This is a genomic window from Staphylococcus simulans, assembly GCF_047037175.1.
GTDB classification, from domain to species: domain Bacteria; phylum Bacillota; class Bacilli; order Staphylococcales; family Staphylococcaceae; genus Staphylococcus; species Staphylococcus simulans_C.
This window is the reverse complement of record NZ_CP178241.1, coordinates 230,686-288,356: the sequence shown is the minus strand read 5'-3', so window position 1 is coordinate 288,356 and position 57,671 is coordinate 230,686. Positions and strand designations below refer to the sequence as shown.

The window sequence follows — 57,671 nt, the reverse complement described above, 5'->3', positions numbered from 1 at the left end:
CTTCGCCTGGTGCACTCATGCTGATAACACAAACGAATTCAGCCGTACGATGGCGGCTGTTGTCTTTTAACTTTTCTAATAATTTTTCAATATTCGCATCATCATCTTTGTCTTCACCTGCGTAACGTGCAGAATAAATGCCTGGTTCTCCATTTAACGCATCTACCGTTAAGCCACTATCATCTGCGATGACACGTTTGCCTAATGCTTTCGCAGCTGCCTCAGATTTTAATTTCGCATTTTCTTCAAATGTTGTCCCTGTTTCTTCGACATCAAAGCCAGAAATCAATTCACTGATACCTATCACATTGTATTCAGGGAATATCACTTTAAAGTCGTTGATTTTACCTTTGTTGTTTGTCGCAATGACTAAATCTTCCATGTCCTTCACCTCAATATTAATCCACTTTCACTTGTGTTACTTCTACATTATCTATTTTCAACCATTGTCCAATAATATATTGGATATGTTTGGTATCTCCAGTCGCAAAGAAACGATGTTGCGGGTGCGGCGTATAATGTGCATGTTCATGACTGAACGTTAATAAAGCACTCACCTCACGTGCGGTTTCCAAGCCAGATGATATCACAGTTTTATTACCGCCGAAATAATCATAAATCGGTTGGAATAACAACGGATAATGCGTACAACCTAAAATAACAGTATCCGCTTCACTATTTCTATAATGTTTCAACGTCTGATGAATCACAATATTTGTCGCTACAGGATCATGATAACGCATTTGTTCCACTAACGGTACAAAATCAGGACAAGCAACACCCGTCACATCTACACGCGGGTTAATCGCTTGGATATGTTTGGTATAAGCTTCTGATTTAATCGTTCCTTCTGTCCCGAGGACCATAACTTTATTATTTTTCGTTGTCATAATCGCCGTACGTGAACCAGGTTCTATAACGCCGATAACTGGAATCGGCAACAAGGCTTTCAACGTATCTAATGCTACAGCTGTCGCAGTATTACATGCGATGACTAACATCTTCATATCATATTCCATCAATTTATTCGCAAGTTGTACCGTAAAATCACGCACTTCTGCGCCATCTCTTGGTCCATACGGACATCTTGCACTATCACCAAGATAATAGATCGTTTCATTTGGCAGCTGACGTATTATTTCTTTGGCTACAGTGAGGCCGCCGACTCCTGAGTCAATTACTCCGATGGGTTTATTCATGTCTTTTTCATCCTCACACTAAAGCATTCTTAGACTATATTTTATCATAACCTAGAATTAGAATACATGAATGGATATTTGATGACATCGCACAAAATATTGTCGAAAACGTTTTTATAAGCCAAATGCTTTTGAATAATGTACCATGCCGCGCGTTTCATCAAGTATAGTCGCTTTCAAAGGCTTAATCATCAAGTATGGCTCCATCTCTTGCATTGGGCCATAGATGTGATAGTCAGAAGCTAACAGGAACCCAAATCTTTGGTAATACGCTGGATCACCTAATACTACGACAGAATGATACCCCTGTTCTTGTGCCGCTTCTAAAGCTGCTTCCACTAACTCTGTTCCTATCCCTTTCCCCTGCGCTTCTGGTGCCACACTTAACGGCGCTAAGGCAAGTGAAGGTGTATGTGATCCTATCGTTATCTTAGACAACAGTACATGGCCGATGATTTCCCCTTTATTGATCTGTGCCACAAGCGACAGCTCAGGAATATAAGCATCACTTTGTCTAATACGTTGAACTAAATGATGTTCTGTTTGATCACTCATCTCAACATTTTCAAATGCAGCTTTCACTAGTTGCTCAACTGCTATATAATTGTTTGGTTGTTCAGGTCTGATATTCATATAGATTTCCTCTCCAATAAAAAAGAGGCAAGGAGCGATAAACTCCTGCCTCTTGATATAATGTCAAATTAGTTTACTTGGTGGTCAGAACCAAAGAATGATTTGAACATGTAGAATGATGTTTCTCTGTTCAATGCTGCGATTGAAGTTGTTAAAGGAATACCTTTTGGACAAGCATTCACACAGTTTTGTGAGTTACCGCATGCTTGTAATCCGCCGCCGCCCATTAAAGCGTCTAAGCGTTCATCTTTAGTCATTGAACCTGTTGGATGCAAGTTGAATAAACGTACTTGTGAAATAGCTTGTGCCCCTACGAAATCATTTTTGCTTGTAACGTTAGGACAAACTTCTAAACATACACCACATGTCATACATTTAGATAATTCATAAGCTGTTTGACGTTTTTTCTCAGGCATACGTGGTCCAGGACCTAAGTCATACGTACCATCAATCGGTACCCAAGCTTTCATACGTTTTAAGTTATCGAACATACGAGAACGATCAACTTGTAAGTCACGCACGATTGGGAATGTGCTCATTGGCTCTAAACGGATAGGTTGTTCTAATTGGTCTACAATCGCTGAACATGCTTGACGTGCATGGCCATTGATTACCATTGAACAAGCACCGCAGACTTCCTCTAAACAGTTCATGTCCCATGTTACTGGCGCTACTTTTTCCCCTTTTGTATTATACGGATTACGTCTGATTTCCATCAAACATGCAATCACGTTTAAATTCTCACGATAAGGAATTTCAAATTTTTCTTCATAAGGCTGTGAGTCCGCAGTATCTTGTCGTTTAATGATCAAAGTTACAGTTTTAGAACTATTTTGAGCTGGTTGTTGAACCGCTTCATCTTTAACTTCTTCTGCCATTATGATTTGCTCCCTTCTTCCTTACTAGAATCTTCTTTACTTGCTTTTGATTTACTTGAGTAGTCACGTTTACGAGGTGGGATTAAGCTGATATCCACATCTTCGTATTCGAATCTCGGTGGATTATCGATACCGTCATAATACGCTTTTGTAGTTTTTAACCACTCATCGTCATTACGGTCAGGGAATTCTGGTTTGTAGTGCGCACCACGTGATTCGTTACGGTTATAAGCACCGATTGTGATAACACGTGCAAGCACTAACATATTCCATAATTGGCGTGTGAAGAATACTGCTTGGTTACTCCAAGTTTGTGTATCTTCCATGTCAATATCTTTATAACGTTCCATCAATTCAAGAATTTTCTTGTCTGTTTCAAGTAAGCTTTTATTTTCACGAACAACCGTTACGTTTTTCGTCATGATTTCACCAAGTTCACGGTGAAGTTTGAAGGCATTTTCTGTACCTCTCATGTTTAATAAATCATCAAAACGTTTTTGTTCTTTATCGATTAAGTCTTGGTATAGACTATCGTCTAATTCAGTATATGAATGTTCAACTGTATCAATATATTTCACAGCGTTCGGTCCTGCTACTGTACCGCCATAAATCGCTGATAATAAAGAGTTCGCACCTAAACGGTTACCGCCGTGTTGTGAGAAGTCACATTCACCTGCTGCGAATAATCCTTTAATTGTTGTCATTTGGTCATAGTCCACATAAATACCGCCCATTGAGTAGTGTACTGCTGGGAAGATTTTCATTGGTACTTTACGTGGATCATCACCTGTGAATTTTTCGTAAATTTCGATGATACCGCCTAATTTAACATCTAATTCGTGCGGATCTTTATGTGATAAGTCTAGGTAAACCATGTTTTCACCGTTGATACCTAATTTTTGGTTCACACATACATCGAAGATTTCACGTGTTGCGATATCACGTGGTACTAAGTTACCATAATCCGGATATTTCTCTTCTAAGAAATACCAAGGTTTACCGTCTTTATATGTCCAAATACGGCCACCTTCACCACGCGCTGATTCACTCATTAAACGTAACTTGTCGTCACCAGGAATCGCTGTTGGGTGGATTTGGATGAATTCACCGTTCGCATAAACTGCACCTTGTTGGTAAACGATAGATGCTGCTGAACCAGTGTTAATCATTGAGTTTGTTGTTTTACCGAAGATAATACCAGGACCGCCTGTTGCCATAACAACTGCATCAGAACGGAAAGCATCGATTTTCGCATCTGTTAAGTTTTGTGCAACGATACCACGTGCTGCGTTTTCTTCGTCTTTAACAACGCCTAAGAATTCCCAACCTTCATATTTCGTCACAAGACCATCAACTTCGAACTTACGCACTTGTTCATCTAATGCATATAATAATTGTTGTCCAGTTGTTGCACCCGCAAATGCTGTTCTATGGTAAAGTGTTCCACCGAAACGACGGAAGTCTAATAAACCTTCTGGCGTTCTGTTGAACATAACACCCATACGGTCAAGTAAGTGAATAATTTTTGGTGCTGCTTCTGCCATTGCTTTAACTGGTGGTTGGTTCGCTAAGAAGTCACCGCCATATACTGTATCGTCAAAGTGAATCCAAGTAGAGTCACCTTCACCTTTTGTATTAACCGCTCCGTTAATACCCCCTTGCGCACACACAGAGTGCGAACGTTTTACGGGTACTACTGAGAATAAATCAACATGTACACCTTGTTCTGCTATTTTAATTGTTGACATCAGACCGGCAAGTCCTCCACCGACAACAATAACTTTTTTCTCTGCCATATAAATGTCACTCCCTGAAAATATAACCTTTATTTACGCTTATGCTATTGCTCTTATACGAATGCTAAGATTGCACTTACACCGATGTAAGCAACAACAACGAATACTACTAATGATACCCATGTGAATATACGTTGTGATTTAGCTGATTGTAAGGCACCCCATGTTACTAGGAATGACCATAATCCGTTAGAAAAGTGGAAAATTACCGCTACTGTTAAGATAAGGTAGAAAATTAACCAGAATGGATTGCTTAAATATTCGTGCATCATATCAAAACCTAGCTCTTTATGCCCTAACCACATTTCCACTTTTGTTTGATAGAAGTGGATTGCGATAAAGATAAACGCTAAAACACCTGTGACACGTTGTAAAAAGAACATCCAGTTTCTAAACCATGAATAATGGCCAATGTTCTCTTTAGCCGTGAATGCAATATGGATACCGTATAACGCATGATACAGAATTGGTAAGTAGATCAAGAGAATTTCAAGTGCTAACAAGAATGGTAATGATTCCATGAATCCTGCTGCTTGGTTGAATGCTCCTGCTCCCTTAGTCGCTTGGTGGTTAACTGTCAAATGCACAAGTAAGAATGCACCGATCGGAATAACCCCTAGTAACGAGTGAATACGTCTTAAATAAAATTGATTCTTAGTATAACCCAAAAGGAAGTCCCCCCTGTGAAACATATGATATTAATTGATTTCATTTTTCAGGTTTGTCGAAAAGCTCTAAATGCTCACAAAATTAAAACAACACAACGTACCAAAACCACCAACGAACAGCCCTGCTGGGAGTTGTAAAACACTACAATCAGCACGGCAGCTCAGCGCCATTTTCTCTATGTATGGACCCCTATCTTAGCTGTACATGCTGAACCGATGACTGATGTAATCCTTTACTAACGAGGCAATTGTATTTAATTACTTGTTAAGTGAGAATCATTTTCATTTAGAAAGCGTTTACAAACACACCTAAAAAAATAAAATCTCGTTAACGATATTGTAACATTTTTTGACAGCCTTTTGGGCATGAGAATTATTATCAATGGATTTTTTTCATTTTTAGTTTAAATTCAACGCCGAATTGTCTAAAAAATAAGCTAAAAGCGGCATCCTTTCAGCTTTATTTCAGGTCTTTGCCGCTTCTAACTTTTTTGTTCTTCTTTATTTAATTCTTCTAATAAATGCTCAGCAATCTTTTTAGGGAAACCAATCTCTTGAAGTTCCGCAACAGTTGCCGCTTTCATTTTCTTCACAGAACCAAACGTTCTAAGCAACTTCGTTTTACGTTTTGGTCCGATACCGTCAATGTTATCCAACACCGATGTCAAACCATGTTTTTGTCTCGTTTGTCTGTGGAATGTAATCGCAAAACGATGGACTTCATCTTGAATACGCTGCAATAAATAGAACGCTTGACTGTTCTTTTTCAACGGTACGACTTCTGCTTGTGGTCCATAAATCAATTCCGATGTTCTGTGCTTATCATTCTTACGTAAACCAGCCACAGGAATATCTAAGCCAAGTTCATTTTCCAGCACATCGATCGCGACAGACATCTGACCTTTACCACCATCTACAATAATCAAATCTGGCAAAGGCAGCCCATCATTTAAGACACGCGTATAGCGTCTGCGAATGACTTCTTGCATTGATTTATAGTCATCTGGTCCATCAACCGTTTTAATTTTATATTTACGATACCCTTTTTTATCCGGTTTACCATCTACAAAGGTCACCATGGCAGACACTGCATCGACACCTTGAATGTTAGAGTTGTCAAACGCCTCGATACGAATCGGTGTTTGAATGCCCATGCGTTCGCCTAACTCTTCTATCGCTTTAATCGTTCTCGATTCATCTCTCGCAATTAATTCAAATTTATTTTCTAACGAGATTTCAGCGTTGTGATTAGCCATTTCAACTAAATCTTTCTTTTGACCTCTGACCGGTTGTACAATCTTTGTATCTACAACAGATTGAATCATGTTAACGTCCAAGTTTTTCGGTACATGGACTTCTTTAGGCAACAGATGCTGATTTAATTGATAGAACTGACCGATAAATGTATAGAATTCCTCTTCTTCAGTTTGTTGGAGCGGAATCATAGTCGTATCACGTTGAATCATATTCCCATTTCTGACGAAGAACACTTGGACACACATCCAACCTTTAGACACACTGTAACCAAACACATCACGTGCTTTATTATCTGTCGACATGATATTTTGTTTCTTCGTCAAGTTATGAATATGTTGAATCAAGTCTCGGTATTCTTTCGCTTGTTCAAAGTCTAATTTTTCACTCGCCGCAAGCATACGATCTTCTAGATTCTTAAGTATTGTTTTATCTTCGCCATTTAAAAACTCTGTAACTTCTTGAATCATTTGCGCATATTGTTGTTCATCTACGTCATAAACACAAGGACCTAAACATTGTCCGATATGATAATACAAACATAATTTATCCGGCATTTTATCACACTTGCGGAATGGATAGATACGGTCTAACAACTTCTTCGTTTCTACCGCAGAATACGCATTTGGATAGGGACCAAAATATTTACCGGTTCCTTTTTTCACCGTTCTTGTGACCAACAAACGCGGATATTTCTCTTTCGTAATCTTAATAAATGGATAACTCTTATCATCTTTCAATAAGATATTATAGCGCGGTTGATATTGTTTAATTAGATTCAATTCTAACAATAGCGATTCTGTTTCACTATCTGTAACAATGAACTCAAAATTACGAATTTCTCCAACTAAACGCGTGGTCTTCGCATCGTGTGCGCCTGTGAAATAAGAACGCAACCGATTCCGCAAACGTTTGGCCTTTCCCACATAAATCACTTGGTTATTGCGGTCTTTCATCAAATAACAACCTGGTTCAAAAGGAACCACTGATAACTTTTGTTTAATTTTTTGTTGATAATCTTCCAACGGTTAACCTCCCTTCTCTTAATTTTTAAATCATAACGTATGAAATGCAATAACATATTATAACAATTTCAGCTGGAATCGACGACTCGCATGCTTATGCATACATTTAAATTTCCATATAAAAAAGACCAGAACACGATATTCTGGTCTTGCATGACTGTAATGATTGATTCGATATTTAACGTGAAGTTTCAACCATAATCGCCGAAACTCGGCATTATTTAAAATTATAGGTGTTTGTTTAATACTTCAGCTAAGTTTTCTTTAGGTTGGAAACCTACTACTTTATCAACAGGTTCGCCGTCTTTGAAAACGATTAGCGTTGGAATACTCATTACTTCGAATTTAGCTGCAGTGTTTGGGTTTTCGTCAACATCTAATTTTAAGATGTCTGCTTTACCATCGAAATCTTGAGCTAATTCTTCTAATACTGGCGCGATCATTTTACAAGGTCCACACCAAGTTGCCCAGAAATCTACTAATTTAACACCGCTTTGAACTTGTTCGTTAAAGTCTGAATCAGTAACTTTAATTAATGCCATAAATATCGTTCCTCCTTAGGAATTTTAATGATGAACAAAGTATATCAGATACCATTTATAATTGCATCGGCTTTGCTCATAACACAATTCATTTTTTATTACTTCATTATCATTTCTTATTTTGATTATTTCAATGTCGCAACTGTTACACCAAAACCGCCTTCGCTTGGCGTACCCGTACGATATGAGGCCACATTTTTATGTCGTTTCAAATGTTGCTGTACTGCCTTCTGCAATGCTCCTGTTCCCTTTCCGTGAATGATATAAACATTCTCATAGTTGCTGAGCATCGCTTGATCCAAGTACTGGTCTAAAGCTGTAACAGCTTCATCATAACGATAGCCTCTTAAGTCTAATTCCATTTTCACTGGAGAACGATTGGAACGTGACACCATTTTCGTTTGCGGTTCTTGTGTTTTTTGTTTCTTCTCTAAATCTGCTATCGGCAATTTCATTTTAATAATACCCATTTGAACGACCGCTTCTTCATCATCCAAGATTTCCAGTACTTCACCTTTTTGACCATACGTTAACACTTTAACTTCATCGCCAGCTTTAATCTCATCCCATTTTTTCTTTTTCACATTCTGTTTGATATCAGTTGCTTCATACTGCTCATCTAAATGTTTACGTTTTTCAATCAATTCATGCTCTTTGACATCCGCATTTTTCTCATCTCTTAAGTGACGTAAATCTTTAATAATGTCTTCTGCTTCTTTAGTCGCAGCTTTCACACGTTGATTGGCTTTTGTTTTCGCTTCATCCATCAATTGTTTCTCATAATTTTGATATTGCTCATATTTTTGACTCAATTGACGATGTAAATCTTGGGCTTCTCGTAATAACTGCTCTAATTCAATACGTTGATTATCGACACGCTTCGTATTCTTCTCTAATGACGCAATCATATTATTGATTTCTTGTTCGTCTTGACCAATCATAGCTTTCGCATCGCGAATGATTTTGCCATTTAAACCTAATTTGCTTGAGATTTCAAAGGCATTAGAACGGCCAGGCACACCCATCAACAATTTATAAGTCGGGCTCAATGTGTCAACATCAAATTCAACACTGGCATTCATAACACCCTCACGGTTATAGCTATAAGCTTTCAATTCTGGATAGTGTGTTGTAGCCATAACTAAGGATCCGCGTTTTTGTACATTATCTAATATACTCATCGCAAGTGCTGCCCCTTCACTTGGGTCCGTACCTGCACCTAATTCGTCAAAGAGAATGACACTATTATGATCTGCATGTTTTAAAATCTCTACAATATTCTTCATATGAGAAGAGAACGTTGATAATGATTGTTCAATTGATTGTTCATCACCGATATCACAATACACATTATCAAATACACCAAGCTTGCTGCCGTCTAATGTCGGAATCAACAAACCTGATTGTGCCATCACTATAATCAAACCTAATGTTTTCAGCGTTACTGTTTTACCCCCGGTATTCGGTCCGGTAATAATAACGGTTTGAATACCTTCCACAAATTCAATCGTATTGGCAACGACTGTTTTCGCATCAAGCAATGGATGAAATGCTTTTGGTAAATAGACGTGGCGCTGTTCTGTAAATTCAGGTTTCGTTCCTTTAATTGAACTGCCATAACGTGCTTTCGCAGTTAAGAAGTCAATTTGTCCCATGACAGATTCTGCGATTAAACAAGCTTCCGCTTCAGCCGCCACTTCTAACGTCAACTCAGTCAAAATTCGTTCAACTTCTGCTTTCTCATCATGGCGCAGACGACTGATTTTATTATTCATTTCTACGACTGCTGAAGGTTCAATATAGAGTGTTTGACCTGAAGACGATTGGTCATGCACAATCCCATTGAAATCTTGGCGGTATTCTGCCTTAACTGGAATAACATGACGATCATTTCTGACCGTAATAATTGAATCAGATAATTTCTTTTGGTTGGATTGACTTTTAACCACGCGGTCTAAGTTTTGTTTGATACGTTGTGATGTACTATGAATACGACTTCTGATACTTTGAAGTTCATAACTCGCATCATCAAATAAATCATATGCATCACATTTTTGTTTGATTTCTTGATACAAATCAGAAAGAATCGGCAATTGTGTCATGCGCTCATCCAATATCGGATAATTGATTGCTTCCTCTTCTTCTAATAGTTGGCTGTAAAATGTTTTATATTGATTTTGAACTTGAATCAGACGTTTGATTTGATTCAATTCACGTACATTCAACATACTGCCGATTTTCGCACGGTGAATGAGCGGTGCGACTTTAGATAAACCACTCAAGCTCGGCAAACGGTGTTTATTATAAATTTGAGATATTTCGTCGGTTTCATCCATTTGATGAACAACGGTTTGATAATCAGAAGCTGGTGCCATCGCCGCAGCTTTTTCTCGGCCCAAATCACTGACAGCTTCCTTTTCTACAAGCGCTTTGATTTTATCGAAATCAAGCACATCTAATGTCTTCTGTCTCACTGACATCCCTCTATTTCTTTAACTTTTTATTGTTTTCTATAAATGATTTGAAATCTTCTCTGCTCATTGTATTGAGAACGCGTGATTTATCTATAAATGCTTTTTGCGCTGTCGCAATCCCATATTTCATCAATTCTAGGTTATCAATATGATGTGCATCTGTATTAATCGTTACTATAATATCTTGATGATGACGTAATACTTCTGCACTTAAATCCAAACGTAACGGATTCGCATTAATTTCTAAAATTGTATCTGTGGCTTTCGCCAATTCAAATAGGCGGTCCATATTTACTTTATATCCATCACGACGGCCAATAATACGTCCTGTTGGATGTGCAATGTGACGAACATAAGGATTGCGGCAAGCTTGTTCTAAGCGATGCATAATTTGTTCTTCTGTTTGGTTAAAGCTTTGATGAATCGAAGCAATAACGTAATCTAATTGTGCTAACACATCATCTGGATAATCTAAAGTACCGTCCGCTAAAATATCCATCTCAGTTCCTGAATAGATATCAATTTCATCATATTCTTGGTTCATTGCTTTAACTTCTTCATTTTGGCGTAATAAACGGTCAATTTCTAAACCATGCGCGACACGTAAACTACGTGAATGGTCTGTAATCACCATATATTCATATCCTTTTTGGATATTTGCTTCAATCATTTCACGTAGACTGAAAGCACCGTCACTCATTGTCGTATGCATATGCACATCGCCTTTAATGTCATCTATTGTAACAATATTGGATAAATCACGGTCAAACTCAGTACCGTCTACACGCATTGGCGGCGCAATCCATGCATGTCCAAAATGTTCATAGATTGCTGCTTCACTGTCTAATTGTAATAATGAACCATCAGGTTGTTCAATTCCATATTCACTGACTTTTTCACCACGTGCTTTCGCAAGTTGACGAATACGGATATTATGATCTTTTGAACCTGTGAAATGTTGTAAGGTATGGTAATAAGCGCTTGGCTCTACGATTCTAAAGTCGATTTCAATCGTTTCATCTTCAAATTCAACTTCAACCGATACTTTCGTTAAACCTACTGCCACATCTTTTACTTTATGCGGAACGTTTAATAACGCTTGTTGTACAGTCTCTGGATCAGTCGTACTCATGATATAATCTAAGTCTTTACTCATTTCATTGACACGGCGGAAACTGCCTGCCACATGATATTGTTCTAAAGCATCAATCGTCTCTAAATACGCTTCAATTTCTTGATTCAATTTAATTAATAAGTTGATAGGATAACGTTCTTTACGTGCACTTAAGGCATTGACACCCGCAAGAATATTCTCTTCAGTCTTTTTGCCGAAGCCGCTTAAAGCACTGACTTCTTTATTTTCACATGCACGCGCAAGTTCTTCTTTATTCGTAATACCTAGTTCTTTATACAGTTTATGAATCTTCTTACTGCCAAGTCCTTGAATCTTTAATAATGGCACTAAACCTTCAGGTACTTCTGCTTCTAAAGTGGTTAAGGTTTCAGATTCACCATTCGTTAAATATTCATTGATGACTTCACCGACACCTTTACCGATGTTTTTCAGCTTTGTGACATCTTCAATTTCATCTATTGTACGTTCATCGGTTTCTAAACTTTGTGCTGCTTTACGATAAGCAGACACTTTAAACGTGTTTTCACCTTTTAACTCCATGTAAGTGGCAATCTTCTCTAATAAACGCACGACATCTTTTTTAGTAATATGTTGACTCACTTAATTCACTCCAATTAAAAAGAGGAACTTGATGGCATTCGTATCTCTGGTACAGATTAGCGAATGTTTCAGCCTCCTCTTTGTTTAGTCTTTGTATTCATTGAATTATAATGCCATCACAAACGATGACAGATATGGGGTATGAAAGAGTATCAAATTTGCGATTACGGATTGTGCAAATTGTTGTTGAATCGCAAAGCTCGGGTACAAGCTGCATAAATATAATACGAGCAAGACAATCACCACAGCGCTCACCATACTTAAGAGTACACCAAAGCATCGATTCAAGATTGATATGTGTTGTGTTACCATTATTTTATCAAACGCAGATAAAATTAGGTATAAAATAAACTTGCTGATTAAAAATATCATGATAAATGCGACAATACTTTCAAATCGCAGATGAATCTCATCATATTGAATGAAATAATGTGTTTGTGCTGCCTTTGTTTTAGGAAACGGAACATATAACTCTAACTGTTTCGCAAACGGTGCATACCATAATGCCGCAAAGACAAATGCGGCGACCGTACATATAAAGTGAAACAGACTCCACCAAAATCCTCTGCGAAACCCCATGGCGGCAATCATGATAAAGACAAAAAAGATAAAGATATTCAGCAGCATAGGCAGCCCCTAATGTTCGTCATGCTTCAAACGATTCAACTCTTGTTTCAAACGACGGTTTTCCTCTTCTAACAACACCTTTTCATGCATAATATTCACAGCAGTCAAAACCGCTTTACGTGTTGTATCCAATCCCGCACTCTTGCGGCCTAATTCTTGAATTTTCTCATCCACGAGATGTGCAACATAACGTATATGCTCAGGATTATCTTCGCCGACTATTGTATAATTTTTATTATTAATCGTAACATTGATTCTATTTTTAAATTCGCCCAATTTGATAACTCCAATCTTGCTTATTTTCACTCATTCACCACGATCACTCATGAGTGTTGCGTTTATATTAATCGTAACTGATTTTCACCTAGTTTTGTTGAAAACCACTCTAATTATTCATCACGAACCATTATACACGAGTGCCATTTATAATGTAAGTAGTGTTCGCTTTTTGCCAACGTTATTTAAAACACCTGTAACATATAACCTTTTGTTGTACGACCAACCTATAGTAAAATAAAAATACTACAACAAGTAAGGAGCATCCCTATGGCGAATGTCGTATTAAAATTAACAGATGAACAAATCCAACAATTACTAAGCAAAATCAACGCAGATACAACAAACCTCCCACAAGGCTCTCGTGCACGCGCAAAAGTTCAAGGCACAACGATTCATATATATAATTCTAACAAAGTGATGTTTCAAGGTGCTCAAGCCGAATCTGTGGCGCAACAATTACTAGGTAACGATGCACAAACATCTAAAGCACCATCAAAGAAAAAGAAAACAACGACGATCCATTCAACTGATTATCCATTTAACACTGCTAACTGTATCGGCAGCGATGAAGCAGGCAGTGGTGATTATTTCGGACCCCTTACTGTATGTGCCGCTTATGTGTCAAAAGAACATGCGGAGGTGTTGAAAACATTAGGCGTCGACGATTCTAAAAAATTAAGCGATAAAAAAATTGTCGAATTAGCTGAACAATTAGTGACATTTCTCCCCCACTCACTACAAGTATTAGACAACAAAAGATATAACGAACGAAAACAATTAGGCTGGTCACAAGTTAAAATGAAAGCCGTTTTGCATAACCAAGCCATTGAAAACGTGGTAAATCGTATCGAAGCACAAAATCAGCCCTTAGACTATATTGTAATCGACCAATTTGCGGTTCGCGGTGTCTATCAAAACTACGCCTTGTCACCGATGCCACATCCAGATAAAACATGTTTCGAAACAAAAGGTGAATCTAAATCTTTAGCCATCGCAGCCGCGAGTATTCTTTCTCGTTATGCGTTTGTGAAACATATGGATCACATGAGCAAAAAAATCGGCAAAAATATTCCAAAAGGCGCCAGTAAAGCAGTAGATTTATTCGCAGCACGATTAATTGATAAATTCGGTACGGATACATTAGATAACTTGTCAAAAGCTGACTTTAAAAATAGAGAAAAAGCCTTAGACCTCTATCGTAAAAAACAATTTAACGACTAAGCAATTTAACACGTTGCTTACACAGTTTTATAAAGAAAATGAAACAAGCTCCTTCCACACATTATCTGTGTAGAAAGAGCTTGTTTTTTTAATTTATTTCCATGAAGCTAATCAGCTTAACGAATGACTGCGCCTTCTGCAGTTAAAGCGTTAACGATTTCATCATGAACCGCTGTAACTTGTTCATCTGTTAACGTATTTTCAGTATCTAAGTAAGCAATACGGATAGCGACAGATTTTTTGCCTGCTTCCATATGTTCACCTTCATAGACATCAAAGACTTGCGCATCTTGTAAGATTTTACCACCATGTGCTTTGATAGTTTGAATTAATGCTGCAGCTGAAACAGTGGTATCCACTTCTAATGCGATGTCTCTTGTCACACCAGGATATTTAGGGATTTGTTTATAGTTGATGTAACCCACCGCAACGTTCATCAATTTATCATAGTTTAATTCAAAGACATACGTACGTTGTTTCAAATCATTTTCCTCTGCTAATTGTGGGTGTAGTTCACCGATAAAGCCGATGACATCTCCATTTAAAATGACGTTCGCAGTACGCCCTGGATGTAAACCGTCCATTTGTGTTGCTTCATAATCAAATGTGATATCTAATTTTTCCGCAATTGCATCTAAAATACCTTTCGCAAGATAGAAGTCTGTTAACTCTTTCTTGCCTTGCCATTGGTTGCCGCTGTATTCACCTGTTAAAATACCGCTTAAGTATTCAACTTCATCCGGTAGTTCACCTTTACCATTCGCAAAGAAGACACGTCCGATTTCATATAAGAAGACATCCGTATTTTTACGCGCCACATTATAAGCGACCGCATCAATTAAATGTGGTAATAAACTTTGACGTAAGACCGCATGCGCTTCACTCATCGGCATCAACAATTCAATATTGGGTTTGTCGCTGACAGAGAATGCTTTACCACGTGCACGGTCTACTAATGAATACGTAATAGCTTCACTTAAACCTGCACCTTCTAATGTGCGTTTTAATATACGTGTTTTTGCTTGGCGGTCTGTTAATTGACCACTTGTAACTTGTTCGAAGACTGGTAATGTTGATGGAATTTCATCATAACCATAAATACGTGCGACTTCTTCGATTAAGTCTTCTTTAATTTTGACATCTCTACGACGTGAAGGCACATATACAGTTAAGTTGCCTTCGTTATTTTCAGTTTTGAAGCCAAGTTGGCTTAATGATTTCACAATCGCTTCAACTGTCATGTCTGAACCGATTGTATTGTTAATTTTATCAACTGTAATTTCAATCGGTGTAATAAATTCACCTAAGTCACCTGACGCAACTCTATCTGATAAGACTTCACCTTGTGCATAATGTTCTAATAAGTAACATGCACGGTCTACCGCTTGATCTACAAACTCAGTCGCGATTCCTTTTTCGAAACGACTTGATGATTCACTGCGTAAGTTCAAACGACGTGATGTATGACGAATGCTGACAGGATCAAAGATCGCTCCTTCAACCACAACATTTTGTGTTTGTTCTGTCACTTCAGAGAAGTCTCCGCCCATTACACCACCAAGTGCGATAGGTTCTTTACCGTTTGTGATAACGATATCAGACGCTAATAATTCACGTTCTGCGTCATCTAAAGTCGTCATTTTTTCGCCTGCTTGCGCTTGACGTACCACAATGTGGTCTGAACCAATATGGTCTTGGTCAAACATGTGCAATGGTTGACCGTATTCTAATAGCACATAGTTTGAAATATCTACGACGTTATTAATTGGACGAATGCCTGCTTTCATTAAGCGTGCTTGCATCCAAATTGGAGATGGTCCGATTTTCACATTTTTAACAACACGCGCACTGTAATATGGTGTTTTATCTGGATTTTCAACTGACACGGAAATTTCTTGTGCTGCTGAAGTTTCAGTTGTATCGGGTTGTATTTCTGGCAATGTTAATGCCGCACCGTAAAGTGCTGATGTTTCATACGCAGCACCGACCATACTTAATGCATCGGCACGGTTTGGTGTTAAGTCGAATTCCATCACTTGGTCATTTAAATATAATGCTTCTAACGCATCTGTACCTGGTTTCACTTCACTTGGGAAGTTATAAATGCCGTCTTCAAATGCTTTTGGTACAACATTGCTTTGAACACCAATTTCTTGTAATGAACAAATCATGCCTTCAGATACTTCACCACGTAATTTCGCACGTTTGATTTTAATACCGCCTGGTAAACGTCCGCCCACTGTAGCGACAATCACATATTGGCCTGCATCTACATTCGGTGCACCACAAACGATTTGTACGGGTTCAGTTTCACCGATATCTACTTTACAAATATTTAATTTATCTGCGTTAGGATGTTGTGTTTTACTTTCCACATAACCTACGACTAATTTTTTAATTTCAGCTGTGTAATCAATAATGTCATCAACTTCAATCCCTGTACGTGTAATACGTTCAGCTAATGATTGGATTGGTTCATTGACTTCCACTAAAGATTCTAACCATTCTTTTGATACAAACATTATGCTTCACCTCTATCTTCAACAGCTTTGAATTGATCTAAGAAACGAACATCATTTGTGTAGAAATAACGGATATCTTCAATACCATATTTCAACATAGCGATACGGTCTGGACCCATACCAAATGCGAAACCAGTATATTTAGAAGAATCGAATCCTGCCATTTCTAAGACGTTAGGATGCACCATACCTGCACCTAAGATTTCAATCCAGCCTGTACCCTTACATACGTTACAGCCTTTACCGCCGCATTTGAAACAAGATACATCTACTTCCACTGAAGGTTCAGTGAATGGGAAGTAACTTGGACGTAAGCGGATTTCACGTTCTTCACCAAATAATTTCTTCGCAACAAGTTCAAGCGTTCCTTTTAAGTCACTCATTTTAATGTTTTCTGCCACAACTAAGCCTTCAATTTGAGTAAATTGGTGACTGTGTGTCGCATCATCTGAGTCACGACGATACACTTTACCAGGACAAATAATTTTAACTGGTCCTTGTCCTTTGCGTTTTTCAAGTGTACGTGCTTGTACAGGAGATGTATGCGTACGCATTAACGTTTCTTCTGTGATATAGAATGTATCTTGCATATCACGTGCTGGGTGAGATTTTGGTAAATTCAATGCTTCAAAGTTGTAGTAATCTTGTTCAACTTCATAACCATTTACAATTTCATATCCTAAACCTAAGAATAAATCTTCGATTTCTTGGATTGTACGTGTTAATGGATGTGCTGCACCTTGTTTGACTTGGCGACTTGGCAACGTCACATCAATTGTTTCTTCTTCTAATTGTTTGTTTAAACGTTCTTGTTCAAGCACTTTTTTACGATCTGCGATCGCTTGTTCAATCGCTTGTCGCACTTCATTCACTGCTTGGCCAAATTTTGGTTTTTCTTCATTTGATAAATCTTTCATTTGTTTCATTAAACCTGAAACAGAACCTTTTTTACCTAAGTATTTTACTTTAACATCTTGCAAAGCTTTCTCATCTGACGCTTGCGACACATCGGCCAACGCCTCTGATTTCAGCTGATTCATTTCTTCAGTTTGAATCATATCTGCCCCTCCTAAATTAAATTGCCAATAAAAAAAGACTTCTATCCCTGAGAAATGGGACGAAGTCTTCCGTGGTACCACCCAAATTTATGCATACGCATACACTTGATTTATCATAGATAACGGTGATGAACCGACTTAAATTTCTTTAAGTTGCCAAAAAGATGAAAAAAATTATCGCATTCTGGAATAACTTTCAGTCGCGGTTATTCTCCCTAAACAGTCTGCATTGATAATTTACGTCTTTTTATAGGCAAAGTATTTATTTTTCTGTTTGAATCTGACGCCCAAACACTAAATCACATTTTATTATAAGTAATCCCTTCCGACCGGTCAACCTTTTAATTTATAGATTAAAATACTGCCTGCTATAGCAACATTTAAACTTTCTGCAGCGCCATACATCGGAATTGTTAATCGTTTAGTCGTATGACTTAATAATTCAGGATCCACGCCTTGCCCTTCATTACCAAGTAATAACGCAAACGATGATTGTGCAGCTTCTTCATTAAAGTTCACCGCATCTTCTAAGGCCGTACCGTAAACAGGGCCATCAAATTGTTCAATAAATGTATCTAAGGGTTGTGTCACAATCGGCAAATGGAAAACACTCCCTTGACTAGAACGCAATACTTTATCTTGATATGCATCAGCAGTACCTGGTGCTAAGACAATCAAGTCTAATGCAGCAGCATCTGCTGTACGAATTAACGTACCGAGATTTCCAGGGTCTTGGATACGATCTAATAATAATACTTGTTTCGCATCGGCAATACGAGAAGCAACCTCTGGTTTTTCTATGACCGCAAAAATACCTTGAGGTGTCACAGTACCAGATAAACTTTCTGCAACTTTGAAATTAATATGGAACGCTTCTTCAGCTGCTTCAATCAACTTAGCATCAAAACGTTCTGGTTCAACCACAAAAAGTTGTTTCACCGTTAATTGGCTTTGAACCGCTTCTTCAATCAAATGTGTCCCTTCGACCAATAACAATCCTGTTTTATCTCGTTCTTTTTTCTTCTTTAATTTGTTTGCTTGTTTCACCTTTGTATTTTGCGGTGACGTAATTTGTTCCATAATGGGTTACCTCATTTACGCTTTTTCCTTATTCTATCATGTTGCTTTTAATAAACAAAAATGAGACCTACCGTTTTAGACGATGGGTCTCATGATTCATCAATTATTTTGAAACGACTTCTTCACCGTTGTAAGAACCACAGTTTTTACAAACGCGGTGAGATAATTTGTATTCACCACAGTTAGGGCATTCAGTCATACCTGGTACTGATAATTTAAAGTGAGTACGACGTTTATTTTTTCTAGTTTTAGATGTTCTTCTTTTTGGTACTGCCATGATTTAATCCTCCTTAAATTTCAAACACAAAATCTTTGTTACTGTGCGATTAAGATGTTAATAACAATACTATCTATTGTACATCAACTTCTATTGCTTTTCATCATAAAATTGTTGCAATTTTTGAAGCCTTGGATCGACTTTCTTAGAAGAGATTTCTTCTGCTTGTTCACTTTCTTCTAATTCGTCTTCGTCAATAACTTCCCAACCTTGACCGCTCTGCAGCATGTCTTCTAAACTGCTGTCTTCAGCCACTGCTCGGATAGGCTTTTCTATGATGACAAGCTCTTCTGCGATATCACGTAAATCAATCATTCCGCTTGTAGCAAGATGATAATGTTCATCGTCATCTTCGCTTTCACTAAACTCATGACCTTCTAAATCAAATATTTCTGTAGTCTCGACATCAATCGGCACTTCCACCGGCTCTAATGTACGCGCATCTTCCATCGTGTACGTACCAGTTAAGTGGATATCAGCGACAACTTCATTTGATTTGACATCAAGTTTGCCTCTCACTCGGATATCAGATAAATCTATAAGTCCTAATTTATCAATTAAATGATTATAATTTACTGTTTGATCAAATTCAAAAGGCTGACCTTGATATTTTCTTAATTGCGTTATTGACCATTTCATATGGCTTCACCTCTAACAAGCACAAAATTTATTTTAACTTTCTAGCGTTAAGTTGTCAAGATTTTTTCTTAACATCTTGACTTTTTGATACAATAATCATAATGAATTCTGAAAGGACGGATTGCAAATGAAATGCGCTGCACTGATTACAGAGTATAACCCCTTCCATAACGGGCATGTTTACCATGCAGAACAAGCACGTAAAATCGCCGATGCAGATGTTACAGTTGCGATTATGAGCGGTCAATTTGTGATGCGCGGTGAACCTGCCATCTACAACAAATTTCTACGGACACAACTTGCGCTCTCTGCTTGCGACCTTGTAGTCGAACTGCCTGCTTATGCCGCATTATCTGCTGGAGAATACTTCGCAGAAATGGGTGTCAAAGTTGCGGACTATCTGAATTGTGATGCACTCGTATTTGGGAGTGAATCCGGCAGCATCAAAGATTTCGAACATGTTGCCATGCAAGTCAACCATATCGAAGAACACCCAGAATTTCAAACAAAGCTGCACGAAGGGAAAAGTTACCCTAGAATCATCAATGAATTATTAGATGCTCCCGCCTTACTGCAGACACCTAATAATATCTTAGGTCTTTCTTATGTACAAGCGATACAACACTATGCAGCACACATCACACCGATGACACTCATGCGTCATCAAACCAAGCATCATAACCAAACGATAGATAACCAAACCTTCGCAAGCGGCAGTGCGATTAGAACAGCACTTAAAAACAATGACACGCGCTTTGAATCCGTCGTGCCTGCGTCCGTTAAACACTTGTATACGCAGCCGCACTTAACTTTAGATGACGTATTTCCTTATTTGAAATTCACCATACTACGCGCAACTCTTGAAGAATTGCGTGAAGTACATACAGTCAGCGAAGGATTTGAGTACCGTTTAAAAGAAAAAATCCAAGCTGCACACAATTTTGAACAATTGATGCATCTGCTTAAAACTAAGCGCTATACGTATACCCGTATTCAACGTATGTTAATGAACTGTTTGTTAAACTTTAAACAAGCAGATAAGCAAAATAATATTGAAGCTGTACGTATCTTAGGTATGAACGAAAAAGGACAAACTTATTTAAAACAGTTAAAGAAAGAATTTCCAAATCGTCAATTTATCACTAACGTCAATAAAACAACTGCCCATTACTTTGAACCAGAAATCAAAGCAACACAAATCTATAATACCTTATCTGGTCAAACCGCTGACGATTTCAATACACCCGTTATTAGGGTACAGTCATATTAAGGGGGTTATTCAACATGCAAGTATATTCAGAAGCAGAAGTCAAAGCACAATACCATATGAAAGATGCGATTACAGCGATTGAACACAGTTTCAACAATTTGGATCAAATCAAAACGGCACCGCGTACTGTCATTCCTACAGGTGAAGGTGCAAAATCCATGTTATATATGCCTTGTGTTGATTTAGCAAAACAACTCGGAACCATCAAAATTACATCTATTACACCAGAGAACCCTAAACAACATCTGCCGACAACACAAGCACAAATTGTAATTACCAACCTTGAAAACGGAGAAACGAATGCGATTTTGGATGGCAGTTATCTTACGCGTTTAAGAACAGGCGCACTCAGCGGCATTGCGACAAAATACATGAGCCGTGAAGATGCGACAACGCTAGGTATGATTGGAACAGGCGGTATGGCTTATGAACAATTCTTAGGCAATATCGAAGTGCGCGATATCGATACCGTTTTACTTTATAACCGCACAACGAAAAAAGCACAAGACTTTAAGACGCGTATCTTAAAAGATTATCCAAACTTACATGTAGAAGTCTTAGAAGATGTATCAACACTCGTTAAACAAGCAGATATTCTTAACTGCCAAACACCTTCTACCACGCCGGTCTTTCAAGCTGAAGATGTCCATCCGGGAACACATATCAATGGCATTGGCTCCTATCAACCCGATATGAAAGAACTAGACCCACACATTTTCACTCAAGCAGAAAGTGTTGTCGTCGATGATCTTGAAGGTGTGAAAGAAGAATCCGGGGAATTAATAGAAGCGAATCAAAACCAAACCTTTACCTTTGATGACATCAGTGCCGAACTCAAAACACTTTCTAAACAAGGCACTTTGTATCGAAAAAACAATGATGCCATTACTGTTTTTAAATGTGTCGGTGCAGCTTACTTTGATTTAGCAGTTGCGATCGGTGCATATGAAAAACTAAACCAATAACACAAAATTAGGGTTGTATTCACATTGCTTAACTGCACAATAAGAATACAACCCTTTCTTTTATAGTCAATACATGTTTCCAAGTCTTTAAATTCTTGGTTTCTATTATTTAAATCAAAACACGTTTCAACACCTCTTGTATGATACAAATAGACGTTGAAACGTGTTTTATTAATGTCCGAATTTTTCTTTTAATGCTTTTTCTACAGGTGGCGGTACAAACTCAGAAATATCTGCTTTATATTGCGCAACTTCTTTCACTACGCTAGAACTGATGAATGAATAGTTCGTGCTTGTCATCATATATAATGTTTCGACATCACTATTCAATTTCTTGTTCATAGATGTTAGACGCAATTCATATTCAAAGTCACTGACTGCACGTAATCCTCGAACAATTGTTTTTGCGCCGATTTTATCACAAAAATCCACAAGCAATCCATTGAATTGGTGCACTTGTACATTTGGAATATTTGCGACAGATGCTTCAATTAAAGCGATGCGTTCTTCCACAGTAAAAGTCCCTGACTTATTACGGTTTTTCAATACACAGATATGGATTTCATCAAAACGGTGTGCGACACGTTCAATAATATCCAAATGTCCATATGTAATTGGATCGAAACTACCTGGTATTACTGCTTTTGTTTCAGCCATCATGTTCTCCTTTTTCTAATAACATAGTATCCGTTAAGCCATAATGATAACGTTTAATCACTTCAAACGATTGTGTATCAATGTTTTCTTTATGGTTAAACTCACAAACGATGATACCACTTTTCTTCAATAAGTTAAACTCTTCGATTTGTGCTAATGCTTTATCAATCAGACCTTTATTATAAGGCGGGTCTAAGAAGATTAAATCAAACTGAATGTCTCGTTTTGATAAAGCTTTTAATGCGCGGTCTGCATTATTTTTATAAACCTCTGACTGTTTCATCATATCTAAGCTATTTAAATTCGCTTTTATCACTTTAACAGCTTTAAAGTTTTGGTCCACAAAAATCATTTCATCCATACCGCGAGACAATGCCTCTATACCTAGTGCACCGCTTCCCGCAAACAAATCTAACCCGATACCAGATACTTCATGCAGCGTATTAAAAATACTTTCTTTAACTTTATCTGTTGTTGGTCGTGTATTGCGCCCTTCTAAACTTTCTAACGGTTTACTTTTATGTTGACCGGATATCACTCTCATCTTATACTTCACTTCCCCTCTCGTTCTATAATATAATTTGGGTAATAAGGAGGCTATTCCCAAAATGAAACAATCTTTTATTGTACTCGGTGAAGGACTCACCGATTTATTTGAGTTCAAAACACTTATTCAATATAATCATGAACGCATTAACCGTATTGTGTTCTTTAACAGTCCAGACTCATCTAAAGGTTTAAGTTCCGCAGCAATTATTATGAACCCGACTGAAGGCAATTATTTCCAAGCCATGTATATCATGTTAAATGCCTTCTCGTACCCTCATCCAGAGGATAATAAAAAGTCAGAAATGATTCGCGGCTTCGCAGAAGACTACCAATTGCCTTTAAATGAATTAGATGTCAAATCTACAGACGACTTTCATGATTTAGAGCTTTATTTTAATTATTTAATCGGTGTATTACGCTTATATCATTGGATACCACCCTTACAATAACGTTTAACACTTTGTTATTAAGGTTATATTTGTTGATACAGTTGTGTAACGATTAATTGATTTCGTACTTTTCTTTTTCATACGTTTTCTTTAAATATTTATAAGGAGAACCTTCAATGTGACGCACATACTTTAATTTCATAAGTCGATTGACAATATGATCGGCATCATTTTCATTGATATACATGACGACATATTTGCGATTGCGATTACTATTAATAATATGACCGTATTTTCGGATATGACGTTCATGTTTCATGTGTTTAAGGTATATAATTAAACTGGTTCTAGGTATGATTTCTGTCATTTTGATCACTCCATTACTTTAATCTATAGTATCACGACTGAACTAAATTTGAAATAACCAAAGCCCTGTATGACAAAGCATTCACGCTTTATTCATACCACTTTAGGTTAACTTCATATGCATACGAGGAGGAAATTCCATGGTAAAAATAAGTAGACTTATCAGAAACAGTGTAGCAGGTGCTGCCGGTATATTCAGCGGACTTATCTTTTTGTCAAAATTCAAAGGTCAACCAGAACCTCAACCTATCCCAGCATTCTTTACACGTAAACCTCATTATATCTTCGCACATCGCGGTGGTATGGCTTTACGTCCTGAACAAACTAAACTCGCATTTGATGCGGCAGCATCATACGAAGTTGATGGTTTTGAAACGGATGTCCGTGTAACAAGCGATGAACAATTGATTGTCTTTCATGACGCAACAGTAGACCGTACCACAAACGGTTCAGGCAAAGTACGCGAGCACCGCTTAGAAGAACTACAAAAACTAGATGCAGGTTATCATTTTAAAGACATTAACAACGATACACCTTATCGCAATCATCCAGATGCGAAAATTCTAACATTCGATGAATTATTAGAGTTATATCCAGACATGTTAATCAATGTAGATTTAAAAGATAGTCAGGATTCTTATGAAGGGACCATTGCGCCTGAGTTATTATACAAATCAATCGTACAACATAATGCACAAGACCGTGTGTTAGTCACAAGCTTCTATCAAGACCAAATCGCAAGATTTTCTGAATTGGCTTTAGGAACCGTTGCGGTTGGTGCGAGTCAAGAAGAAGTAACTGTGGGTGTGGTTAAGTTCTTCAGCGGATTAGGAAATATGTTTGAGGCACAAGCCAACACGTTCCAAATGCCGACTACTTATAACGGTATACCACTCACTTCAAAACGATTAATCAATTGGTTAAATTCACGCAACATCGTACCAGGCTATTACGGTGTGAATAGTATTGATTTAATGAGTGATTTATTTAATAAAGGCGTGCATACTATCGTCACTGACCGTCCTGACCTTGCGTTCCAATATCGTCAAAATCAATCACAACATTAATCCGACTTATCCTTTTAATCATATTGATGTCTAAATCAACAAAACAAACACCCATTACACATCGACAATATGTCGTTGGTAATGGGTGGTCGTTTTATATTATTTCGAATGATTTTAAGCGTGTATTTGACATTGGCATGTTCCGCCAGTACTACATCCATGCATATCTGTTCTAAAGAATGGATTTCCTACTTCGATTTTAACGTTATCCGAAATAGAAGTTGCGATAATGGTGATGACTTCATCCACTAAATTTTGAAGTTCAGTTTCTTGTTGTTTATAAGCCATCACAGATGGCACCATGTCATACGCACGTTTACTTTGACGTGTGGCACGTGTCACCTTCTGATAATCCGGATGATATTTCCCAAAACGCATTACTTCATCATAGTCTTCTTTATACTTCATAAATGTTTGATAATGTGCTTGTGCTGTTTCATCTTCATTCATGATTTGACGCGCTTCTACATATGCTTGATAAATCTCTGAGTTTAAAATCATTTCACTGACTTCATCTACACCATCTAATACTTCAATGACTTCAGAATTAATCATATTGTCACCTTCCATCATTTTCCGATAAATATTAATGTATAGTAGCCATCCATGACATCTCCGCCCATTTCAGTATATTGTGTATTCAATATACGTGAACGGTGAATATCTGAATTCAACCAACTATGCAAGAGTGTTGGTACATCGTTAAAGTCATAACCAACGTTTTGACCGACCACTTCAAAGTCTATATTACGATCATCTAATTGTTGTTTCAAAGCACCCTCAGTAAACTCAACGTTTTTATTATTGGTACTTTCATATAAGTTAACTGAAGCGATGTGGCTTAAATCATTATTTACTTTGAAAGGTTTAAGTCCTTTTAAACTTCTGATTTGATTAGTGACTTCATATAGCGTCATCAACTGGTTAACATTTTGTTCATATGGTATATCTTTATGTTGGTTTTCAACTGTTTTCTCATTAGATGTTTGTGTCATTTGGTATGGATTAAACATAACTAGTGCATCTGCATCTAAGAATCTGACACCGACCACTTTATTCGTTTGTTGATCGATATACACTTGCGCATAGATATCGCCATATTTAATCAACATTTGTGTTTTCATATCTTCATCAGAAAGTTCTATATCATAAGATTTTCCATTTGCTTTAATACGAGGTTCTGGATTAATACTGGTGTTCTCGAAAATACTAGAAGCATCTTCAGAGATATTGATAGGTTCAATATCCGCCTTCGTTCCTGTCGCATAGACTGATTTAACGATATTATTTTTAGCTGTCACAATATAATATTGACTTTGTGCTCTAAAGACATAATTTTTATAGTCATTTGCGTATTCATAGACACGATCAGCTTGACCGAATTTCTTCGTCAAACTGCTAATGTCGTTATTGACCCACGTTCCAATCCCTGACTTAGGTTTTGGATTTTCAGTCTCCGGCCCTTTTTTCTGTGTTTGTTCTGTTTTCGTCGATGATTTCTTGTTTGGATTTTCTAACACATCAAATTTCAGCCGTGGCGAATAAAATAAATAGATAAGAAAAGTTATGAGTAGCAAAACGCCTATAACTTTAATAATTAAATTCCTCATTCTCCGCCCACCTTAATGTTAAGTAATTATCATTGTACACGTTTCACACGCACACTCGCAAGGATTGTCTTATTTAAAAACATCGACTGACAACTTATCACGTCATCAGTCGATGTTTTACATTTTAAAAGCCGAAAGTAGCTTTGAATAATGAAGTTGTTTCTCCACCTGAGTACATTACATATAACAAGATGTATACGATAATACCTGTGAAAGCTGTAAAAATCCAAATAATCGCTGCCCAAGGACCGACCTTGCGGTGAAGATTAAATTTGTCTTTAAACGCTGTGATGATTTGGAATAATCCCATTAATCCACCCACTGTTGATAACGCAATGTGGAAAATTAAGAAGAAATGGTAATATCCTTTTAACCATGCAGGTCCACCGAAAGCGGTATTCCCGATAAAGAATGTTCTGCTCGCATAAATAATAAAGAATGTTAATGCGAAGAATGCTGCAGTCAACATTACTTTCTTATGCGCTTCAATTTTACGTTTTTTAATCAAGTACCATCCAACAATAACTAAGGCTGCACAAATTTGAATACAGCTCGTACTTATCGTTGGCAATATAGGTAGACTCATAAATCTCATCCTATCTTCAATTTATTTAAATCATATTGATTAAAGAAATTATAACTGCTAATGCAAAGAATAGCACTAAATAGTTCAGTGAGTAAACAAACATTAACGTAGCCCATTTCTTTTGATTGAAGTTCTTCTTGAAGCTTGTTAAGCCAAGATACATCCAACCCAAGTTTAGAAGTGTTGCTAATACAACGAATACCGTACCTAGATTTGTAAATAATAATGGTAAAGGTAATAATGCAACTAACCATAAAAGCATACCTACACGTGTACGGTTAAAACCTCTTACAGATGGTAACATTGGAACTTTAGCTAAAGCATATTCATCCTGACGTTTAATCGCTAAGGCATAGAAATGAATCGGTTGCCAACAAAATACCACTAAGAATAACGCAATTGCTGTTAAGCTAAGTTGTCCTTCAATGGCTGTCCAACCGATTAATGGCGGTACTGCACCTGGGAAACTCCCGATAACAGTATTCCAAGTTGTGTGGCGTTTAGACCAAATTGAATAAAATGATACGTAGCCGATGATGCCCATTAAACCGATAACACCTGATGGAATGTTCAGCATAAATAAGAGGATTTCGCCTAAAACCATCATTCCGAAACTTAAAATCAATAAATTTTTATTTGAAATTCTGTTATTGACTGTCGGTCTTGATTGTTTGCTTGGCATGATGCTGTCAATATCTTGGTCATAATAGTTATTGAGTGCACATGCGCCCCCCATGATGAGCGTTGAACCGATCATCATCAACAGAATTTGCGGTATAGATGATAGGAAGGAGTGATTCGCTAATACAATCGCCAGCCATGCTCCTGTGAAAGCCGGAATTAAGTTCCCTTGAACGAGCCCCATTTTAATAATTGCTTTCAGTTCTTTAAGGGTTACACGACCAGAAGCTTGTGACAAAGTATGTCCTTTATCCATAATGCCCCTCCTTAAAATATTCATATAATACAATGATATAGCAAAATGTAATCGTTGACTAGGTTAAATAAGACAAATTTGTGACACTTTAGCGACAACGCGCATTTTCAAAAAATCGTCATTTTTGTGACACATTTTCATTCCACTTGCTATTAAAATTTATAGTCTTTATTGATATAATGTTTATAAATATTTACAATTTATCAAATGACAACTAGGCTTGAGGCATGGAAATCGGATTGGTCAGACATACTTGTTCATACTAATCCCTCCTTTCCTCTGCCTTTATCTATGTCAATTAATCAGTGGGGTGTTTTAAATTGTTTAAGAAACGTAACCTTAGATGGTTAGCTGTTCTCGCAACAGTTATTATGGCATGGGTTCAATTAGGCGGCGCACTTGTAACCAAAACAGGTTCAGCCGATGGTTGCGGATCATCATGGCCGTTATGTCATGGCGCATTATTACCGCAAAACCTGCCTATTAGTACTATTATCGAGCTCAGTCACAGAGCAACATCTGCATTATCATTAATCGTGGTATTATGGTTGGTTATCACGGCTTGGAAAAATATCGGGTATATTAAAGAAGTGAAACCACTCGCAATTATCAGTGTCGGTTTCTTACTTATCCAAGCATTAGTCGGAGCTGCCGCAGTACTTTGGCAACAAAATGATTACGTACTTGCCTTACACTTTGGTATTTCATTAATCAGCTTCTCATCCGTATTCGTATTAACATTAATTATCTTCGATGTTGATCAAAAATACGAAGCCAACAAAGTACACATCGACCGCAAATTAAGATTCTACACTTGGACAATGGCGATTTGTTTATATGTCGGCATTTACACAGGTGCATTAGTAAGACATACAAAATCATCACTGGCTTATGGTTCATGGCCATTACCTTTCGCAGACTTGATTCCGCATACAGAACAAGACTGGGTACAATTCATGCATAGATTATTAGCACTTATCGCGACAATCAGCGTCTTCCTTGCGTTTAATTACGCAATCAGACACTATCATGATAACCGTACTATTCGTTACGGTTACACAGCCGCATTACTTTTAATCGTGTTGCAAATTATTACAGGTGCGTTATCTATCTTCACAAGCGTGAACTTGTTCATCGCTTTATTACACGCATTAATCATCACATTTGAATTCGGTTTAATCGCCTACTTCATCTTATTAATGCTTCGTACTAAACGTGTTGAAAAAGTTAAAAACAACGCATATTAAGACAAATAACCGCTGAACAAAATAATGTTCAGCGGTTATTTTTTTGCCTCTTTCAGCTCAGGTCATTCTCTTATAAATGATAGGATCAACATAAGATAAAAAACACCAGAAATAACCATCATTTCTGGTGTTTCAATTTAATTATTCATCTTTTTCTAATTCTACTAATAAGTCACCTGTTTGAATGCCTTCACCATTTGTCACAGTTACTTGTTTCACTGTTCCGCTGAATGGTGCTTGAACTGTTGTTTCCATTTTCATTGCTTCTGTAATCAATAACGCTTGTCCGCTTTCTACATGATCACCTACCGCAACTTTAACTTCTGAAACCGTACCTGGCATTTGTGCACCGATATGGTTTGGATTTGATTTATCTGCTTTAGGTTTCACTGTCGCATTTGTTTTCACATTTTCATCTTGAATTTTAATTTGACGCGTTTGACCGTTCATGATGAAGAAGATAGTTCTGACACCTTTATCGTCTGGTTCCGTAATCGCTTCTAATGTGATAATCAAAGTTTTACCTTTATCGATTTCAACTTCTACAGTTTCGCCTGGACGCATACCGAAGAAGAATGTTGGTGTATCTAATAATGACACATCACCGAATTGTTCTTTCGTTGCGATGTATTGTTCATACACTTTTGGATAAATCGCATAACTGATTAAATCTTGTTCAGTGACAGGTGCTTCTTGTTTCGCTTGAAGCTCTTCACGCAATGCTTCAAAATCGATATCTTCAAGATATTCACCTGGACGTTCTGTTAAAGGTTTTTGACCTTTCAACACTACTTTTTGAAGCTCTTTATTGAAACCATCTGTAGGTTGTCCGATTTCACCTTTAAAGAATGATACCACTGATTCAGGGAAGTCGAGTTTATAACCGTCTTTTAAGACATCTTCTTCTGTTAAATCATTTTGTACCATGTATAACGCCATATCACCGACTACTTTTGAAGATGGTGTTACTTTAACGATATCTCCAAATAGGAAGTTCACACGACGATACATATCTTTGACTTCATGGAATCTATTGCCGAGACCTAAACTTTTCGCTTGTTGGTTCAAGTTAGAATATTGGCCGCCAGGCATTTCATATTGATAAATTTCTGTATTTGGTGATTTGAAATCACTTTCGAAATCACTGTAGTAATGACGTACTGTATCCCAATATTGACCTAAACGTTCTAAACCGTTGATATCTGTACGTGCATCACGCCCGAAACCATTTAAGGCATAGTACAATGAGTTGGCACTTGGCTGACTTGTTAAACCACTCATAGAAGATACCGCTGTATCAATAACGTCAACACCTGCATCTGCCGCTTGTTTATACGTTAAGATACCGTTACCGCTTGTATCATGCGTATGCAAGTGGATTGGTAAATCAACTGCCGCTTTTAATTCTCCAACTAATTCAAAGGCCGCTTTAGGTTTTAATAAACCAGCCATGTCTTTAATCGCAAGAATATGGAAGCCTTCTTTTTCTAATTCTTTCGCAAGGTTCACATAGTATTCTAATGTATAAATATTTGAACGTTGCGGATCTAAAATATCACCTGTATAACAAATTGTACCTTCAGAGATTTTACCTGCTTCTTGAACCGCTTCATTCGCCACTTTCATTTGGTCTAACCAGTTTAATGAGTCAAAGATACGGAAGACATCGACACCCGCTTCAGCACTTTCTTTAACGAATTTCTTAATCACATTATCTGGATAGTTTTTATATCCTACTGCGTTAGACGCACGTAATAACATTTGGAATAAAACGTTAGGGATTGCTTTACGCATTTGCTCTAAACGTTCCCATGGGTTTTCTTTCAAGAAGTTATAGGCAACGTCAAATGTTGCACCGCCCCACATTTCAAGTGAGAAGGCATCTTGTAAGATTTCAGCTGTTTGAGATGCAATCGCTAACATATCTTTCGTACGGACACGTGTGGCAAGTAAAGATTGGTGTGCATCACGGAATGTTGTATCTGTAATTAATACATCTTCTTGTTTCAATAACCAATCTGCTACTGCTTTAGGGCCTTGTTCATCTAAGAGTTGTTTCGTTCCTCTTAATTGTTTGATTTCAGATTTTGGTACACGTTCTACATATGGACGTTCAAATTCTGGCTTTTGACGTTTCTCTACGTTAGGGAAACCATTAATTGTCACATTACCAATGTATTCTAATGTTTTTGTACCACGGTCTTGTGTTGGTTTAATTTCGAATAACTCTGGAGTTTCTTCGATAAATTTAGTTGTATAGTCGCCTTCTTGGAAGTGTTGATTACGGATTACATTAATCAAGAAAGGAATATTTGTTTTTACACCACGGATACGCATTTCACGTAATGAGCGATCCATTTTTTCAATTGTTTGTTTAAACGTTAACGCATGTGTTGATAATTTCACTAACAGTGAATCGTAATAAGGTGAAATTTCTGCACCTTGGAAGCCATCACCAGCATCTAAACGTACACCGAAGCCACCACTTGAACGATATGCAATAATATGACCTGTATCTGGCATAAAGTCATTTGTCGGATCTTCTGTTGTGATACGACATTGAATCGCATAACCTAATGTATGGATATCATCTTGATGCGGAATACCGATTTCATCACCAAATAATGACTCACCATCCGCCACAAGGATTTGTGTTTTCACAATATCAATACCTGTGATCATTTCAGTGATGGTATGTTCTACTTGAACACGCGGGTTAACTTCAATAAAGAAGAATTCATCGCCAGACACTAAGAACTCAACTGTCCCTGCGTTGACATAGCCGACATTGTTCATTAATTGTAAGGCTGCATCACAAATACGTTGACGTAACCCTTCATCCATACCAACGGATGGCGCAACTTCAACCACTTTTTGGTGACGACGTTGTACCGAACAATCTCTTTCATAAAGGTGAACAATATTTCCATGTTCATCCCCCATAATTTGTACTTCAATATGTTTTGGTTCATTAATATATTTTTCAATATAAACTTCACTGTTACCGAAAGATTTTTGTGCTTCAGATTTCGCACGCGTAAAGGCTTCTTCAAGCTCAGATTCTTCATTTACAATACGCATACCTTTACCGCCGCCACCGCTAGTGGCTTTAATCATTAACGGATAACCTGCTTCTTTCGCAAAATCTGCCGCTTTATGATAATCCTCAATCGGTCCATCTGTACCTGGAATAACTGGTAAACCAGCTTCAATTGCTGTGGCGCGGGCTTTCACTTTATCCCCGAACATATCTAAATGTTTCAATTTCGGGCCGATAAAGATAATACCTTCTTCTTCACAGCGTTTTGCGAAGGTTTCATTTTCACTTAAGAATCCGTAACCAGGATGAATCGCATCAACATCAGCATTCTTCGCAACTTCAATAATGCGTTCGATGTTTAAATAACTGTCCGCAGGACCTAAGTCCTCACCGACTAAATAAGATTCATCTGCTTTGTTTCTATGTAATGAACCTTTGTCTTCATTTGAATAAATTGCGACTGTTGTAATATCTAATTCAGTGGCTGCACGGAAAATACGAATTGCGATTTCACCACGGTTTGCTACCATTAATTTATTAATCTTCTTCAAGCGATCAACCCCCAAAAATCAATTATTAGAATTTTCTAAACCTTTGTTGTAAATTGTATTATACCAAAACACGAACATTAATGTTAGTAGAATTATCTGTTCTGATATAAAAAATTTATGCCGAACTATACATAATAAACAACTTATAAACACATCTCTAAAGCATATTTGATGTTGTGAGTATAGCTAGGACTTACCTAAGCATATCCGTATTATATCACATTTTCTTATAACACATCATAAACTTTAGTTATACCTATTTCTGAAAACAATCATTTTCACTTAACCTTTATTCTTAACATTATTGACGCCTCACTATAAAAACGTTTGTATTTTTACATATTGGACCAATAAAAAAAGACTGAGTGTATGACCACTCAGCCCAATCCTTTAATATCTTCTAGGAATATCAATATGTGTTTGTTTTGCTTTTTGTTTATCCAATTTAATTTGTTTTGCGGTAATTAAGAGTAACCCTAAGGCAATACTTAAACTGATCATAGAAGAACCACCGAAACTAATAAACGGTAATGGTAACCCTGTTAAAGGAATCAACGCTGAAATACCGCCTAAGTTTACGAAAGTTTGACTGCCAATATAACTTGCGATACCCACACAAACCAGTTTGTAGAAATAAGAACTTGTTTGGGAGGCTAATTGGAAAGCTCTATATACAATAAAGAACAGTAAACCAATCACAAAAAGACCGCCGATTAATCCTAATTCTTCACAAATGACCGCAAAAATAAAGTCCGTATGCGGTTCTGGCAAATACCCGAGTTTCAATACACTGTTGCCGATACCTTTACCAAATAATCCGCCATTCCCAATCGCCATAAGCGAGTTGGAAATATGATAACCCGTACCTGATTCATAATGGAATGGATCCGTCATAATTCTAAAACGGGCAACTAAGTAAGCGGGTAACCAACCTGCAAGCGCAAATAATATGAAGGCAATACCGCCGCCTACAAAGATGATTCCGCCCCACTTTACCAGTGGTTTAACCCAAATACCTGCATAAAGCATGATAGACATAAATATAATGATAATCAACAATGTCTGTCCTACATCACGTTGGAATAGAACCATGATAATACATAATATAATGAATAATATTGGACCGCGAATTAGTTTAGGATTCGCAAGTACGCGTTCACGCTTCTTATTAATCATAAATGGTAAATACAATATAATAGCAATCTTCAATAACTCAGAAGCCTGTAAGTTCATAAACCCTAAGTTAATCCAACTTTTTGAACCGTTAATATTCTTACCGATTAATAAAGTAAAGAAGAGTAATAGGAAAATACCGACCATCATAATTTGCTGTACACGCGTCTGTTGTAAAAATTTAACGTTCATAAAGAACGCCATAAAGAATACAATAACAAAACTCATCACAACATACATGAGTTGTCTCGAATAGAAATATGTACCAGAAACAGGTGTACCACCTGTGAGTGTCCCTTTAGTTGCTGGAACCATGCTGGCACTATAAACCATGATTAAACCGATAAAACACAGCATTATATATGTAATGACTAGCGGATAATCGATATATTTTGCATACTTTCCTACATATCGAAAGAAAGATTTTATGTTATTCATTTAAAAATCATCCAATTCTCATATTTGAAATCACTTCAAATATATTTAGAGTTTGTGAAAGACATGAATGTCTTAATTCTGTTTTTACTTTGACGATATCTTTATAAAACCACATTTTAAAGTCGTGTTGCAAGCATTTCTGTATGCTTGAAAGAAATAAAAAAAGTGACTGACATTCTATCAACTTCTGACAGAACTGCAGCCACTTCGTGCGGTTTAATCTGATGCTGTGAAATTAAACGTTTGTGAATGCCTCATGAAGTTTAGACAATTCTTTTTCAAGACGCAACATGATTTCTTTGCCTTGTTCAATATCGATCAAGCCTAAGTTTGCTGCAAAGTCTACTTCTTTTTGTAAGCCAAACATTTGTGTATCTAATACTTCTTCATACAAAGGACATTGCGGCAATGTTAAATTGTCCATTTGCACTTTGATTAATTGCAGAATGCGATCTGCATCTTTATTTAATTGGTCATATGCCGCGTTATTGATTGTGTTCGATTTCGTCATGACATACTCCCCCTATCATTTGTTTGTCATACTAAAAATTTTAGCCTACTCAAAACTAAATTGCAAGTAAATTTCGATTCAGTAAGTCTATTCTATGTTATCATAGACTCAGATAATATAAAGGGGAGCGCATAACATGATACAAATTAAGGGTAACGTTAAATTTCCAATCACACTAGATAGTACGACTTGGATTTTTGACGATCGCAAAGTAAAAATCGAAGATTTAGAAGCAGGTGTCTTTGAAGGTACTAAACCTGTCGAATTCCAAAATAACCGTGAATGGAATCGCGCCATTTTGGAAGGACAAACAAATCCTCCAACCCTGAATTCTGAAATCAAATATAAAAAACGTGCCATGATTGAAGACACATTTGTGATTAACATGACACCTTTCTTCAAGAATGCTGAACCAAATGAGAATGCTTCAGCTATTCGTCTTTCTAATGACGAAGATTCAATCGAGGTGCCGTTAAGCTTATTACCTTATCTATTCTTCAAATTCGCAGATAAAGGTAAACGCTTATATGATGACAATGGTGTAGACAGCTTCGTGTACATACCTGAAGAAGGGTATTCACATGAATTCAAACATGTGACGGCTATCGAGGTGGTATAATTTGATCAAAGTACAGTGTATCATTTGTGATACGGAAGTACTCATAGATGAAAATACATTGGAAGCCAAACAACTACGCAATCACCCAATGCGCACATTTATGTGTGAAGATTGCAGAAGTCGTTTAGATGTTCCTAAACAACGTAATAATTTTTATAAATCACAAGAAAAATTCAATATATTAACAGAAGACCATGACCATTAAAGCATGGTCTTCTTTCTTTTCGCATAAAAAAAGAAGCCTGAACCATTTGATTCAGGCTTCTTCAATATTTAAGGTTGTTAACGCTTATTCGTCTTCAGCCATTAATTGTTTGATTCGTTTTGCTTCTTTTTCACGTTGAGATTTATTCAAGATTTTCTTTCTCATACGGATACTTTCTGGTGTAACTTCTAACAATTCATCGTCATCAATAAATTCTAACGCTTCTTCAAGTGTTAAGATACGTGGACGTTTCATTGTTTCAGTTTGGTCTTTTGTCGCTGAACGTACGTTGGTTTGGTTTTTAGTTTTCGTGATGTTTACTGTTAAGTCGTTATCACGGTTGTTTTCACCAACAATCATACCTTCGTATACTTCAGTACCTGGTTCCATGAAGTTTGTACCACGGTCTTCTAAACCAATAATTGCGTATTGGCTCGCTTTACCTTGGTCCATAGAAACTAATACACCATTACGACGTCCGCCAATACGTCCTTTGATACGTGGACGGAATTCTTCGAATGTGTGGTTAATGATACCGTAACCGCTTGTCATAGACATGAATTCAGTTGTGTAACCAATCATACCACGTGCCGGAACCATGAATACAAGACGTGTTAAACCGTTGTCAGTTGTAACCATGTCTAACATTTCACCTTTACGTTGTCCAAGTGATTCAATTACTGAACCTGCATTTTCTTGAGGCACTTCACATTGAACACGTTCGAATGGTTCACATAATTGACCATCAATTTCTTTAAGAATTACTTGAGGTTTAGATACTTGTAATTCGAAACCTTCACGACGCATATTTTCAATTAAGATTGATAAGTGTAATTCACCACGACCTGCGACTGTCCATGCATCTGGTTGATCAGTCGGTGTAACTTTTAATGAAACATCTGTTTCAAGTTGTTGGTCTAAACGGTCTTGAATTTGACGTGCTGTTACATACGTACCTTCACGACCTGCGAATGGTGAGTTATTAACACGGAATGTCATTTCAAGTGTTGGTTCATCAATACGTAAAACAGGTAATGCTTCTTGATGATCGTGCGGTGTTACTGTTTCACCAACGTTGATATCTTCCATACCTGAAACCGCAATTAAGTCCCCAGCATGTGCTTCTTCAATTTCTTCACGTTTTAATCCGAAGAAACCAAAGATTTTGCTGACACGGAAGTTTTTAACACTGCCGTCTAGTTTTAATAATGAAACTTGGTCGCCGACTTTGATTGTTCCGCGGAATACACGGCCAATACCGATACGACCTACATAATCATTGTAATCAAGCAACGCAATTTGGAATTGTAATGGCTCATCACGGTTATCAACTGGTGCAGGTACATAATCTAAGATTGTTTCATACAATGACTGCATGTTTTCATCTTGTTTTTCTGAATCTAAGCTTGCTGTACCATTGACCGCTGAAGCATATACAACTGGGAATTCTAATTGGTCATCATTTGCGTCTAATTCGATAAATAAGTCTAAGACTTCATCTACAACTGCTTCAGGACGTGCTGCTGGTTTATCAATTTTATTTACAACTACTACAGGTTTTAAATTTTGTTCTAATGCTTTTTTCAACACGAAACGTGTTTGAGGCATTGTACCTTCATAGGCATCAACAACTAATACAACACCGTCTACCATTTTCATGATACGTTCCACTTCACCGCCGAAGTCAGCGTGTCCTGGTGTGTCTAAAATATTAATTCTAGTGCCTTTATAGTTAACTGCAGTATTTTTCGCTAGGATTGTAATACCACGTTCTCTTTCGATGTCATTAGAATCCATTGCACGTTCATCAACATGCTCATTCTCACGGAAAATACCAGATTGTTTTAATAATTCGTCAACTAAAGTTGTTTTACCATGGTCAACGTGAGCAATAATAGCAATGTTACGTACGTCTTCTCTTAAATTTGTCATACTAAATTTCCTTTCTTGAGTAAATTCCCACTTCAATTTGCAACTTTTTTATTATATCATATTATTGAGCAAAGAATAGTAAGGTGGGGTTTGAATGCAGAAAAAAAAATCAAAAGCGATATTTTGGCTTTATTCTGTTCTTGCAGTTATTTTCTTAGTACTGTTCAGTTTTAGCCTAGGTGCTCAAAATTATTGGTTTATGGCTATTACAGCCATTATCCTTATCGCAATTTTTGGTGCCGGCTTTGCAACTAAGAAAAAATATCGTGAAAACGATTGGTTCTGACCATTTATAACATGAATTTTTAACACAAAGGGTTCCACTCCATGCAGTACCCTGCAGGAGAAAGAATACACATATATTTCAGTCAAAAGAAAAAGGTTGGGTTCCAAGATGCTTTTTGAACAATCTCTGTTTAAAAGCTTCGATGGTCCCGACCTTTTATTTTTTATTGATATCTTTTGTGTAAAGCTTCAAAAGTTTCTTTTTCTGGCAACATGTATTGGGTTAAAATTTGTTCATGTACTGTTGGATTACCGACTAATACAGAATGCGGTTGATTAAGTGTTAACGGATTGCCTAATAAATCCGTACCTTTTCCGCCCACTTCATCTAAGATAATTAAAGCACCGGCATAATCCCAAGGTTGCAGTCTTGGTGTGAAATACGCACCTAATTTCCCTTGAGCCACATGAATCATTTCTAAGGCCGCAGAACCATATGCGCGACAACTTCTCGCTTCATCTACTACCTTTCTGAATATAACACCTATTACTGGCTTTGTTAACCAATTTGGATTAATTCCAATCAGACTTTTATTCAAATCTGAATGCTCTAATGGTTTCATTGGATGTTCATTTACAAATGCACCCTCTCCTGCTTTTGCATGATAGAGTAAATCATTCATGACATCATATACAAATCCTGCATAAGGCTCACCATCATTATAAATACCGATGGAAATCGCAAAATTTTCTTTTTGGTGCACAAAGTTTAATGTGCCGTCGATTGGATCAATCACCCATACAATCCCTTTTTGTTCCACTTCAGACATCGGTCTGCCATGCCCTTCTTCACCAATAAACTGGTGGTCTGGATAATTCTCCATAATGTTGTTATAAATAAAATCTTCCGTCGCTTTATCGACATTCGTAACCAAATCATTCGGATTTGATTTTGTTTCAATATCGATATCTTGCTGCATCATTTTACGAATATTATTACCCGCTTCAATTACAAGTCCTTTTGCAAAATCATATACTGCCATTTACGAACACCCCTTTAATCATATTATAACTAAATCATTTCAGAATTTCATTTACTCTAAATCACGTCAAAATTATGCTACAATAGCTTCATTCATAACCAACAGGAGGCTTTTGTCATGTCTAACTATACTTTTTCTTCTAACGACTTTAAAGTCTTTGAAGTGCCTGGATTAGAAGCACGTATGTCTGAAATCGAAACGCATATCAGACCTAAGTTACATCAACTCGGCGAGCACTTTGCTGACTTCTTGTCTACGCATACAGCTGATGCATTCTTCATGCATATCGCAAAACATGCACGTCGTACAGTGAATCCCCCAAAAGATACTTGGGTTGCATTCTCTACAAATAAACGTGGTTATAAAATGCTGCCGCATTTCCAAATCGGTTTGTATGAATCACAAGTCTTCGTAATGTTCGGTGTGATGCATGAAGCCAAAAACAAAGCACATTACATCGACGTCTTTGAAAATCATTTCAACGCTATTGAAAACTTGCCGGCAGACTACCGTATTTGTGTAGACCATGTCAAAATGGATAAACCCTTGATTCAAGATTTGTCTACAGAAGATTTAGAACAAGCATTATCACGTGCGAAACAACTCAAAAAAGGCGAGTTCTTTATTGCCCGTACACTTGCGCCTGATGCACCTGAACTACAATCTGATCAAGCATTCCTCAACTATCTAGAAGATACATTTGAGCAACTGTTAAAGTTTTATCCATAATAACATAATGCCGAGTATTTAACTATCTATTCAGAATTATCGTACTGAATTAGACAAAGTTCGTCTTATCCTACTTTGTCTAATTCAGTTTTTCTTTTCCGCTCATTTCTCATTGCTCACAATTTTTATCTCCAAAAACTGTTTTATTAGGTTGACCTAATTTTATTTTTACTTTATTATTAAACCATTGTTAGAACATATAGAAGTGGGGGTGGCCTTCTTGACTAAAAGACAGGTCAATTATAATAACGACAGCTTAGATGAAATCAACAATACTGTCAGTTTCAATTCAAACAGCAGTATCAAGCAGAAATTTTTATCTTTCTTAGGGCCAGGCTTACTGGTTGCGGTAGGTTATATGGACCCAGGTAACTGGATAACCTCCATGCAAGGCGGAGCCAAATATGGTTATATTCTGCTCTTTATTATTTTAGTTTCAAGTTTATCTGCAATGCTTCTTCAAAGCATGACAGTTAGGCTGGGTATCGCATCAGGACATGACTTAGCACAAGTCACTAAACGTTTCTTAAACAAACCGCTCGCATTTATATTCTGGATCATAGCTGAACTTGCAATTATTGCCACAGATATCGCAGAAGTTATCGGTAGTGCCATTGCACTTGATCTATTATTCGGAATTCCATTGCTTGTCGGTGCCATTATTACAGTGCTTGATGTTTTTATTTTATTATTTATTATGAAATTCGGCTTCAGAAAAATCGAAGCGATTGTCGGTACATTAATCTTTACCGTACTCGCAATCTTTATCTTTGAAGTTTATATTGCTTCACCAGATGTTGTCAGTGTATTAAACGGCTTTGTACCTAGCAGTAAAATCATTACACAACAAGGTGCTTTATATATCGCATTAGGTATTGTCGGTGCGACGATTATGCCGCACAACCTATATTTACATTCATCTATCGTTCAATCTAGAACATACAATCGAAAAGATGAAGCATCTAAAGCACAAGCGATTAAATATGCGACGATTGATTCAAACATTCAATTGTCTATCGCATTTGTGATTAACTGTTTATTACTTGTATTAGGTGCCGGATTATTCTTCGGTTCTGGTAATGCAGATAATCTTGGCGGTTTCTATGACTTATACCAAGCTTTAGAACAACAACCGCTTCTTGGCGCATCGCTTGGCGGACTCATGAGTACTTTATTCGCAGTCGCTTTACTTGCGTCCGGTCAAAACTCAACCATTACAGGTACATTAGCTGGTCAAATCGTTATGGAAGGGTTTATCAACTTGAAATTGCCAAACTGGGTAACACGTTTAATTACACGCTCAATCGCAATTATTCCAGTCATCATTTGTTTAATCATCTTCCACGGCAATGAAAGTATGATGGAACAACTCTTAGTCTTTTCACAAGTATTCTTAAGTATTGCGTTGCCGTTTACATTAATTCCGCTTCAACTTGCAACCAACAACAAAGATTTAATGGGACGCTTTAAAAACAAACTATGGATTAACATTGTTTCATGGTCATTGATCGTTATATTAAGCGGATTAAATATCCATTTAATCATTCAAACATTCCAAGAACTTTAAACAAATCAATACAAAATTAAAGCAGCCGCAATCTTGAAATTATCTCCTTACAAGATTGCGGCTGCATTTTTAATATTATAATTTGTCATCATCTAAATCATGTCTGCTCGGACGTTCAGACTCGTCTCTTCTACGTTGTTTTGCTAATTCACTTTCATTCGCATTTTCTTCATAATGCGCTTCATGATTTTGTTCATGTGTATCAAACTTTTCATGTTCTTCATGACTAATCACTTGTTGTTTCACATCAGGGTTTACTGATGCGTGCTTATTTGGATTATCGTGATCACGTGTATAACCTTCAAAATAACCATGTTGTTGGTCATAGGCTTGATTGGCTTCACGTTTTGCTTTACTTCTTCTGACAAATAACATTATCGCAACGATAAAGAATAAAATAGAAGCGATAAAGTTTGAGAAGTATAAGCCTACGACTGCCGCTACAATTAAAATAATTCCCGCAGCAATGCGATTTTTCTTACTTAAGACTAAACCAACTACTGCGATAATTGCGACAACAATCAAACCAATTGTGGTGAAGACCATTGTTTGATGCAAGTATTGCGGCGACATACTCGTATCCCCTTGTTTTAATAGAATGTCTGCCAACATACCATCTTTCATGAATGTACCGATTAAGAACAGCAACATGTAAAGCACTGTCAGACCTACACCGATCCATCCAATGATTCTTTCTGCTTTTCTGTTCATTTTGAATACCCTCCTAATTAAGCCGAAGTGAAGCGTCGCATTCTGTTCTTCGCTGACTTCCTCCGCTTTTTTAAGGCCGTTTAACGGGTCTTATAAACGTAACTACCCTTTAGGTTGGTGTTTTATGCACAAAACAACTTATTTTGAAATTATTTTTGGTTTCTGGTTAAAATAATTTTATTTTTTACAAAATTAAAAACCGAAAGCAATCATCAACATTGCTTTCGGTTTATTAAGCTTAAGATTCTTTATCTTGGTCGTTTGGTTTTGTGTCTTCTACATCATTTTCATTTGTTTCTTTGGTATCCATTGGTGTTTTGCCTTGATTGAATGAACGACGTTCTTCAAAGTTCATACGTCGTTGATTGACCGCACTTGGGCGATTCTTGCGTGCTTCTTTTGCACGACGTTTTCTTTCTTTTTTCTCACGCTTACGTGCTGCTTTCTCTTCGGCCGTTTCACCTTTACGCGGTTCCACATCACGATACTTCACTTCTTCAGGCTCATCAGAAGGTTCTTGCCACATAGCTTGTTCACGTTCATAAGCCTCTTGTTCTTGTTGCTCTTTAACTTCCTCTTCTGATTTTTGTTTATATTTAGCCTGACGTGATAAGAATTCAGGTTCACTTTCATCTTCACGTCTTGTGATAGGTTCTTCAGATTCTGGTGTCTCTTGTGACTCTGTAGTTTGATGTGTATCCTGTACTCTGTCTTTTTTCGGTACATATGCTTTCACATCATCTTCATCATCGTACGCATCACGTTTTTCATATGAAGGTTCATAACGTGGTGTTCTTTCGTCTTCTGGATAGCCATATGGACGTCTTACTTGTTCACGGTCATATCTATCATAATCATCATAACCGCCCTCATATGGTACATATCCGCCGCCATAACGCGGTACTGTTTCAATTCTATCTTTACGCACAAACATCATAATTGCGACGATAAAGAAGAGTACCGGTATCACGATTGTTGCGAGCAATAACACTAAAGGCAATGTTATGATAGATGCCACTAAGAAGAGAATTCCAGATAACACTCGGATATTCATGGAAATGAGTGCTAAGAATGAAATTAATAAACAGACAATTAAATAAACAATGACTGCCCAAATACCATTTTGAAGCCAAATCACAAATTGTGTGGTATTTAAACTGTTATTCGCAAGCACTTGTTGTGCGAGCTCATTGTTATTTATGGACTGTTCAAGATTTTGAATTGATGTATTGTTGCTGAATGACACAAGCGCAATAAACATTGTAATTACTGTTAATAACAATAATCCAATCCAATTCAGCCAACCTAAGACTTTTTCTGCTACTCTGCTGACTGGGCGTTTTATTTGTGTATACTGTGGTTCTTCAGACATCATTAACACTCCCTACTCTACTTACTAATCAAAATATTATTGTAATGACATTTTGAAATTCAAAAAATGCTCATTATAATCATTTAAAACTTCTTTACCCAAATCTTTATAAACTTCAAGCCTACTTTGTGTTTCTTTTGTAGGATAAAACCTTTGATCATTTCTAATTTCTTTCGGCAAACGCTTTTTAGCCGCTTCATTCGGCGTCGCATAACCGACCCATTCTGTATTTTGTTTACTATTTTTCGGGTCTAATAAGAAATTAATGAATTGATATGCACCTGCTTTATTTTGTGCTGTTTTCGGAATTACCATTGTATCGAACCACAAATTAGAGCCCTCTTTTGGAATGACATAGTCAAATTCAGGATTCTCTTGTACAATCGGTGCTGCTGTACCGCTCCACACGACTGCGATATTCGCTTCATGCTGTTCTAACATCATAGTTACTTCATCGCCGACAATCCCTTTGACTTGAGGGGCTAAATGCGCCAAATCCGCTTCTGCTTTATCTAAGTGCTTTGGATTTGTATCATTTAAACTATAGCCGAGCTTATTTAAACTTAAGCCCATCACTTCCCTCGCACCATCCACTAATATGATATCATTTTTAAACTTCGGATTATATAAACTTCTCCAACTTGAAAAATCATCATGTGGGTAAGTGTCTTTATTATAGACTATACCCACTGTACCGAAGAAGTAAGGTATAGAATAACGATTATGTTTATCATAATCCATATTCATGTAATTTTTATCCAAATATTTCATATTCGGCAGCTTACTATGATCTAACGGGATTAATAAATCGTCCTTTTTCATCTTTTGAACAGTATATTCACTCGGGAATGCGACATCATAATGCGTACCCCCATTACGAATTTTTGCTTCCATTGCTTCATTTGAATCAAACGTTTCATAAATGACTTGAATCCCAGTTTCTTTCTCAAACTTATCAATTAAATCCGGGTCAATATATTCACCCCAGTTATACACATAAATTTTCTTACCAGAAGCTTTATGTGCTTCACTGCCATACCATTTACTGATACCTAAACAAATCATGCCTATAATCAGTGCGCCAACAATCAGTTGTAAAAATTGTTTCATCGTAACACACCTCGTTTCAATGACAGACGGCGCTTCGTAAAACGCTGAATGAGGTAGTATCCGACAATACCAACAATAATCACCAAGAAAATTAATGTTGAAATCGCATTGATTTCCATACTGATACCTTTACGTGCCATCGCATAGATTTCTACAGATAAGACACTAAAGCCGTTACCCGTCACAAAGAAACTCACTGTAAAGTCATCTAATGAATAAGTTAATGCCATAAAGAATCCAGCCAAAATCGCAGGCATCAAGTTTGGAATCATGACACGGTTTAAAATTTGCCACTCCGTCGCACCTAAATCACGTGCTGCCACAAACATATTCTGATTCATATCATACAGCTGAGGCAAGACAATAATGACCACAATCGGTATACAAAACGCAATATGTGAAATTAAGACTGTCCAAAAACCAAGCCCCATGCCTGTAAAATGACCAATCGCCGTAAACATAATTAAGAATGATGCCCCGATCACTACATCAGACGAAACTAAGAGCACATTATTCAATGTCATAAATGTCACTTTCAAACGCTTCTGACGTAAATGATAGAGCGCAATCGCGCCGAGTGTTCCAATCACCGTAGACACTGCCGCAGCTAATAACGCTACCGCAATGGTATTGAATAAAATCGCCATTAAACGATGATCTTGGAATAAACTTTGGTAATGCTCTAATGTGAAACCTTCGAAATGAATCATATTACCGCCTGAATTAAATGAATAAATCATTAAAAAGACAATCGGTACATATAAACCAATCACTAATAACCAAAGATATACTTTGCCATACCATGTCATGATCTGCGTCCTCCTTCGTTGCCGGATTTCGTGATGACTAACACGAACGCCATAAATAAGATTAAAACAATCGCAATGGTTGAACCCATGCCATAGTTCTGAATCACTAAGAATTGTTCTTCAATAGACGTACCGATGTTAATCACTTTGTTGCCCGCAATTAAGCGTGTAATCATGAATAATGACAAAGCTGGTATAAAGGTTACTTGAATACCAGAAAGTACGCCTTCTTTAGTCAATGGTAAAATTACTTTTAAGAATGTTGTCCATCGGTTCGCACCAAGGTCTGTAGACGCTTGAATTAAATTCTCAGGAATCGTCTTCATACTATTAAATATCGGCAAAATCATAAATGGAATGTAAATATAACTTGCGACAATGATAAATGCTGAAGCCGTAAATAATAATGTCATATTAGGAAGATGCATCACATTTAATATTTGATTGATAATACCATCATGACTTAAAATCCCGATAAATGCATACGTCTTGAGCAGTAAATTAATCCAAGTCGGAATAATTAAAATCAAAATCCACAAATTTTGATGTACAGATTGACGAATAAAATAAGCAGCAGGATAACTGATAATCAATGTGACCAAAGTAATAATCGCCGCATATAAAATAGAAATCCCCATCATTTTGACATAACGCATACTTAAAATTTGTTGATAGTTCGCAAAACTGAAATGACCTTGGTTATCTAGAAATGAGAAATAGACTAATAAGATGACAGGAATGATAATAAAACCAATCATCCAAATCATATAAGGAACCATTAAGTATTTATTTAATTTTGTCATCGCTTAGTCCTCATAACTTTCAATACGTTTATCAAATTCTTCCTCTGTTTCACCCGGTACCATGATATGAATCGCATCAGGTTCAAAATATAAACCGACTGTCTCTCCGACTGTCGCTTTCTTAGTTGTTTGAATCATCCATTCATACCCTTCTTGGTCCTGACACGTGACTTCATAATGAACGCCTCTAAATAACGTAGACTTCACTACCGCTTTAAATAAGCCCTTTGTTTGATCTGTAATGATAATATCTTCTGGACGAATCACCACTTCAATCCGCGTTCCTTCAGGAATTCCCATATCTACACATTCGATTTCTTTATCATAGATATTGACCAGACGATCTCGTACCATCGTTCCTTCAATGATATTAGATTCGCCAATGAAATCAGCCACAAAGCGATTGACGGGTTCATCATAAATATTGATAGGTGTATCAAATTGTTGAATTTTACCCGCTTTAATCACTGCGATATAGTCACTTAATGCGAGTGCTTCTTCTTGGTCATGTGTGACGAAGATAAACGTAATACCTAAACGTTTTTGAAGTGCGCGCAATTCATACTGCATTTCTGTACGCAACTTCAAATCCAAAGCGGATAATGATTCATCTAATAATAGAATTTTAGGTTCGTTCACAATCGCACGCGCAATCGCGACACGCTGCTTTTGTCCACCACTCATTTCATTAATCGTTCGTTGTTCATAGCCTTCTAATTTCACTAACTTCAGTGCTTCCGCAACTTTAGCTTTGATGGCTTTGTTTGAGAATTTCTTTAACTTCAAGCCAAACGCAATATTTTCATAGACATTTAAATGCGGAAATAACGCATAATCTTGAAAGACGGTATTCACTTGGCGCTTATTGGCTGGAATACCATTCACATTGTGATTGTCATATAAAACATCACCTGAATCTGCTTGTTCAAAGCCTGCGATAATTTTTAAAATGGTTGTTTTACCACACCCTGAAGGACCAAGTAATGTATAAAATTTTCCTTCTTCAAAATCAATAGAGATATCGTCTAAGATGGTTTTGCCATCGTATTGTTTACGCACTCCTAATAATGATAATAGTGTCATAGTTTATTTCCTCCTATAAATACGATGCAGTAACTACCATCATGGCTTTCGTTTCTGTATCAGTTTGGTTAGATAACTGGTGCTTATCATGAGCTTTAAAGTAAAGCGCATCACCTTGTTTGGCATGATAAACACGGTCTCCGAGTGTTAACGTGACCTCCCCTTCTAAACAATAGATAAAAGTATCCGAATCAGAAGGTTTGAAGGTTTTATAAGCAGTATGCGGATGTAATTGGATTAATAAGGGCTCCATCTCAAATTCATTTGAACGCGCAATCGGCCAAGTCAGAATATAACCTTCATCATATTCGTCATACACTGTATGTTCGTCCTTGGGATACAACACCTTTTCTGCTTCTTTTTCTTTAAAGAACGATTCTGGAGACGTACCAAGCACTTCTAATAATTGTAAGAAGGTCTCCATACTCGGTGAAGATTGTCCGCTTTCTATTTGAGAAATATACCCTTTCGATAAATCTGTCCGCTCTGCCAGTTCTTCTTGCGTCAGCTGTTTAATTTTGCGTAAATTACGTAGTTTCAGTCCGATGTTCATAGGTAGCCTCGCTCTCTTGCGTGAAAATGACATAAAAAAAGTACAGTTCTGTTTAGTATTAGTAAACTTTTAGTTTAACGCTTACTAAAAATAACAGAACTGTACATGATTTACAATATAATTTTAATGATTTGCACTAAATTTTTTAGTTTCCGTATCGTTTTTGATGCGTTTGATCGTACGATAGCTGTTATAACCGCTGCCTTTCTCAAAATCATCTAAAATATTCTTCTCATCCGCTTTACCTGGAACAACTTTCTTAAAATCACGGTAAGCATTCATAAAGGCTTCTCTATCGACTTCACGCTCATAGTAATCTTCAACACGGTTAAAGAAATGGATCACAGCAATCATTTCTTCTTGTGACCAATCGACATCAATAGGATATTGGTATTCCATTCATTTGTGCCTCCAATCTATTTTATTTCAGCATCATTATAACACGACAAGTGGCAATACATTAAAAAACCGCCGAGCTCAAAAGCCCAGCGGTCTCAATTTATATGCTTATTCTAATGTTGGGTAATCTTACATAGTGTGGATTGGTAATCCAAGTGCTTTTTCAGCTGCTTCCATGCTCATTTCACCTAAAGTTGGGTGTGCATGAATTGTTAATGCGATATCTTCAGCATTCATACCAGCTTCAATAGCTAGACCTAATTCAGAGATGATGTCAGAAGCACCTGCACCAACAATTTGTGCACCTACTAATGTGTCATCTTCTTTAAGTGTAATCAATTTAACGAAACCATTTGTATCGTTTAATGATAACGCACGGCCATTTGCTGCATAAGGGAATTTAGAAGCTTTATATTCTAAACCTTCTTCTTTCGCTTGTGCTTCAGAAAGACCTACTGTCGCGATTTCTGGTTCAGTGAAGCATACTGCAGGCATACCGATGTAATCAACTGCTGATTTTTCACCAGAGATTGCTTCAGCTGCTACTTTACCTTCATAGCTTGCTTTGTGTGCAAGTGGTAAACCAGGAACGATATCACCGATAGCATAGATGTTATCAAGTGAAGTACGGCTTTGTTCGTCAACTTCTAATAAACCGCGGTCTGCGAATTTAAGACCTAATTCTTCAAGACCCATTTCATCAGTGTTTGGACGACGACCTACTGTAACTAATACGTAGTCAGCTTCGATTGTTTTTTCTTCGCCTTTAGCTTCGTAAGTTACTTTTACGCCGTTTTCTGTTTCTTCAGCAGATTTAGCCATTGCTTCAGTAACAATTTCCATACCTTTAGCTTTCATTTTTTTCTTAACAGGTTGTGTTAATTGTTTTTCGAAACCGCCTAAGATATCTTTAGCGCCTTCTAAAATTGTAACTTCTGTACCGAAGTTCGCAAATGCTGTACCTAATTCAGAACCGATGTAACCGCCACCTACAACAACTAATTTCTTAGGTGCTTCTTGTAAGTTTAACGCACCAGTTGAATCGATTACGCGTTCGCCGAATTTGAAATTAGGAATTTCAATCGGTCTAGAACCTGTTGCGATAATCGCATGTTTGAAGTTGTAAGTTTGAGCGCTTTTTTCGTCCATTACACGTAAGCTGTTTTTGTCGTGGAAGTAAGCTTCACCTTTGACAATTTCAACTTTGTTTCCTTTTAATAGACCTTCAACGCCGCCTGTTAATTTGTTAACTACAGATTTTTTGAACTCTTGAACTTTTTCGAATTTAAGTTCAACGTCTTTAGCGATGATACCTAGATCTTCTGAGTTTTTAGACTCTTGGAATACATGTGATACGTGTAATAACGCTTTAGATGGGATACATCCTACGTTAAGACATACACCGCCTAATTCACCTTTTTCGACGATTGTCACTTTTTGACCTAATTGTGCTGCGCGAATTGCGGCAACATAACCGCCAGGACCTGCTCCGATTACAATAGTATCTGTTTCAATTGGAAAATCACCAACTACCATGTTTTACCCCTCCATTAATAATAATTCTGGATTATTTAATAAACGTTTGATGTGGTTCATTGCGTTTTGACCAGTAGCACCGTCAATTTGTCTATGGTCAAAGCTTAATGATAATGCTAATACAGGTGCTGCAACAATTTCCCCATCCTTAACAATAGGTTTTTGTGCAATACGACCGATACCCAAGATAGCAACTTCTGGGTGGTTGATTACTGGTGTGAACCATTGGCCGCCTGCTGAACCGATGTTACTGATTGTGCATGATGCACCTTTCATTTCGTCAGAAGTCAATTTACCGTCACGTGCTTTAACAGCAAGTTCGTTGATTTCATCAGAGATTTCGAACATTGATTTGCGATCAGCATGTTTAACAACTGGTACTAATAAACCGCGGTCTGTATCTGCAGCGATACCGATGTTCCAGTAGTGTTTGTGTACTACTTCACCGTTTGCATCATCAAATTCAGTATTTAATGCTGGGTATTTCTTAAGTGCTGATACTAATGCTTTAACAACGTATGGTAAGAATGTTAATTTAGTACCTTGTTCCGCAGCAACTTCTTTGAATTTTTTACGGTGATCCCATAATGCTTGAACTTCCACTTCGTCCATTAATGTTACGTGAGGCGCAGTGTGTTTAGAGTTAACCATTGCTTTCGCAATTGCTTTACGCATTGCAGGGATTTTTTCACGAGTTTCTGGGTATTCGCCTTCAGCTGATACTGGTGCTGCAGCTGTTTCTTGTGAAGCTGCTGCTTCTTCAGTAGCTGGAGCTTCGCTAGCTTCTGCACTTGGTGCATCTCCGCTTAAGTAAGCTTCAACGTCAGCTTTAGTGATACGGCCGTTTTTACCAGAACCTTGAACTGCTTTGATATTTACATCATTTTCACGCGCGAATTTACGTACAGAAGGCATTGCTTTAACTCTTCTGTTTTCGTCAACTTCTTCGTCAGCAGCTGGTGCTACGTTTGAAGCGTCTTGTTCTGAAACTGATTGTGCTTGATCTTTAGTTTCTTCTTGGCCTGCATTGTCTTCTTCTTTAGCAGAATCATCACTGTGTCCGCCTTTGAATGACATTTCTTCAGCGTCTGGAGAATCAATTTTGATAATTGTGTCGCCAACAACTGCTACAGTTCCTTCTTCTACTACAACTTCTTCAATTGTACCGTTAACTGGAGAAGGGATTTCTACAACAGATTTGTCGTTTTGTACTTCACATAAAATATCGTCTTCTTGAATTTCGTCTCCAGCTTTTACAAACCACTTAACAATTTCACCTTCGTGGATACCTTCACCAATATCGGGTAATTTAAATTCAAATGCCACGTTCTTGTCCTCCTAAAAGTCAATTTAAGTCACATAAACCAGCACAAAACAATTGATTAAAACAAAAGTGTCTTCAGTTAACTCTGTACATAAGTGTTGACTAAACGACTGAAATCTAATCAAATTGATGTTCTAGTTTATAGTTTGACATAAAACTTGATTTCGTTTCAACGAAATCTATCTTCAATTTATTTTTTATTACTTCATAACAAACCATTTGCTCTTGCAAAATACATCAGATCGCAAGAGCAAATTTGGTTGTCTGACTTACGGAAAATTGAAGTGTTGCTTCAACTTTACCCATAAGTTCAATTAAATATGCCGACTCACGCTCTATTAAACAATTAGAAGTTTAAAGTAGCTTTTGCAGATTCGACGATATCGTTTTTGTTTGGTAACCAAACATTTTCCGCTTCAGTAAACGGATAAACAGTATCTGCTGCTGCAACACGTGCAATCGGAGCTTCTAATGAAAGGATTGTACGCTCAGATAGTTCAGCTACAACTTGTGCACCTACGCCAGCTTGACGTTGTGCTTCTTGAACTACTACTGCACGGCCAGTTTTCTCAACTGAAGCTACTAATGTATCGAAATCAATCGGTTGTACTGTACGTAAGTCGATAACTTCCGCTGATACACCGTCTTTTTCAAGTTCTTCTGCTGCTTTCAATGATTCTTGAACCATTGCACCGTAAGCGATAATTGTAATATCATCGCCTTCTTTTTTAACGTTCGCTTTACCAAGTTCAACTGTGTATTCCTCTTCAGGAACTTCTTCACGGAATGAACGGTATAATTTCATGTGTTCTAAATATACAACTGGGTCATTGCTTCTGATTGCAGAAATCAATAAACCTTTTGCATCGTAAGGGTTAGATGGGATAACAACTGTTAATCCTGGTGATTGTGCTAAGATACCTTCTAAGTTATCTGCGTGTAATTCTGGTGTGTGTACACCGCCGCCGAATGGCGCACGGATTGTAACAGGTGCAGTTTTTGTATTGCCTGAACGGAATCTTGTACGTGCAATTTGACCTGCAACTGAGTCAAATACTTCGAATACGAAACCTAAGAATTGGATTTCCATTACTGGACGGTAACCTTCTACCGTTAATCCAAGTGCTAAACCGCCGATACCTGATTCAGCAAGCGGAGTATCGAATACACGATCTTCACCGAATTCTTTTTGCAGACCTTCCGTTACACGGAATACGCCACCGTTAACACCAACGTCTTCACCAAAAAGCAAAACATTTTCATCGTTTTGAAGTTCAGTTTTAAGTGCGTTGTTAATCGCTTGTACCATTGTCATTTGTGCCATGGCTTACTTCGACTCCTTCTCTTTGTAAATTTCATACTGTTCTTTTAAGTTTTGAGGCATATCTTCGTACATGATTTCCATCAAGTCAGTAACAGTTTGTTTTTCAACTTTATCAGCTGCTTTAATTGCAGTTTTGATTTCGTCTTTTGCACGTTCGATTACTTCGTTTTCTTTTTCTTCATTCCATAAGCCTTTAGCTTCTAAGAATGCTCTGAAACGAACTAATGGGTCTTTTTTCTCCCAATCAGAATCTTCATCTGAAGTTCTGTAACGTGTTGGGTCATCCCCTGCCATTGTATGTGGACCATAACGGTAAGTCATTGTTTCGATTAATGTTGGACCTTCACCGTTAACTGCACGGTCACGTGCTTCTTTAGTTGCTTGATATACAGCTAATGGATCCATACCGTCAACTTGGATACCAGGGATACCTACTGCGATTGCTTTTTGAGCTAATGTTACAGCAGCTGTTTGTTTACTTCTTGGTGTAGAAATCGCATAGTTGTTGTTTTGAATTACAAAGATTGCAGGTACTTTATAAGCCGAAGCAAAGTTAATACCTTCATAGAAGTCACCTTGTGATGAACCGCCGTCACCAGTGTAAGTGATTGCTACTGCTTTTTTACCGCGTTTTTTAAGACCTAATGCAACACCGGCAGTTTGAATGTATTGTGCACCGATGATGATTTGAGGACTGAATGCGTTTACACCTTCAGGAAATTGGTTTCCTTTAAAGTGTCCTCTTGAGAATAAGAATGCTTCTGTAAGTGGTAAACCGTGCCAAATAATTTGTGGAACATCACGGTAACCTGGAAGAATCCAGTCTTCTTTCTCTAATGCATATTGTGAAGCAAGTTGTGAAGCTTCTTGACCAGCTGTTGGTGCGTAGAAGCCTAAACGTCCTTGTCTGTTTAAAGAAACAGAGCGTTGGTCTAGAACACGTGTCCAAACCATTCTTTCCATTAATTCAACTAATTGCTCATCAGTTAAATCAGGTACTAAGTCTTCATTCACTACTTTACCATTTTCGTCCAATACTTGGACCATCTTAAATTGTGCTTCAGTATCTTTCAATACTTGCTCAGCGTCGAATTGGGCTTGTAACTTCGGAGCCATTCAATTCACCATACCTTTCCCGTATAATAGAAAATTCATTTCATCCATAAAATAGTATAACATAGTTTTGTATAACTGTTAAATGAATTGCAAAAGTTCTGTATCACTTGTGTTAAGTACAGTTAATAGACCTGTACTAGTCTTAATATAGAAACTGTACCAGTGTTGTTATTTAATCTGTGTAGCCGCTTCCATTTGTTTTCCGCGTTCATCGCGTGTTTTGCTGTATTTTTTGATTTTGTCATTGACGTCTTTATAAGAATCATCAATAGCTTTCGTTTTTTCATCAATTTGAGATTGTTCCGCTTGTCCATTTGTTTTTACAATGTACTCAAACAAAGCTTTTTCTTTGTCTAAACTATTGTTGTAAGCTTTCGCATAATCTTCGTGTGCTTTGTAGTTTTCTTCGAACGCTTTATTTGTTTTCTCTATGCCTGCACGACGTTTATCGTTTCTAATATCTTTTGTCCGTTTTTTAGCTTCTTCAAACTTTTTCTCAGATGCTTCGAAAGCCTTTCCTTCTTTTTTAAACTCCTCTTTACGTTGATTTACATTGCTGACAATATCTTTAGAAGATTTTACAACTTTCTGAGTATCTTTACCGTTGATTTTCTTAGCTAAATCATTTTTCTCGTTCGTTAGTTTATTTAATTTTTCGCCGACTTTTACGGCTTCATCTTCTTTTTTCACAGCTTCTTTCAGTGTCTTGTTGTATTCTTTAATCTGATGGCTGTCTGTAGAACAAGCACCTAATAATACCGAGGATGCAATTACTAAACCTAATGTGCTTTTAATTTTCATGCTATAACTTACCTCCTTGGGGATTTCAATAATGATGTTAATTAATTTTAAGCGATTTCGCAAATACTTTTCTGTTCTATCTGGAAGTTTTTTGTTATATTTTATAATAAGGACGGTGTATGACATGATTACAATGAAAGATATAATCAGAGACGGACATCCGACACTTCGTGCAAAAGCCGAAGAAGTGAAATTTCCTTTATCAGATGAAGATCGTAATAAAATTAAAGAAATGCATGAATTCTTAGTGAATAGTCAAGATGATGAAATTGCACGTAAATACAATTTACGTTCAGGTGTAGGGATTGCTGCACCGCAACTTAACATTTCTAAACGTATGCTTGCTGTCCACTTACCAGATGATGGTAACGGCAAATCATATGAATTAATGTTAATCAATCCGAAAATCGTCAGCTACAGTGTACAAGAAGCTTACTTGCCTACAGGCGAAGGCTGCTTAAGTGTAGATGAAGATATTCCAGGACTTGTGCATCGCCATCATCGTATTACAGTTAAAGCGAAAGACATTGATGGCAACGATATCAACTTACGACTTAAAGGCTATATCGCTATTGTCGTACAACATGAAATCGATCATTTAGACGGTATTATGTTCTATGACCACATTGATAAAGAAAATCCACTTCAACCCCACGAAGATGCAATCCGTCTGTTTGATGAGTAAACATAAATTGAGAGGTCGCTATAAGCGGCCTCTTTTTTATCTATAACTCTATTGCCTCACTATATAAAGATGTCTTTACGACACGTATACGAAACATTTAGATGATCTAAACCTTCTTTAAGTTTTGGCAGCATACTTTTATCCACCCACTCCGGATCATGGTTATGTCTTATGAAATGATGATTATCGGATACATTATCAATAACTTCTTCATACTCAAAGAACATCACAATTTCTTTTCCGCGTTTTTCAAATACAATACCTTGAAACAGTTTATCGCGTCTTTCTTTTTCTCTTTTCACATCTTCAATAATTCTCTCAGTCTTACTCATTGTCCTCACCTGCTTTTCATCTCTTAATTACTGAACTCGCCTCATTTTCTCTTTAATATATTTTACCACACTTATTTTGACCCACTCTTTTTTGATCGACATTCCCCCGCTTTCCTCGCAACTAAGTAAAACCGCTTTATTTATTGAATTACATCATGTAAAATAAATAATAACTGTATATGTATGAAGTATGCTTCATGCATGACTAACTAGAACGTCATTTATAACAAACATAGCAAACATACTGGGCAGTTAAGCTGGTATGTTGTATTTATTTTAAGAACGAACATAAGTATCAAACCTACTTCGAATAATAAACTAGGCTTGTATGAACAATAAATTAAAACAACCGAACATTTTTAGGAGGAAACTATATATTATGGCAATTTACAAAGTATTTTATCAAGACGACAGAGCAGAAGTAATCGTGCGTGAGAACACACAAACGATTTACGTAGAAGGAAATTCAGAAGAAGAAGTAAGAAAGTATTTGAAAGATCGTAATTACAATATCGAGTTCATTACTAAATTAGAGGGCGCACATTTAGAATATGAACAAAAATCTGAACACTTTGAAGTGGAGCATATCCAATAATGAAACAACTCAAAAATAATGAGGTCGGTGTATACGCAATCGGCGGTCTCGGTGAGATCGGTAAGAATACGTATGCAGTGGAGTATAAGGATGAAATCGTCCTAATCGATGCGGGAATCAAATTCCCTGACGACAATCTATTAGGTATCGATTATGTCATCCCCGATTACTCATATCTTGTACAAAACAAAGATAAAATTATCGGCCTATTTATTACCCATGGACACGAAGACCATATCGGCGGTGTGCCCTTCTTATTAAAAGAACTTAACGTACCGATTTATGGCGGTCCTTTAGCCCTTGGGTTAATCAGAAACAAATTAGAAGAACATCATTTATTAAGAACAGCAGAATTGAATGAAATTACCGAAGACACTGTCATCAAGTCTAAACATTTCAATGTTTCATTCTATTTAACAACACACAGTATTCCTGAAGCATATGGTGTCATCGTTGGTACACCAGAAGGAAATATCGTACACACAGGTGACTTCAAATTTGATTTCACACCTGTCGGTACACCAGCTAATATCGCAAAAATGGCAAAACTTGGTGAAGAAGGCGTTTTAGCCCTCTTATCTGATTCAACCAATTCATTGGTGCCAAACTTCACATTAAGTGAACGTGAAGTCGGCCAAAATGTTGATAAAATTTTCCGTAAATGTACTGGAAGAATTATCTTTGCGACATTCGCATCTAACATTTACCGTGTGCAGCAAGCAGTTGAAGCTGCCATTAAATATAATCGTAAGATTTTAGTATTCGGCCGTTCAATGGAAAACAACATTAAAATCGGTATGGAACTCGGTTATATTAAAGCACCACCTGAAACATTTATTGAACCAAGCAAAATCAATTCTGTTCCTAAGCACGAACTCTTGATTTTATGTACCGGTTCTCAAGGTGAACCAATGGCTGCGTTATCTCGTATTGCCAACGGAACACACAAACAAATTAAAATCATTCCTGAAGATACAGTTGTCTTCAGTTCATCACCTATTCCAGGTAATACTAAAAGTATTAACCGCACGATTAACGCGTTATATCGTGCAGGTGCTGATGTCATTCACAGCAAGATTTCAAACATTCATACGTCAGGACACGGATCACAAGGCGATCAACAATTAATGCTGCGTTTAATCCGTCCGAAATACTTCATGCCGATCCATGGTGAGTATCGTATGTTGAAAGCTCATGCACAAACAGGTGTAGAATGTGGTGTAGATGAAGACAATATCTTTATTTTCGATAATGGTGATGTCTTAGCACTTACTAGAGATTCAGCACGTAAAGCTGGACGTATTCCTTCTGGCGATGTCTTAGTCGACGGCAGCGGTATTGGTGATATTGGCAACGTAGTCATTCGCGACCGTAAGTTATTATCTGAAGAAGGTTTAGTGATTGTTGTGGTAAGTATCGACTTCAACACCAACACATTACTTTCAGGTCCAGATATTATTTCACGCGGTTTCGTATACATGCGTGAATCAGGTCATTTGATTTACGATGCACAACGTAAAATTAAAACTGAAGTC

57 protein-coding genes (2 of these 57 only partly in view) are annotated in these 57,671 nt (G+C 37.2%); 14 read left to right on the top strand and 43 right to left on the bottom strand.

The window, feature by feature from the left end:
• The 12 genes from ACFCT9_RS01330 to zapA form a co-directional block, all read right to left on the bottom strand.
• Positions 1 to 382: the 5' portion of an XTP/dITP diphosphatase gene (locus ACFCT9_RS01330; RefSeq protein WP_412520198.1), read on the bottom strand. The gene continues 206 nt to the left of window position 1, outside the view; the window shows 382 of its 588 coding nt (coding positions 1-382); the start codon lies at positions 380 to 382; the stop codon falls past the left edge of the window.
• Between the two features lie 16 nt (positions 383 to 398).
• Positions 399 to 1,199: a glutamate racemase gene (gene racE, locus ACFCT9_RS01325; RefSeq protein ID WP_412520197.1), complete on the bottom strand. Its 801-nt coding sequence runs from the start codon at positions 1,197 to 1,199 to the stop codon at positions 399 to 401.
• 114 nt (positions 1,200 to 1,313) lie between these two features.
• Positions 1,314 to 1,832, bottom strand: coding sequence for a GNAT family N-acetyltransferase (locus ACFCT9_RS01320; RefSeq protein ID WP_412520195.1), 519 nt, complete (start codon positions 1,830 to 1,832; stop codon positions 1,314 to 1,316).
• Positions 1,833 to 1,900: 68 nt separating this feature from the next.
• Positions 1,901 to 2,710 (bottom strand): succinate dehydrogenase iron-sulfur subunit, encoded by an 810-nt coding sequence (gene sdhB, locus ACFCT9_RS01315; RefSeq protein ID WP_412520193.1) that lies wholly within the window; start codon positions 2,708 to 2,710, stop codon positions 1,901 to 1,903.
• The gene (gene sdhA, locus ACFCT9_RS01310) at positions 2,710 to 4,506 is read right to left on the bottom strand and encodes a succinate dehydrogenase flavoprotein subunit (protein WP_412520192.1); all 1,797 of its coding nucleotides are present in this window, start codon (positions 4,504 to 4,506) and stop codon (positions 2,710 to 2,712) included. The genes sdhB and sdhA overlap by 1 nt, the downstream gene beginning before the upstream one ends.
• 53 nt (positions 4,507 to 4,559) lie before the next feature.
• A complete protein-coding gene (locus ACFCT9_RS01305; RefSeq protein ID WP_412520191.1) occupies positions 4,560 to 5,198 on the bottom strand; it encodes a succinate dehydrogenase cytochrome b558 subunit in 639 nt (212 codons plus the stop codon).
• A gap of 458 nt (positions 5,199 to 5,656) precedes the next feature.
• Positions 5,657 to 7,453, bottom strand: coding sequence for an excinuclease ABC subunit UvrC (uvrC, locus tag ACFCT9_RS01300; protein ID WP_412520190.1), 1,797 nt, complete (start codon positions 7,451 to 7,453; stop codon positions 5,657 to 5,659).
• A gap of 227 nt (positions 7,454 to 7,680) precedes the next feature.
• Positions 7,681 to 7,995 carry a thioredoxin gene (gene trxA, locus ACFCT9_RS01295; RefSeq protein ID WP_412520189.1) on the bottom strand — a complete coding sequence of 105 codons (315 nt, stop codon included), beginning with the start codon at positions 7,993 to 7,995 and terminating at the stop codon, positions 7,681 to 7,683.
• A gap of 125 nt (positions 7,996 to 8,120) precedes the next feature.
• The gene (locus ACFCT9_RS01290; RefSeq protein WP_412520187.1) at positions 8,121 to 10,469 is read right to left on the bottom strand and encodes an endonuclease MutS2; all 2,349 of its coding nucleotides are present in this window, start codon (positions 10,467 to 10,469) and stop codon (positions 8,121 to 8,123) included.
• Between the two features lie 10 nt (positions 10,470 to 10,479).
• Positions 10,480 to 12,192 carry a DNA polymerase/3'-5' exonuclease PolX gene (polX, locus tag ACFCT9_RS01285; protein WP_412521601.1) on the bottom strand — a complete coding sequence of 571 codons (1,713 nt, stop codon included), beginning with the start codon at positions 12,190 to 12,192 and terminating at the stop codon, positions 10,480 to 10,482.
• A gap of 117 nt (positions 12,193 to 12,309) precedes the next feature.
• Positions 12,310 to 12,831 carry a CvpA family protein gene (locus ACFCT9_RS01280; RefSeq protein ID WP_412520185.1) on the bottom strand — a complete coding sequence of 174 codons (522 nt, stop codon included), beginning with the start codon at positions 12,829 to 12,831 and terminating at the stop codon, positions 12,310 to 12,312.
• A gap of 9 nt (positions 12,832 to 12,840) precedes the next feature.
• A complete protein-coding gene (zapA, locus tag ACFCT9_RS01275; RefSeq protein WP_412520183.1) occupies positions 12,841 to 13,107 on the bottom strand; it encodes a cell division protein ZapA in 267 nt (88 codons plus the stop codon).
• Positions 13,108 to 13,377: 270 nt separating this feature from the next.
• Here zapA and rnhC point away from each other — a divergent pair, with 270 nt between their 5' ends.
• The gene (gene rnhC / locus ACFCT9_RS01270; RefSeq protein WP_412520182.1) at positions 13,378 to 14,331 is read left to right on the top strand and encodes a ribonuclease HIII; all 954 of its coding nucleotides are present in this window, start codon (positions 13,378 to 13,380) and stop codon (positions 14,329 to 14,331) included.
• 116 nt (positions 14,332 to 14,447) lie between these two features.
• Here the strand turns inward: rnhC and pheT are convergent, their stop codons facing one another.
• From pheT to ACFCT9_RS01245, 5 genes are all read right to left on the bottom strand, one after another.
• A complete protein-coding gene (gene pheT / locus ACFCT9_RS01265; RefSeq protein WP_412520180.1) occupies positions 14,448 to 16,853 on the bottom strand; it encodes a phenylalanine--tRNA ligase subunit beta in 2,406 nt (801 codons plus the stop codon).
• The gene (pheS, locus tag ACFCT9_RS01260) at positions 16,853 to 17,911 is read right to left on the bottom strand and encodes a phenylalanine--tRNA ligase subunit alpha (protein WP_412520178.1); all 1,059 of its coding nucleotides are present in this window, start codon (positions 17,909 to 17,911) and stop codon (positions 16,853 to 16,855) included. Before pheS ends, pheT begins: the two co-directional genes overlap by 1 nt.
• A 333-nt stretch (positions 17,912 to 18,244) precedes the next feature.
• A complete protein-coding gene (locus ACFCT9_RS01255) occupies positions 18,245 to 18,991 on the bottom strand; it encodes a TrmH family RNA methyltransferase (RefSeq protein ID WP_412520177.1) in 747 nt (248 codons plus the stop codon).
• 103 nt (positions 18,992 to 19,094) lie between these two features.
• The gene (gene rpmF / locus ACFCT9_RS01250; RefSeq protein WP_002480558.1) at positions 19,095 to 19,268 is read right to left on the bottom strand and encodes a 50S ribosomal protein L32; all 174 of its coding nucleotides are present in this window, start codon (positions 19,266 to 19,268) and stop codon (positions 19,095 to 19,097) included.
• A gap of 90 nt (positions 19,269 to 19,358) precedes the next feature.
• On the bottom strand, positions 19,359 to 19,907 hold the full coding sequence (locus tag ACFCT9_RS01245; protein ID WP_412520176.1) for a YceD family protein: 549 nt from the start codon (positions 19,905 to 19,907) through the stop codon (positions 19,359 to 19,361).
• Between the two features lie 127 nt (positions 19,908 to 20,034).
• On the opposite strand from ACFCT9_RS01245, the gene ACFCT9_RS01240 reads away from it, so the two are divergent.
• Positions 20,035 to 21,177 carry a nucleotidyltransferase gene (locus ACFCT9_RS01240; RefSeq protein WP_412520174.1) on the top strand — a complete coding sequence of 381 codons (1,143 nt, stop codon included), beginning with the start codon at positions 20,035 to 20,037 and terminating at the stop codon, positions 21,175 to 21,177.
• A gap of 14 nt (positions 21,178 to 21,191) precedes the next feature.
• Positions 21,192 to 22,142: an ornithine cyclodeaminase family protein gene (locus ACFCT9_RS01235; RefSeq protein ID WP_412520172.1), complete on the top strand. Its 951-nt coding sequence runs from the start codon at positions 21,192 to 21,194 to the stop codon at positions 22,140 to 22,142.
• 171 nt (positions 22,143 to 22,313) lie between these two features.
• Here the strand turns inward: ACFCT9_RS01235 and coaD are convergent, their stop codons facing one another.
• Together coaD and rsmD are read right to left on the bottom strand one after the other, a co-directional pair.
• Positions 22,314 to 22,799, bottom strand: a complete 486-nt coding sequence (gene coaD, locus ACFCT9_RS01230) for a pantetheine-phosphate adenylyltransferase (RefSeq protein ID WP_412520170.1) — start codon at positions 22,797 to 22,799, stop codon at positions 22,314 to 22,316.
• Entirely contained in the window at positions 22,792 to 23,343 is a 552-nt protein-coding gene (rsmD, locus tag ACFCT9_RS01225; protein ID WP_412520169.1) for a 16S rRNA (guanine(966)-N(2))-methyltransferase RsmD, read from the bottom strand. The genes coaD and rsmD overlap by 8 nt, the downstream gene beginning before the upstream one ends.
• A gap of 64 nt (positions 23,344 to 23,407) precedes the next feature.
• On the opposite strand from rsmD, the gene ACFCT9_RS01220 reads away from it, so the two are divergent.
• Positions 23,408 to 23,797 (top strand): hypothetical protein, encoded by a 390-nt coding sequence (locus ACFCT9_RS01220; RefSeq protein WP_412520168.1) that lies wholly within the window; start codon positions 23,408 to 23,410, stop codon positions 23,795 to 23,797.
• A 52-nt stretch (positions 23,798 to 23,849) separates the two neighbouring features.
• On the opposite strand, the gene ACFCT9_RS01215 is transcribed toward ACFCT9_RS01220, so the two are convergent.
• Positions 23,850 to 24,104 (bottom strand): DUF2129 domain-containing protein, encoded by a 255-nt coding sequence (locus ACFCT9_RS01215; RefSeq protein WP_412520166.1) that lies wholly within the window; start codon positions 24,102 to 24,104, stop codon positions 23,850 to 23,852.
• Between the two features lie 139 nt (positions 24,105 to 24,243).
• Here ACFCT9_RS01215 and ACFCT9_RS01210 point away from each other — a divergent pair, with 139 nt between their 5' ends.
• Entirely contained in the window at positions 24,244 to 25,170 is a 927-nt protein-coding gene (locus ACFCT9_RS01210) for a glycerophosphodiester phosphodiesterase (protein ID WP_412520165.1), read from the top strand.
• Positions 25,171 to 25,284: 114 nt separating this feature from the next.
• Here ACFCT9_RS01210 and ACFCT9_RS01205 read toward each other — a convergent pair whose 3' ends face one another.
• From ACFCT9_RS01205 to cyoE, 4 genes are all read right to left on the bottom strand, one after another.
• Entirely contained in the window at positions 25,285 to 25,725 is a 441-nt protein-coding gene (locus tag ACFCT9_RS01205; protein ID WP_412520163.1) for a YlbF family regulator, read from the bottom strand.
• A 14-nt stretch (positions 25,726 to 25,739) separates the two neighbouring features.
• Positions 25,740 to 26,780, bottom strand: a complete 1,041-nt coding sequence (locus ACFCT9_RS01200; protein ID WP_412520162.1) for a CAP domain-containing protein — start codon at positions 26,778 to 26,780, stop codon at positions 25,740 to 25,742.
• Between the two features lie 124 nt (positions 26,781 to 26,904).
• Entirely contained in the window at positions 26,905 to 27,366 is a 462-nt protein-coding gene (locus ACFCT9_RS01195; RefSeq protein WP_412520160.1) for a DUF420 domain-containing protein, read from the bottom strand.
• A gap of 25 nt (positions 27,367 to 27,391) precedes the next feature.
• Positions 27,392 to 28,303 carry a heme o synthase gene (gene cyoE, locus ACFCT9_RS01190; protein WP_412520158.1) on the bottom strand — a complete coding sequence of 304 codons (912 nt, stop codon included), beginning with the start codon at positions 28,301 to 28,303 and terminating at the stop codon, positions 27,392 to 27,394.
• A gap of 320 nt (positions 28,304 to 28,623) precedes the next feature.
• Here cyoE and ACFCT9_RS01185 point away from each other — a divergent pair, with 320 nt between their 5' ends.
• Positions 28,624 to 29,550 (top strand): COX15/CtaA family protein, encoded by a 927-nt coding sequence (locus tag ACFCT9_RS01185; RefSeq protein WP_412520157.1) that lies wholly within the window; start codon positions 28,624 to 28,626, stop codon positions 29,548 to 29,550.
• A 141-nt stretch (positions 29,551 to 29,691) separates the two neighbouring features.
• On the opposite strand, the gene ACFCT9_RS01180 is transcribed toward ACFCT9_RS01185, so the two are convergent.
• The 3 genes from ACFCT9_RS01180 to ACFCT9_RS01170 form a co-directional block, all read right to left on the bottom strand.
• Positions 29,692 to 33,141, bottom strand: a complete 3,450-nt coding sequence (locus tag ACFCT9_RS01180; protein WP_412520155.1) for a pyruvate carboxylase — start codon at positions 33,139 to 33,141, stop codon at positions 29,692 to 29,694.
• A 390-nt stretch (positions 33,142 to 33,531) separates the two neighbouring features.
• Positions 33,532 to 34,752, bottom strand: a complete 1,221-nt coding sequence (gene ftsW / locus ACFCT9_RS01175) for a cell division peptidoglycan polymerase FtsW (RefSeq protein WP_412520154.1) — start codon at positions 34,750 to 34,752, stop codon at positions 33,532 to 33,534.
• A gap of 235 nt (positions 34,753 to 34,987) precedes the next feature.
• Positions 34,988 to 35,263 (bottom strand): YlaN family protein, encoded by a 276-nt coding sequence (locus tag ACFCT9_RS01170; RefSeq protein ID WP_002480542.1) that lies wholly within the window; start codon positions 35,261 to 35,263, stop codon positions 34,988 to 34,990.
• A 136-nt stretch (positions 35,264 to 35,399) separates the two neighbouring features.
• On the opposite strand from ACFCT9_RS01170, the gene ACFCT9_RS01165 reads away from it, so the two are divergent.
• Complete coding sequence (locus ACFCT9_RS01165; RefSeq protein WP_412520152.1) at positions 35,400 to 35,882, top strand: hypothetical protein; 483 nt, start codon at positions 35,400 to 35,402, stop codon at positions 35,880 to 35,882.
• 1 nt (position 35,883) lies between these two features.
• Positions 35,884 to 36,087, top strand: a complete 204-nt coding sequence (locus ACFCT9_RS01160) for a DUF2197 domain-containing protein (RefSeq protein ID WP_412520151.1) — start codon at positions 35,884 to 35,886, stop codon at positions 36,085 to 36,087.
• Positions 36,088 to 36,171: 84 nt separating this feature from the next.
• On the opposite strand, the gene typA is transcribed toward ACFCT9_RS01160, so the two are convergent.
• Positions 36,172 to 38,019 (bottom strand): translational GTPase TypA, encoded by a 1,848-nt coding sequence (gene typA / locus ACFCT9_RS01155; RefSeq protein ID WP_412520150.1) that lies wholly within the window; start codon positions 38,017 to 38,019, stop codon positions 36,172 to 36,174.
• A 94-nt stretch (positions 38,020 to 38,113) separates the two neighbouring features.
• Here typA and ACFCT9_RS01150 point away from each other — a divergent pair, with 94 nt between their 5' ends.
• Entirely contained in the window at positions 38,114 to 38,305 is a 192-nt protein-coding gene (locus ACFCT9_RS01150; protein ID WP_412520148.1) for a DUF5325 family protein, read from the top strand.
• Between the two features lie 163 nt (positions 38,306 to 38,468).
• Here ACFCT9_RS01150 and ACFCT9_RS01145 read toward each other — a convergent pair whose 3' ends face one another.
• Complete coding sequence (locus ACFCT9_RS01145; protein ID WP_412520146.1) at positions 38,469 to 39,287, bottom strand: inositol monophosphatase family protein; 819 nt, start codon at positions 39,285 to 39,287, stop codon at positions 38,469 to 38,471.
• A 117-nt stretch (positions 39,288 to 39,404) separates the two neighbouring features.
• On the opposite strand from ACFCT9_RS01145, the gene ACFCT9_RS01140 reads away from it, so the two are divergent.
• Together ACFCT9_RS01140 and ACFCT9_RS01135 are read left to right on the top strand one after the other, a co-directional pair.
• Positions 39,405 to 40,016 (top strand): YktB family protein, encoded by a 612-nt coding sequence (locus ACFCT9_RS01140; protein ID WP_412520145.1) that lies wholly within the window; start codon positions 39,405 to 39,407, stop codon positions 40,014 to 40,016.
• Positions 40,017 to 40,236: 220 nt separating this feature from the next.
• On the top strand, positions 40,237 to 41,583 hold the full coding sequence (locus tag ACFCT9_RS01135; RefSeq protein WP_412520144.1) for an Nramp family divalent metal transporter: 1,347 nt from the start codon (positions 40,237 to 40,239) through the stop codon (positions 41,581 to 41,583).
• Positions 41,584 to 41,658: 75 nt separating this feature from the next.
• Here the strand turns inward: ACFCT9_RS01135 and ACFCT9_RS01130 are convergent, their stop codons facing one another.
• The 13 genes from ACFCT9_RS01130 to ACFCT9_RS01070 form a co-directional block, all read right to left on the bottom strand.
• A complete protein-coding gene (locus tag ACFCT9_RS01130) occupies positions 41,659 to 42,294 on the bottom strand; it encodes a DUF4064 domain-containing protein (RefSeq protein WP_412520142.1) in 636 nt (211 codons plus the stop codon).
• Positions 42,295 to 42,532: 238 nt separating this feature from the next.
• Positions 42,533 to 43,666: a lipoteichoic acid stability factor AuxB gene (gene auxB, locus ACFCT9_RS01125; RefSeq protein WP_412520140.1), complete on the bottom strand. Its 1,134-nt coding sequence runs from the start codon at positions 43,664 to 43,666 to the stop codon at positions 42,533 to 42,535.
• A gap of 36 nt (positions 43,667 to 43,702) precedes the next feature.
• Positions 43,703 to 44,776, bottom strand: coding sequence for an ABC transporter substrate-binding protein (locus ACFCT9_RS01120; protein WP_412520138.1), 1,074 nt, complete (start codon positions 44,774 to 44,776; stop codon positions 43,703 to 43,705).
• The gene (locus ACFCT9_RS01115; RefSeq protein WP_412520136.1) at positions 44,773 to 45,585 is read right to left on the bottom strand and encodes an ABC transporter permease; all 813 of its coding nucleotides are present in this window, start codon (positions 45,583 to 45,585) and stop codon (positions 44,773 to 44,775) included. The genes ACFCT9_RS01120 and ACFCT9_RS01115 overlap by 4 nt, the downstream gene beginning before the upstream one ends.
• Entirely contained in the window at positions 45,582 to 46,388 is an 807-nt protein-coding gene (locus tag ACFCT9_RS01110; RefSeq protein WP_412520134.1) for an ABC transporter permease, read from the bottom strand. Before ACFCT9_RS01110 ends, ACFCT9_RS01115 begins: the two co-directional genes overlap by 4 nt.
• Positions 46,389 to 46,391: 3 nt before the next feature.
• Entirely contained in the window at positions 46,392 to 47,471 is a 1,080-nt protein-coding gene (locus tag ACFCT9_RS01105; protein ID WP_412520132.1) for an ABC transporter ATP-binding protein, read from the bottom strand.
• Between the two features lie 13 nt (positions 47,472 to 47,484).
• Positions 47,485 to 48,024 carry a helix-turn-helix domain-containing protein gene (locus ACFCT9_RS01100; RefSeq protein ID WP_412520130.1) on the bottom strand — a complete coding sequence of 180 codons (540 nt, stop codon included), beginning with the start codon at positions 48,022 to 48,024 and terminating at the stop codon, positions 47,485 to 47,487.
• A 123-nt stretch (positions 48,025 to 48,147) separates the two neighbouring features.
• Complete coding sequence (locus ACFCT9_RS01095; RefSeq protein ID WP_412520129.1) at positions 48,148 to 48,423, bottom strand: UPF0223 family protein; 276 nt, start codon at positions 48,421 to 48,423, stop codon at positions 48,148 to 48,150.
• A gap of 129 nt (positions 48,424 to 48,552) precedes the next feature.
• Positions 48,553 to 49,959, bottom strand: coding sequence for a dihydrolipoyl dehydrogenase (gene lpdA / locus ACFCT9_RS01090; RefSeq protein WP_412520127.1), 1,407 nt, complete (start codon positions 49,957 to 49,959; stop codon positions 48,553 to 48,555).
• A gap of 3 nt (positions 49,960 to 49,962) precedes the next feature.
• Entirely contained in the window at positions 49,963 to 51,285 is a 1,323-nt protein-coding gene (locus ACFCT9_RS01085) for a dihydrolipoamide acetyltransferase family protein (protein WP_412520125.1), read from the bottom strand.
• A 344-nt stretch (positions 51,286 to 51,629) separates the two neighbouring features.
• A complete protein-coding gene (locus ACFCT9_RS01080) occupies positions 51,630 to 52,607 on the bottom strand; it encodes an alpha-ketoacid dehydrogenase subunit beta (protein ID WP_412520124.1) in 978 nt (325 codons plus the stop codon).
• A 3-nt stretch (positions 52,608 to 52,610) separates the two neighbouring features.
• Positions 52,611 to 53,723, bottom strand: coding sequence for a pyruvate dehydrogenase (acetyl-transferring) E1 component subunit alpha (gene pdhA, locus ACFCT9_RS01075; RefSeq protein WP_412520122.1), 1,113 nt, complete (start codon positions 53,721 to 53,723; stop codon positions 52,611 to 52,613).
• A 168-nt stretch (positions 53,724 to 53,891) separates the two neighbouring features.
• Complete coding sequence (locus tag ACFCT9_RS01070; protein WP_412520120.1) at positions 53,892 to 54,524, bottom strand: YkyA family protein; 633 nt, start codon at positions 54,522 to 54,524, stop codon at positions 53,892 to 53,894.
• Positions 54,525 to 54,648: 124 nt separating this feature from the next.
• Here ACFCT9_RS01070 and def point away from each other — a divergent pair, with 124 nt between their 5' ends.
• Positions 54,649 to 55,209 (top strand): peptide deformylase, encoded by a 561-nt coding sequence (gene def, locus ACFCT9_RS01065; RefSeq protein ID WP_412520119.1) that lies wholly within the window; start codon positions 54,649 to 54,651, stop codon positions 55,207 to 55,209.
• Positions 55,210 to 55,268: 59 nt separating this feature from the next.
• Here def and ACFCT9_RS01060 read toward each other — a convergent pair whose 3' ends face one another.
• On the bottom strand, positions 55,269 to 55,541 hold the full coding sequence (locus tag ACFCT9_RS01060) for a hypothetical protein (protein ID WP_412520118.1): 273 nt from the start codon (positions 55,539 to 55,541) through the stop codon (positions 55,269 to 55,271).
• Between the two features lie 379 nt (positions 55,542 to 55,920).
• Here ACFCT9_RS01060 and ACFCT9_RS01055 point away from each other — a divergent pair, with 379 nt between their 5' ends.
• Positions 55,921 to 56,136 carry a DNA-dependent RNA polymerase subunit epsilon gene (locus tag ACFCT9_RS01055; RefSeq protein WP_412520117.1) on the top strand — a complete coding sequence of 72 codons (216 nt, stop codon included), beginning with the start codon at positions 55,921 to 55,923 and terminating at the stop codon, positions 56,134 to 56,136.
• Positions 56,136 to 57,671, top strand: the 5' portion of a protein-coding gene (gene rnjA / locus ACFCT9_RS01050) for a ribonuclease J1 (RefSeq protein WP_412520115.1). Its footprint extends 390 nt past the window's final position; the window shows 1,536 of its 1,926 coding nt (coding positions 1-1,536); its start codon is at positions 56,136 to 56,138; the stop codon falls past the right edge of the window. Before ACFCT9_RS01055 ends, rnjA begins: the two co-directional genes overlap by 1 nt.

Coding starts and splice junctions, on each gene's coding strand:
- racE (WP_412520197.1), bottom strand. CDS start 1,199: ATGAATAAACCCATCGGAGTAATTGACTCAGGAGTCGGCGGCCTCACT.
- ACFCT9_RS01320 (WP_412520195.1), bottom strand. CDS start 1,832: ATGAATATCAGACCTGAACAACCAAACAATTATATAGCAGTTGAGCAA.
- sdhB (WP_412520193.1), bottom strand. CDS start 2,710: ATGGCAGAAGAAGTTAAAGATGAAGCGGTTCAACAACCAGCTCAAAAT.
- sdhA (WP_412520192.1), bottom strand. CDS start 4,506: ATGGCAGAGAAAAAAGTTATTGTTGTCGGTGGAGGACTTGCCGGTCTG.
- ACFCT9_RS01305 (WP_412520191.1), bottom strand. CDS start 5,198: ATGTTTCACAGGGGGGACTTCCTTTTGGGTTATACTAAGAATCAATTT.
- trxA (WP_412520189.1), bottom strand. CDS start 7,995: ATGGCATTAATTAAAGTTACTGATTCAGACTTTAACGAACAAGTTCAA.
- ACFCT9_RS01280 (WP_412520185.1), bottom strand. CDS start 12,831: ATGCTGCTGAATATCTTTATCTTTTTTGTCTTTATCATGATTGCCGCC.
- rnhC (WP_412520182.1), top strand. CDS start 13,378: ATGGCGAATGTCGTATTAAAATTAACAGATGAACAAATCCAACAATTA.
- pheT (WP_412520180.1), bottom strand. CDS start 16,853: ATGTTTGTATCAAAAGAATGGTTAGAATCTTTAGTGGAAGTCAATGAA.
- pheS (WP_412520178.1), bottom strand. CDS start 17,911: ATGATTCAAACTGAAGAAATGAATCAGCTGAAATCAGAGGCGTTGGCC.
- ACFCT9_RS01255 (WP_412520177.1), bottom strand. CDS start 18,991: ATGGAACAAATTACGTCACCGCAAAATACAAAGGTGAAACAAGCAAAC.
- rpmF (WP_002480558.1), bottom strand. CDS start 19,268: ATGGCAGTACCAAAAAGAAGAACATCTAAAACTAGAAAAAATAAACGT.
- ACFCT9_RS01245 (WP_412520176.1), bottom strand. CDS start 19,907: ATGAAATGGTCAATAACGCAATTAAGAAAATATCAAGGTCAGCCTTTT.
- ACFCT9_RS01240 (WP_412520174.1), top strand. CDS start 20,035: ATGAAATGCGCTGCACTGATTACAGAGTATAACCCCTTCCATAACGGG.
- ACFCT9_RS01235 (WP_412520172.1), top strand. CDS start 21,192: ATGCAAGTATATTCAGAAGCAGAAGTCAAAGCACAATACCATATGAAA.
- coaD (WP_412520170.1), bottom strand. CDS start 22,799: ATGGCTGAAACAAAAGCAGTAATACCAGGTAGTTTCGATCCAATTACA.
- rsmD (WP_412520169.1), bottom strand. CDS start 23,343: ATGAGAGTGATATCCGGTCAACATAAAAGTAAACCGTTAGAAAGTTTA.
- ACFCT9_RS01220 (WP_412520168.1), top strand. CDS start 23,408: ATGAAACAATCTTTTATTGTACTCGGTGAAGGACTCACCGATTTATTT.
- ACFCT9_RS01215 (WP_412520166.1), bottom strand. CDS start 24,104: ATGACAGAAATCATACCTAGAACCAGTTTAATTATATACCTTAAACAC.
- ACFCT9_RS01210 (WP_412520165.1), top strand. CDS start 24,244: ATGGTAAAAATAAGTAGACTTATCAGAAACAGTGTAGCAGGTGCTGCC.
- ACFCT9_RS01205 (WP_412520163.1), bottom strand. CDS start 25,725: ATGATTAATTCTGAAGTCATTGAAGTATTAGATGGTGTAGATGAAGTC.
- ACFCT9_RS01200 (WP_412520162.1), bottom strand. CDS start 26,780: ATGAGGAATTTAATTATTAAAGTTATAGGCGTTTTGCTACTCATAACT.
- ACFCT9_RS01195 (WP_412520160.1), bottom strand. CDS start 27,366: ATGAGTCTACCTATATTGCCAACGATAAGTACGAGCTGTATTCAAATT.
- cyoE (WP_412520158.1), bottom strand. CDS start 28,303: ATGGATAAAGGACATACTTTGTCACAAGCTTCTGGTCGTGTAACCCTT.
- ftsW (WP_412520154.1), bottom strand. CDS start 34,752: ATGAATAACATAAAATCTTTCTTTCGATATGTAGGAAAGTATGCAAAA.
- ACFCT9_RS01170 (WP_002480542.1), bottom strand. CDS start 35,263: ATGACGAAATCGAACACAATCAATAACGCGGCATATGACCAATTAAAT.
- ACFCT9_RS01165 (WP_412520152.1), top strand. CDS start 35,400: ATGATACAAATTAAGGGTAACGTTAAATTTCCAATCACACTAGATAGT.
- typA (WP_412520150.1), bottom strand. CDS start 38,019: ATGACAAATTTAAGAGAAGACGTACGTAACATTGCTATTATTGCTCAC.
- ACFCT9_RS01150 (WP_412520148.1), top strand. CDS start 38,114: ATGCAGAAAAAAAAATCAAAAGCGATATTTTGGCTTTATTCTGTTCTT.
- ACFCT9_RS01145 (WP_412520146.1), bottom strand. CDS start 39,287: ATGGCAGTATATGATTTTGCAAAAGGACTTGTAATTGAAGCGGGTAAT.
- ACFCT9_RS01140 (WP_412520145.1), top strand. CDS start 39,405: ATGTCTAACTATACTTTTTCTTCTAACGACTTTAAAGTCTTTGAAGTG.
- ACFCT9_RS01130 (WP_412520142.1), bottom strand. CDS start 42,294: ATGAACAGAAAAGCAGAAAGAATCATTGGATGGATCGGTGTAGGTCTG.
- auxB (WP_412520140.1), bottom strand. CDS start 43,666: ATGTCTGAAGAACCACAGTATACACAAATAAAACGCCCAGTCAGCAGA.
- ACFCT9_RS01120 (WP_412520138.1), bottom strand. CDS start 44,776: ATGAAACAATTTTTACAACTGATTGTTGGCGCACTGATTATAGGCATG.
- ACFCT9_RS01115 (WP_412520136.1), bottom strand. CDS start 45,585: ATGACATGGTATGGCAAAGTATATCTTTGGTTATTAGTGATTGGTTTA.
- ACFCT9_RS01110 (WP_412520134.1), bottom strand. CDS start 46,388: ATGACAAAATTAAATAAATACTTAATGGTTCCTTATATGATTTGGATG.
- ACFCT9_RS01105 (WP_412520132.1), bottom strand. CDS start 47,471: ATGACACTATTATCATTATTAGGAGTGCGTAAACAATACGATGGCAAA.
- ACFCT9_RS01100 (WP_412520130.1), bottom strand. CDS start 48,024: ATGAACATCGGACTGAAACTACGTAATTTACGCAAAATTAAACAGCTG.
- ACFCT9_RS01095 (WP_412520129.1), bottom strand. CDS start 48,423: ATGGAATACCAATATCCTATTGATGTCGATTGGTCACAAGAAGAAATG.
- lpdA (WP_412520127.1), bottom strand. CDS start 49,959: ATGGTAGTTGGTGATTTTCCAATTGAAACAGATACTATTGTAATCGGA.
- ACFCT9_RS01080 (WP_412520124.1), bottom strand. CDS start 52,607: ATGGCACAAATGACAATGGTACAAGCGATTAACAACGCACTTAAAACT.
- pdhA (WP_412520122.1), bottom strand. CDS start 53,723: ATGGCTCCGAAGTTACAAGCCCAATTCGACGCTGAGCAAGTATTGAAA.
- ACFCT9_RS01070 (WP_412520120.1), bottom strand. CDS start 54,524: ATGAAAATTAAAAGCACATTAGGTTTAGTAATTGCATCCTCGGTATTA.
- def (WP_412520119.1), top strand. CDS start 54,649: ATGATTACAATGAAAGATATAATCAGAGACGGACATCCGACACTTCGT.
- ACFCT9_RS01060 (WP_412520118.1), bottom strand. CDS start 55,541: ATGAGTAAGACTGAGAGAATTATTGAAGATGTGAAAAGAGAAAAAGAA.
- ACFCT9_RS01055 (WP_412520117.1), top strand. CDS start 55,921: ATGGCAATTTACAAAGTATTTTATCAAGACGACAGAGCAGAAGTAATC.